Raw genomic sequence first — 57296 nt, 5'->3', positions numbered from 1 at the left:
CCTGCTTGTCGGCCGGGCCGGCGGTCGGACCCTCGTCCGCGCCGCCGCCGGAGGTGAAGGGCTGCGGGGCGTCGGTGCCGTTGACGGTCGGGCTGTCGGGGCCGTCGCCGTCGACGAGCTGGGCGTCGCGCACGCCCATGTCCGACTCCGCAGGCGCGGAGTCGTTGGGCGTTTCCATGGCGGTGGAGACCGTCTTGCCGGAGTCGCTGGGGGAAGTAGGCACGGGGTCCTCTCGGTAGCTGGGCACCGGGCCGTCGCCGGCGGGCGCGGGGGTCCAGGCGTCGTCCTTCTTGCGGCGCAGCAGGGCGAACACGGCCGTACCCACGGCGAGGGCGACCAACACCCAGGGCCAGCGCCGGGGCGCGGCCTCCACCACGGTCGTGCGCCTCACCTGCGACGCAGTGGCTGCAACCTTCTTCTCGAGCTCGCGGTGCTTCTTGCCGGCGACCTTGCGCGCCTTCCGGGCCTTCTTGCGGGCCTTCCGGGTCGACTCGGCCGCAGCGGCGGCCACCTCGGCCCGGCGGGCCTCCAGCTCGCTGCGTGCGCTCTCGACCCCGGCGGCGAGGGCCTCCTTCGCGCTCTCCAGCGCCGGCGTCACCGCGTCCCGGGCGGCGACGGCTCGGGGGACGGCGTAGGCGAGCGCGGCGGTCTGCGCTGCCTCGAGCCGCGGGACGACGTCGTCCTGCAGGGCCTTGTGGGCTGCCTTCTGGGCCGCCTCGACGTGCGGCGCCAGGTCGGCCGCGGCCTTGGCAGCAGCCGCCTGGGCGGCCGTCACGGCGGAGGCCACCCGCGGGGCGGCGGCGTCGCGGGCCGCCTCGAAGCGGGGGGTCAGCACCTCCCGCGTCGCCTCCATGCGCTCCCGAGCTGCGTCGACCCGCGGCGCGACGGCGTCCCGGGCCGAGCTCACGGCCGGTGCGGCCACCGCCACGGCGGCGGCGACCTTGGGTGCCACCTTCAGGGCGGCGGCCTTCTGAGCGGCGTCCAGCGCCGGGCCCGCCGCCTCCCGGGCCGCGGCCACCCGCGGTCCCAGTTGCTCGGCTGCGAGGCGGCCGGCCTCGGTGGCCGCTACGCCGATGTGGGCGAAACCCTCCTGGAGCTCGGCGCCGATGACCTGACCACGTGTCTTCTTGCGGAACACGAGCTGCACCTCCGAGTTGATCGTCTGGCGGCCATCCTGCCCGGTCCGGGCGACGAGCACACCCCGGGTTCGCCTGCCGCGCGGCAGAACGCCGGGGCCGGTTAGCGTCGAGGGGTGCAGTTGCGGATCTTCACCGAGCCCCAGATGGGTGCCACCTACGACGACCTGCTCGCCGTCGCCCGGCGCACCGAGGAGACGGGCTTCGACGCCTTCTTCCGGTCCGACCACTACCTGACCATGGGCGGTGACGGACTGCCTGGCCCCACCGACGCCTGGGCCACGCTGGCCGGGCTGGCGCGCGAGACGAGCAGGATCCGCCTCGGCACCCTCATGACGGCGGGCACCTTCCGGCTGCCCGGGCCGCTGGCCATCACCGTCGCCCAGGTCGACCAGATGAGCGGCGGCCGCGTGGAGCTCGGCATCGGGGCGGGCTGGTTCGAGGCCGAGCACGCCGCGTACGGCATCCCCTTCCCGTCGCTGGGCGAGCGTTTCGACCGCTACGAGGAGCAGCTCGCCGTCGTCACCGGACTCTGGAACACCCCGGCGGGGGAGACCTTCGACTTCCGGGGCCAGTACTACCAGCTCGTCGAGTCCCCGGCGCTGCCCAAGCCGGTGCAGGAGAGCGGCATCCCGGTCCTGGTCGGCGGTGCCGGGAAGAAGCGGACCCCGCGACTGGCGGCTCGTTACGCCAGCGAGTTCAACGTGCCCTTCGCTTCGGTGGCCGACAACATCCGCCTGTTCGCCGGCGTCCGGGAGGCATGCGAGGAGGTCGGCCGCGACCCGGGGTCCATGGTGTGCAGCTCGGCGCTGGTGCTCTGCGTCGGCAAGGACGAGGCGGAGATCGCCCGACGTGCCGCGGCCATCGGCCGGGAGGTCGCCGAGCTGCGGGAGCACGGTGTCGCGGGCACCCCGGCCGAGGCGGTGGACATCCTCGGCCGATACGCCGAGGCCGGTGCGGAGCGGGTGTACCTGCAGGTTCTCGACCTCACCGATCTCGACCACCTCGACCTGGTGGCGAGCGAGGTGGCGCCGCAGCTGGTCTGACGGTGCCGTCGGACCGTGCCGTTGCCGAGCTATCCCGGGGGAGCGGCTGTCGGCCGAGAAAACCGGCGGCGGGTCCGGGTGGACGTCACCCCCCGTGCGGATCCAGGTATTCCTGCGCGGGTGAACTCCTGCCCTCCTGCGTGTTGACCAGCTCCTGGTATGTGCCGGAGAGCGCCATCAGTTCGTCGTGGGTTCCCTGTTCCACGACCCGTCCGTGGTCCATCACCAGAATGAGGTCGGCGTTCCTGATCGTGCTCATGCGGTGGGCGATCACGATGGTCGTGGAACCGAGCGAGTCGAGGTTCTCCAGGACCAGTCGTTCGGTGATGCTGTCCAGGTCGCTGGTGGCCTCGTCGAGCAGCAGGATCGCCGGCCGATGAGCGAGGGCTCGTGCCAGGGCGATCCGCTGCTGCTGACCACCCGACAACGACGCGCCCCCGTCGAGCAGCAGCGTGTCGTAGCCCATCGGCATGGCGACGATGTCGTCGTGGATGCAAGCGAGCTTGGCGGCCTCGACGACCGCTTCGAACGGGGTCGCGGGATCGGTGAGGGCGATGTTCTCCCGGATGGACGAACCGAACAGGTAGGGGCGCTGGGTCACGATGCCCAGCTGTCCGCGCAGGGAACGGACCTCCATCTCGCCCAGCTCGACCCCGTCGAACAGGATCCGCCCGGAGGACGGGCTGTAGAAGCCCAGGAGGAGATGGGCGAGGGTCGACTTCCCCGAACCGGAACGGCCGGCGATCCCCAGCCGTTGGCCGGGCTGCACCTCGAGCACGACGTCTCTCACCACCGGTGGGGCCAGCCGTCCGTAGGCGAAGGAGACCCCTTCGGCCCGCACGTGACCGGTGAGGCGGGGCGCGGGTGACACGGTCTGCCCCTCCTGCTCGCGGGGCGTGTCCAGCACGTCGTTGATGCGCTCCATGTAGCTGCGGGTCAGCTGCACCACTAGGCCGGTGCCGACCAGGTCGGCCAGCGGTTGCAGGAAGCCGATCGCCAGAGCGCTGGCGGCCAGCATGGTCCCAAGTGAGATCTGGTCATCGAGGACCTGGACCGTCCCGTACACCAGGACGGCCAGCGGTGAGCCCATCTGGAGCACGTCCATGACGGCCCCGACCAGTGCGTTCAGCCGTCCCCGTGCCAACGCCACGTTGACCTCGTCGATGTACAGTCCCTCCCAGCGCTCGGCCGCGCGCCGTTCGGCGCCACTGGCCTTGAGGGTCTCGATGCCGGCGAGCAGCTGATAGGTGTACCCCTGGGCCTTGGCCTCGACCTGCAGGCTCTCCGACATCAGGTGCTGGTTGCGCCGCCAGGAGAGCAGGAGGACCGCCACCTGGAGCAGGCCCAACCCCGCCACGAGCGCGGCCAGCGGAGGGCTCAGCGCGACCAGTAGGACCAGGTACAGGCAGGCCAGACTGCCGTCCAGCAGGGCCGACAGGGCGCCGGTCGTGAGGATCTCCCGCACGTCGGCGTTGCTCTGCAGCCGCATCATCAGGTCGCCGGCCGACCGTCGGAGGAAGAAGTCGTACGGCAGGTCCACGAGGTGCTCGACGAAGCCCTTCGTCAGCCGCACGTCCAGATGCGTGCGCAGCCTGAGCAGCAGATGGGCCCGCAGCAGCGAGGCGAGGAAGTAGTAGCCGACCAGGACGGCCATGACGGCCCCGATGATCAGCAGGAGATGTCGGTCGTTGCGCGGGGTGATCTCGTCGACGATCAGCGCCGTGAGGAGCGGCAGGGCCAGTGCCACCAGCCGGATGAGCACGGATGTCACGAGGACCCGGCTGAGCATCCTGGACTGTCCGAGCAGCGGCCGCAAATAGCGCCACGTCCCCTTGCTCGTGCGGGGGCTGCGCTGGAACTGGTAGTCGGGCTCGCAGACGATGGCCACACCGGTGTAGGCGCGCCGGAATGCCTGGAACGACAGGTGCCGACGGCCCAGGGCCGGATCGACGATCTGCACTCCTCGTCGGCCCACCCGCTCGAAGACGACGAAGTGGTCGAACTCCCAGTGCAGGATCGAGCCAGGTGGCAGTGCGTCCAGCGCGTCGATGTCGGCGGCCACCCCACCGGCGCTCAGGCCGTACCACCGTGCCGCCTGCGTCACGGCGAAGGCGTCCACGCCGTCGCGGTTGGTGCTGGTCATCTCACGCAGTTCGTCCAACGCCACGTGCTTGCCGTGGTAAGCGAGAACCATCGCCAGGCAGGCCGCTCCGCAGTCGGCCACCTCCATCTGCCTGATCCAGGGCACCCGCCGTACCGGGTGGCAAGGACCGCGCAGCCGGAGGCCACGTCCGGTTCGGTCTCGATGCAGCCCGTGACGTCTTCGCCGCAGCACTAGCCGCTCTCCCCTTCCGGCGCTCCCCCGAACCCCTGGAGAAACAAGGGGAGCGCTCGCTGCGACCCCAGCTCGACCACCGCTCGGCCCGTCATGCGCGACGACGGCGTCTCTGCCGACGCTCCTGCGTCACGGGCGAGGACCCCGGTGACGAGGACGGCGGGCTGGGAGGCCGAGTCGAACCCGGCCCGTCGCACGTCGGCGTCGTCGGCGGCCTCGATGTGTGACACCGAGGCCGCGATGTCCTGCCGCCCCGCGGGGCCGTCGACCTCGAGCCGCACGGGACGGCCATCGCGCAGCTCGGAGCCGCCGGCGGCGGGCAGGACGGCGGTGAACGTCCCCGCCTGCAGGTCGACCAGGGCCGGCCCCGAGGCGGTTCGCTCCACACGGGTGACGGCGGCCAGCGCCAGACCGGCCACCACCAGCACCAGCACGACCCAGTACAGCCACCGCACCCACGGAGCTCCGACGCGGACCACCCCGTCCGACCCCTGGGGGCGGGTCCGGTACTCCAGTGCCTCTCGGCGGAACAGGTCGCCCGACGTGGTCACGGTGCCGCCGCCAGGCGCCCTGCCCGGGCGCTGTAGGAGCGGTCGAGCAGCTCGTAGAGGACGAGTTCCTGGGCCCGTTGCGCCGAGCGGAGCAGGCGGTTGACGTGCATGTGGGCGTAGCTCGTCGCCAGCTCGGGAAGCGGCACCGGCAGGTGCCCGCCATGCGCCAGTTCCCGCAGTTCTGCCGCCACGGGAGCCACGCGCAGCGATCGCCGGCGCAGCGCCTCGAGACCCGGCGCCAACCCGGCCGGGGGGTCGTGGCGCGGGTCGAAAAGCGCCTCCAGACTCGCGCGCTCCGTCCGGTACCGTCGGCCCACCGCGCCCCGGAACCCACCGTCGACGCCGAACTCCCGGCCGTACCCCTCCCGCGCCGCCCGCGCCACGGACCTCTTCTCCGCCAGGCCCAGCCCGAGGGCGTCGAGCAGCAGGTCGATGCCGCGAAGCGCCAGGCGCCAGCGGAGGTCCAGCCCGCCGTCCCCCGACAGCGATCGCAGGACCGCGAGTACGGCGTCGCTGTCGGCATGGAAGAGCTGCTCGGCCAGCTCGATCCCCCGCTCTCCGCCGTAGCGCTCGACCTCGCGCTCGTACGTGTCGAACTGCACCCGCCACACCTGGCCGGCGTCGACGGACGCCGCGGCGGCCGCCACCAGCGGGGGCCGGACCTCGGCGTCGAGCCGCTCGGGGTCGCCGTGCAGGCGGACCCGCAGGTGCACGTCGGGATCGCTGTAGCGGATGAAGAACCAGCGGTCGGCGGCGCCGGACGCCAGGGCGGACTCCACCACCGGCCCGACGACCTGGGTGAGCACCTGGTCCGCGATGGCGGCACCGCCGTACAGCTTGGCGTAGAGCCATTCCGACCCGGGCGGGAAGCGGCGGCGGACCGACGCCGTCGTGCCGGGGAGGTGCTCGACCGTCGGTTCCGGAACATCGGTCCGGGCGAACGGGACGATCACCTCGTGCACGAACCGGCCTTCGGGACCGGAGACGCAGAGCTCTCCCGGGCCGGGCAACATCTCCATCAGGACGGCCCCGCGCCGCTCCCGGAGCTGGTGGGCCAGCGATTCCACGCTGAGTACGTTGTCGAGGTCGACGAGGAGTTCGTAGTCGCCGTCTGCCAGAGCCACGTGGCGAGGCAGCCGCCGCTCGGCGCGCCACTCTTGCACGTCCGCGAAGCCGGAGACCGTTCCCGCCCGGCCGAGCATCCGCACCTCCGGCTCGGTCAGGTTCCAGCGGGCGCGGGACAGCACCAGGCGCCCGCTCACCACCCGCGGCAGGAAGGGGGCCCCGGCCAGGGGTCCCCAGTCCCAGTCGAGGTACCCCGCAGTGTCCTGACCCTGCAGACGGCACAGGAAGCGGTACAGCCCCGTACTCCGCCGGCTGTAGTTGTGCGCCGTCGTCAGCCGGGGCACCACCTCACGTCCGAGGCGACAGGAGCGGAGCACGACCCGGTCGTCCTGCACCGACACCACCAGGTCGGTGATGGGGATCTGCCGATCGGCCGGGGCGCCGGAACGGCCGAGGTAGGGGATCTCGTACTCGCGGAGCACCGGACGGCACAGGATGTTGCCGACGCGGCCTTCGGGGAGGTGCACGATCTCGGCGAAGACCCGATCGGGGTGGCGCGCCTCCTCCGCCCGCAGGTGCGCCTCGACGCAGGTGAGCAGCTCGGGGTCGGCATGGCAGAAGCGCCCCAGCAGGCCGGCGCCGGACGGACCTGCGACGTGGTCGATCAGCACCCGGAAGGCACCGTGCGCGAGGGCGTCGTCCGATTCGGCTGCCACGGCGGCCATGACGTAGAAGGCATCGGGCAGCGGAGGTCGCCGGTCGGGGCGCAAGCGCTCGAGGTCGGAGGCCTCGATGCTGATCTCGCCGACGCCTGCGGAGAGGGCTCGAGCCAGCTTCCCGAGGAGCAGGTCGTGCCACGCACTCCAGCGCTCGGCCTCGCCTTCGGGTTCGCTGCCGAGCGGCAGCCCGGCCAGGAGCGGTGACCCACCGGCCTGGGGCGCGCGGGATGTCTCGAAGCCGATGCCGGTCTCCTCGTCCAGGGCTTCGACGAGGGCCACCTCCCGCGTCTCGTAGCGCTCGCGGAACTCTTCCCGGAACCGGGACAACCGGTCCGGGAGAGAGGCCGGGGCCAGCTGGTGGAGGAGCCGCACGCCTCGGCTGATCTCGGTCAGGACCTGGCCACCCAGGGTGGCTCGGACCGCCGGCTTGACGAGGTCGACCTGGACGAGGCGGGACAACTCGGGCTGGGCGGGGAGTCCGTGGAGCCCGGAAGCCATCGCCCGGTACCGCTCGGGTGGCACGCCCGGACCCTCGGCGTCGATCTTCTCCAGAGCCGATCGCGCCTCGTCGAGCCGGCCGGACAGCGGCGTGGTCTCCGGGTGTTCCCCCAGGGTCGCGACGAGTTCGTGGATCGGCTCGTCACCGGTGACGCCGGGGCGCAGGTCGGAGACCAGGATCTGGGCGTCGACGAGGTCGGCCACGTAGTCCTCGGCCTCGGCCAGGCTGACCTCGTCGTCGACCAGCGCAGCGGCCAGCTCGCCGAGCGTGGCCCCGCCCCGGGCGCGTTCCAGCGTCGCGGTGAGATACGCACTCTGGTCCACAGCGACGAGGTGGTACGAGCGGCCGGTGGCGGTGAACCGGCCCTCGGCGAGGTGAAGCCGACCTGCCGCCTCGTACATGCTGGAGTTGGGCCGGTAGGTCAGCCCCGCGCGGAGCCGGGGATCGCGCTCGACGGCTTGGCTCATGGCCCACAGGTAGTCCATGTCGAGCCGGCTGTGACGCTGGTACTCCTTCTGCGCTCTCAGCCGGAGCTCGGTCCGAGAGTCGATCCTGCCGGTCGTGCACCCGGCGAACAGGCCGAAGGGCGTCGCACGGGCCGCAGCTCGGCTGAAGTACGACATCAACGCGACTTCGAATCTGCGTCCCCGATCGCTGTCCGGGTCCTTCTGCCAGACATCGAGTGCCTCGTCGAGGCTCGGGGAGCCCACGAAGAGTGCGTCCCGCAACTCCGGGCGGCTCACGACGGCCCGCAGACGCCCCCGCAGCTGCGCCCGGTCCCTGCGCAGAGCCCGGCCCAGACCCTCGGGGTCGGGGCGAGCCCCGGTCGCTTCCAGTCCCTCACCCAGGGCCGTGATCTCGTCGAAGGGCAACAGTGGCGTGCGTAGGGCGAAGAATCCGGACGGAGCGAACGGAGGTGTCTTGAGGCCATCGGTCATCTGCCGTGTGCCCCCGAGACATGAGGTGCCGACAGCAGGAACATCCGGTCCCAGCAGGGGGCGACGGGTGTGGCCGCTGCCAGCAGGGCGAGAGCGATCCCGACCGCGCCCCGGGTGAGCTCCAGACCACTCCAAGGTCCCCGGCCAGGGCCTGCGCTCCCCGCGGCCCACTGGGGCCCGTCATCCCTCGCGGAGTCGCACCACTCGAGCGTGCGCTCGAGCCAGTGGACCGCAGCACGACCGAGCCTCGGCTCGCCGGTGGCTTGATACAGCCGGTTGTACAGGTGGCCGAGCCCGGCGCTCCCGTGGCAGAAGCAGGCGCTGTCGACCCCCGTTTCCGCCGGCGGCCGCTCCGCTGCCCGGCAGGCCAGTGCGACCGCCTCTGCAACCCACGCGGGTTCTCCCGCGCCATGTCCCGCCGTCCACAGGGCTGCCGCCACCCCGGGATCGCCGTAGCACCAGGCACAGCGAGCGGGAACGGGGTCCAAGCCCGGCGCCACCCAGATGGGGAAGGTCGGCCCCGACTCGGTCACCACCGCTTGCGCCAGAAGCCACCTGACGGCCCCCTCGAGGAGGGGACGCACCCTCGCCGGCGCCACCCCTGCGGAGCAGAGCGCGCCGAGCAAGGCGATGGCCCCGGGGACCCCGTGGGCCATGCCCAGGTCGGCACGCCCCGACGGATACTCCTCCCGGTCCTCGAGCTGCCGTATCCCCGCCGGCCGGGTCCACCAGTAGATACCGTGCTCGTCCTGCTGCGCGCTGTCCTCGAGCAGGTCGACGACGAGGTACAGGCATTCGGCCGCCGAGGGGCGTGGACAGCGTTCGAGGGCGTACACCCCGAGTCCGGTGGCCCCGACGACGAGGTCGTGGGGCGCCGGCCACTCCCGGGGTTGCGACAGGAGGTGCACGACGGCGTCGTCGACCACCTCGTTCTCCACGGTCACCGCGCCGTCCTCCGCGTCGTCGCCCAGCAGGCGATCCACCAGCTCCGCGGCCCAGGCGATGCCTGGGAACCCCTCCCAGAACGAGCTGCCCAGCGCGTCGGTCGCCATCCCCTCGATCGCCCTGTCGAGGCACTGCCAGGCCAGATCGCGCGCCTGAGGAGTGCGGCCCGCCTCGGCCAGCCACGCATAGAGCACGGCCAGACCGGCCTGCCCTCCGGCGAGCGAGGGATCTCGCTCCCCGGGGGCCAGCGGGGCGATGGACTCCGCGATGGCGTCGACGGTCCGAAGAGCCCGAAGGCGGGTCGAACCCGACAGCAGAGGCCGCCAGCCGGATGCAGGGCCCACAACAGGTGGAGGCATGATCGTGCTCATCCCGTAACGCCGAGAAGCCAGGCCCTGGATCGGCTCTGCACCAGGAGCCTGGCCACTCGCATCTGCCTGGCGCAGATCCTTCCTGCAGCCGCCTGCGTCCCTCGTGCCGATCGACGCTGGATCAGCCCATCCGGACCCGGTGGCTACGCTCTGGGAACTGCGCCAGCCGACCTACTTCTGCCCCGGGCAGTGGCTGAACTTCTCCTTGGCCTTGCCACTGTTCGGGTGGTTCTTCTTCTTGTCCTTGTCCTTGTCCTTGTCCTTGTCGCTGTAGCCACCACCGCCGACGACACGAGCCAGGTCCTCGTCGTCGAGGATGCGGAGCGTCTCCTTGGACAGGGTGAGGGTCTTGCGCATGTTGCACCTCCATCGTGGTTCCTGGGCTGATGTCACCCCGTGCAGCCCAGCCCAGGCTTTCCTATCGGCTGCCTACTATCGGTTCTCGAATGACTGCACCCGGCACAGGAAAGACCGCACCGGGACTACAGGTGTCAATTCCCAATGGTGAGCGGTGGCGGCAGGCCACCTCGTGGCGGAAGAGTCGGACGCACGGCGATCTGCGCTGTTGAAATCAGCCGAAGACACTTCTGGCACCCAGATCTGCGGGTCGATCCGTGATCGATTCTTAGCTCTACGGATGCCTGGACCTTGGTGTGATGGGTCGCGCCTGGAGGACGTTACGCCCGACGACCAGGCGCGTGAAGAGCTTCTGCAAGATTTTAGGAACGAATTCGTCTGAAACGGATGCCTCGCCGAGAACGTCTCTGAGCCACGCTGTGGATGACCGGGTGGGTCAGGGGCGCGACGGCCTCCGCGAAGGTCGGGGAAGCCGACATCGTGGGCTTCCGACTTGGGCGCTCGGTGGCCTCGCGCCCCGGAGAGCCGACGGACGCGCGGGACCGGCACCGGGGAGGATGGAGCCGGGTCGTGACCCGGGCGGCGCCGACCTCGGAGCCGGCGACGGCCCCGAGGTGCTCTGCGCGGTAGGCTCGGACACGTGACCGGTCGGCTCCTGCTTCTCCGGCCGTGCTGACCTGACGATTCGGACAGCACGGCGACCCCTCCATGCGTGAGGGGTTTTTTTCTGCCCGCCGCCGGTACGAGCGCCCGAGGACCCCAGGAGCACAGCGATGAGCCAGACCGCCGACCAGCCCGGTGTCGACCAGGCGTCGGGTGACGTCCCGCCGCACCGTTACACCCCGGCGCTGGCCCAGGAGATCGAGCTCGCCTGGCAGGACCGCTGGGAGCGCGAGGGGACGTTCCACACCCCGAACCCGGTCGGGCGGCTGTCCGAGGGCTTCGAGCGGGTCGCCGACCGGCCCAAGTACTTCGCGATGGACATGTTCCCGTATCCGTCGGGTGCCGGCCTGCACGTCGGCCACCCGCTGGGGTACCTGGGCACCGATGTCACCAGCCGGTTCCGGCGGATGGACGGCGACAACGTCCTGCACCCGATGGGCTACGACGCCTTCGGCCTGCCCGCCGAGCAGTTCGCCGTCCAGACCGGGCAGCACCCGCGGATCACCACCGAGGCCAACATCAAGGCCATCCGAGCGCAGCTGCGCCGGCTGGGCGTGGACCACGACGACCGCCGCAGCTTCGCCACGATCGACCCCGGCTACTACAAGTGGACCCAGTGGATCTTCCTGCAGATCTTCGGCTCCTGGTTCGACGAGACCGCGGGCAAGGCACGGCGGATCGAGGAGCTGGTCACCGAGCTGGACGCCGGCACTCGTGAGCCGGCCCCCGGCACCAACCCGTCCGGCCGCCCCTGGGCCGAACTGGACGACGTCGAGCGGCGACGGGTCGTCGACGCCCACCGGCTGGCCTACCTGCACGAGGCACCGGTCAACTGGTGCCCCGGCCTGGGGACGGTGCTCTCCAACGAGGAGGTCACCGCCGACGGGCGCTCCGAGCGGGGCAACTTCCCGGTGTTCCGCCGTCCGCTGACCCAGTGGATGATGCGGATCACCGCCTACGCCGACCGCCTGCTGGCCGACCTGGACCGCATGGACTGGCCCGAGTCCCTGAAGCTGATGCAGCGCAACTGGATCGGCCGGTCGACCGGTGCGCGCATCGGGTTCTCGTGCGGGACCCAGACGATCGAGGTCTTCACCACCCGCCCCGACACGCTGTTCGGGGCCACGTACATGGTGCTGGCGCCGGAGCACCCGCTGGTCGAGGCACTGACCGCCGACGCGTGGCCCGACGGCACCGACCCGCGGTGGACCGGGGGAGCGGCGACCCCGCGAGAGGCGGTCAGCGCCTACCAGCGGCAGGCCTCCCGCCGCTCCGAGCTGGACCGCCAGGACGCCGCCCGGGAGAAGACCGGCGTGTGGCTGGGGGTCACGGCCACCAACCCGGTCAACGGCGCGCTGCTGCCGGTCTTCATCGCCGACTACGTGCTGACCGGCTACGGGACCGGCGCGATCATGGCGGTCCCGGGCGAGGACACCCGGGACTGGGAGTTCGCCGAGACGTTCGGTCTTCCCGTCGTCCGCACGGTGCAGCCGCCGGCCGGGTTCGACGGCGGCGCGTACACCGGCGCCGGCCCGATGATCAACTCGGCCAACGACGAGATCTCACTGGACGGCCTGGACAAGGCCACCGCGATCGCGACGATCACCGACTGGCTGGTCGAGCACGGCCACGGCGAGGCGGCCACCACCTACAAGCTGCGCGACTGGCTGTTCAGCCGGCAGCGCTACTGGGGCGAGCCGTTCCCCATCGTCTACGACGAGAACGAGCTGCCGGTGGCCGTCCCGACCTCGATGCTGCCGGTGCTGCTGCCCGAGGTCGACGACTACTCGCCGAAGACCTTCGCCGACGACGACGCCGACTCCGCGCCGGAGCCGCCGCTGTCCCGGGCCACCGAGTGGACGACGGTGGAGCTGGACCTGGGCGACGGACCGAAGAAGTACCGCCGCGAGACCAACACGATGCCCAACTGGGCCGGCTCCTGCTGGTACTACCTGCGTTACCTGGACCCCGGCGACGACGAGCGGATGGTCGACCCGGAACTGGAGCGCTACTGGCTGGGCCCGCGCGAGCCCGGTGACGTCGGGGGCGTGGACCTGTACGTGGGCGGCGTCGAGCACGCCGTCCTGCACCTGCTCTACGCCCGCTTCTGGCACAAGGTGCTGCACGACCTGGGCCACGTCTCCAGCGAGGAGCCGTTCCGCCGGCTGGTCAACCAGGGCTACATCTCGGCCTTCGCCTACACCGACGAACGGGGCTTCTACGTGCCCGCGGCCGACGTGGTGGAGAAGGACGGGCGGTTCTTCTACGAGGGCAAGCCGGTCAACCGTGAGTACGGGAAGATCGGCAAGAGCCTGAAGAACATGGTCACGCCGGACGAGATGATCGGCGCGTACGGTGCCGACACGTTCCGCGTCTACGAGATGTCGACCGGGCCGCTGGAGCAGTCGCGGCCGTGGGAGACCAAGGCCGTCGTCGGCTCGCAGCGGCTGCTGCAGCGGATCTGGCGTGTGGTCGTCGACGAGCAGACCGGGGCGGTGCGGGCGGCCGATGACGTCGAGCCGGACGAGGGGACCCTGCGGGCGCTGCACCGGGCGATCGCCGGTGTGCGGGACGGCCTGTCGACGCTGCGGTTCAACATCGCCATCGCCCGGATCACCGAGCTGACCAACCACCTCACGCAGGCGTACGGGGCGACGTCTCCGGTCCCGCGTCCGGTCGTCGAACCGCTGGTGCTGCTGATCGCTCCCTTGGCGCCCCATCTGGCCGACGAGCTGTGGACGCGGCTGGGGCATGACCGGTCGTGTGCCTGGGACCCGTTCCCGGTGGCCGACGAGCGATGGCTGGTCGAGGACACCGTGCAGGTCGCCGTCCAGGTGAACGGCAAGGTGCGCTCGCAGGTCAGCGTTCCGGCCGACGCCGACGCGGCAGCGCTGGAGGAGGCCGCGCGGGCCGACGAGAAGATCGCCGGCTACCTCGACGGCGCGACCGTGCGCCGCGTCGTCGCCGTCCCCGGCCGGCTGGTCAACTTCGTCCTCGGCTGACCCCCGTGAGGGACTTTCGGTACCGAAAGTCCCTCACGGGGGTGTCAGGCCGGCCGGCTCCGGACGAGTTCGTGCCCTTCCGGACTGGGGCGGGTCAGCCGGCCACCGGAGCCGTGACGTGACGTGGCCGATCTGGAACGTGCCCGTACTCGCGGCGCAGCGCCCCGAGGGCCTGGTCGTGCTCCCCGCCGGGACGACCTTGCCGGAGCCTGCCCGGTCCAGACGACCAGCGTCTCGCCGGCCGGGGCTGCCCAGGCAGGGGTGGCGACGGGCGCGCCCGTGCGCCGGAAGGTGGTCAGGCTGACGTAGGTGCTGGTGGGGAGCCGGGTCATCCGGCGGTAGCCGGCTCGAACGCCAGCACCCGGCTCATGGCGGACTCGACCGGGCCCACGGCCTCGGCGGTGGTGACGTCGCGGCCGAGCTCCGCCGACAGCGACGTGACACCGGCGTCGGGAATGCCGCACGGGACGATCGCCCCGAACGCGCTCATGTCGGGATCGCAGTTCAGTGCGAAGCCGTGCATCGTCACGCCGCGGGCCACCCGGACCCCGATGGCGGCCACCTTCCGCTCGGGGCGGGTCCCGGAGCCCGGCGCGTCAGCGGCCACCCAGACACCGCTGCGGCCCTCGACCCGTCCTGTGGGGAGGCTGAAGCCCGCGCAGACCTCGATCAGCGCGTCCTCCAGCCGGCGCACGTAGGCCACCACGTCGACCGGATCGGGCAGGGCGACGATCGGGTAGCCGACCAGCTGCCCCGGCCCGTGCCAGGTGATCTTGCCGCCGCGGTCGACGTCCACCACCGGCGTGCCGTCGAACGGCCTCTCGTGCGGCTCGGTACGCCGGCCGGCGGTGTAGACCGACGGGTGCTCGAGCAGCAGGAGGGTGTCGGGGACCTCGCCGGCGACCCGCTGCGCGTGCAGGCCCCGCTGCTGCGCCCAGGCCTCCTCGTAGGGAACCGTGCCCGCCCGGATGATCTTCAGCGCTGTCACCGCTCCAGCCTAGTAACAGGACCCCGTCCCTCTCACCGCTCGCACGCTCGCGGCGAGCCTCCGGACGGGGCCGCCCGGGACGGGGCCTTCAGCGCAGCCGGCGGGGAGCGATGCGGGTCTCGACGGCCGTGCCGTCCGGGCCGCGTTCGACGCGGTATGCCGCCTTGTCGGGACTGTCGGCGACCGCCTCGACGAGTTCGGTTCCCCGGTAGACCAGGCCGACGCCGTCGTCGGTGGCATGCCCGCCGGGCAGCGTCCCGTCGGCCACCAGCCGGTGGTAGAGCGGACGTCGCTGCTCCTCGGAGTCGTAGTGCACGCCGTTGGACGTCGGGATGAGCCCCAGCCCGTTCGTCACGGGGCGCAGATCGGGCCCGTACGAGTCGGTGGTGCCACCGACGTGCCAGCACAGCGACCCGGCCGACACCCCGCCCAGCACGACTCCGGCGCGCCAGCACTCGGTGAGCACGTCGTCCAGGCCGTGCACGCGCCACACGGCCAGCAGGTTGGCCACGCTCCCGCCCCCGACCCAGATGACGTCCTGTGCGAGCAGGTGGGCCCGGAGATCGGGCACCGTCGGCATCGGGAAGAGGCTCAGGTGGCTCACCTGGACGTGGCTCCCGGCGAAAGCCCCGTAGACCCCGGCCACCCGGACCGGGTCGTCGCCGGTGGCCGTGCCGAGGTAGCAGAGCCTCGGCCGGTCCGGCGCCCCGGCGAGTTCGACGGCCAGGTCGAAGACCGGGCCGGGCCGCCAGTCGTAGGGCCCGCGACCGCGCGAGGTGAAGCCCATGCTGGTCGCGAGGATGGTGGGCTGTGCGGCAGGCATGCCTCGAACCTAGGGCGCGGCCGGGTGGCCCCACCGACGGGGTGAGCCCCTGGGGACGGCGGCCCTGCCTGTGGACGGCCGAAGCGGGCGCCGGCCGGAGCGACCTACGGTCCGGTCATGCCTGCCGTTCCACCCCTCGGTTCCGATGTCCCCCAGCCGCCCGTCGTCCCCGGCTACTCGCTGGAGGAGCTCCTCGGCCGCGGCGGCTCGGGCGAGGTCTGGCGGGCGGTTCCGCGGCGTGGCGGGGAGCCGGTCGCCGTGAAGGTGCTGGTGGCCGGTGATCCCGAGCGGCAGGCCCGCGAGGCTTCGCTGCTCGGCGCGCTCGACCATCCGCACCTGGTGCGTCTGATCGAGGTCGTGCACCAGCCGCGGCGCGGAGGTGCCACCCGCGTCGCCCTCGTGCTGGAGCTCCTCCCCGGCGGCAGCCTGTCGGCGCTCCTGGCCCGGCGGGGGCGGCTGCGCCCCGGGGAGGTGGTGACGGCGATCGCTCCGGTGGCCGCCGCCCTCGCCCACGCCCATGCGCACGGCGTCGTCCACGGCGACCTCTCGCCGGGGAACATCGTCTTCACCGCGGAGGGTCGCCCGGTCCTGACCGACCTCGGTGTGGCACGGGTGCTGGGGGAGCCGGCAGCTGCGGAGGTCACGCCACCCTATGTCGATCCGACCGTGGCCCGCGGGGGTGCACCCGGGCCGGCCTCGGACGTCTTCGGGGTCGCGGCCGCGGCCTTCCATGCGCTGACCGGCATCGCACCGTGGAACGCCGCGACGTCGGCGGACACGCTGGCGGTGGCCGCCGAGGGTGAGCTCCCGGACCTCGCGGAGCTGGCTCCGGAGGCGCCGCCGCAACTGATCGAGGTGATCGCCCGCGGGCTGGCCGCCGATCCGCACGACCGCGGCTCGGCGGCGGCCTTCGCCCTCGACCTGCGGCACGCCTGCCGCCCCGAACCGGTGCGGCTGCCGTCGGACGGCGGGCCGGACGGGGAGCTGGGCCGCACCGGCCACGGACCGCGCACCGAACTGACCCATCAGGTGCCCGGCCACCGGGTACGGCCGGCGCCGGTCATCGTCGAGCCCCCGGGCCGCCGGGAGCGCTGGTCCATGGCGCTGCAGGAACGGGCCGGCCTGCGCGGGAGGTCGCTGGCCGGCCGCGGTGCGGTCGTCGCCGTGGCGGTCGCCGCCCTTCTCGCGACCGGCTGGCTGGCCGTGCGCTGGGCCGGTGACGCCGACAGCGATCCGGACGACGCTGCGAGGGCGATGGTCGCCGCCGTGGTCTCGGGCCGGGCAGCGGCAAGGGCGTCCGAGGGGAGCGACGCTGCACCGACGTCCGGGAATCCACCCGTCGAGGTCCCCCGTACTGCCCCGGTCCCCGGTACGGCGCCGGTCCCCGGTACGGCGCCGGTCCCCCGTACTGCCCCGGTCCCCGGTACGGCGCCGGTCCCCGGTACGGCGCCGGTCCCCGGTACGGCGCCGGTCCCCGGTACGGCGCCGGTCCCCGGTACGGCGCCGGTCCCCGGTACGGCGCCGGTCCCGGGCCCCGCCCCGGACGCCGGTTCCCTCGCGGACCGCCAGGACGCACCGGACTCGGTGGAGGGCTGGCGCGCAGTGGTGGAGGAGCTCTATCGGCGTCGGGCGAGCGCGTTCGCCTCCGCCTCGACGGCGCTACTGGCAGACGTGTACGCGCCGGGCAGCTCGCTACGAGCGGCCGACGAGGAGCACGCCCTGCGGCTGGCGGAGGCGGGGGAGGTGCTTCGCGGGTTCAGCCCGACGGTGGTGGCCGTGACCGGCATCAACGACCGCGGCGACCGGGTCGAGGTGCACCTGACCGATCGCTGGCCGGACTACGACGTCGTCCCCGCCGGGGCCTCGGACGGGCCGGCGATCCGTACGGCGCGAGGGCGCTCCGAGAGCGACGTCCGCATGGTGCTGGTGCGTACCACCGAGGGATGGCGGATCGACACCGCGGAGCGGGTCGGCTGAGGCGGTCGACCGGCGGAAGGTTCTCTACTCCTTCGCCAGGGCCTCGCGGAGGGCGACTTCCAGGCTGGTGTGGGTAAACGTGAAGCCGGCAGCGGTCAGTCTCGCGGGCAGGGCCTGCTGTCCACCGAGCACGCTCGACCGCGCGAACTCGCCCAGGGCGAGGGACAGGAGGGGACCGGGCACGGGGAGGACCGTGGGCCGGCGAACCACCCGGCCCAGTTCACGCGTGAACTCGGCGTTGGTCACGGGCCGGGGCGCGGTCAGGTTGACCGGCCCCATCAGGTCGGACTGCAGGAGGAAGCGGATGGCGTCCACCTCGTCCTGCAAGCTGATCCACGGCCAGTACTGCCGACCCGACCCCAGCCTGCCACCCAGCCCGGCGCGGAACAGCAGGCCCAGGATCCGCATCAGCATCGCGCCGTGCCCGATCACGAGCCCGGTGCGCAGGAGGACCACGCGGACCCCGGCCTCCTCGGCGGGCGCCGTCGCGCCCTCCCAGCGGGCGCACAGTTCGGCGAGGAAGTCGCTGCCGGGTGGCTCGGTCTCGTCGATGGGCTTGTCCCCGGCGTCGCCGTAGTAACCGATCCCGGAGGCGGACAGCAGCACGCGGTGACGGGTGGGGTCCGCGGCCGCCGCCGCGGCGAGTGCCTCGCTGACGGTGGCGGTGGCGTCCAGGCGACTGTTGAGCAGGCGCTGCTTGTAGGCGGGCGTCCACGGGCGGGGACGGATCGGCGTCCCCGCCAGGTTGATCACCGCGTCGACGTCCTCGAGCAGATCCGGGGCGAGCCGCCGGTGCTGCGGGGCCCAGCGGTGCTCGTCGACGGTGCGGGGGGTGCGCCGCACGAGCCGGATGACGTCGTGGCCGTCAGCCTGCAGAGCCGGGACCAGCCGGCCGCCGATGAGCCCCGACGCACCGGTGACCGCGATCTTCAAGCGACCCTCCTGAGGAACGGGCGACGGCGGGCCCCCTGCAGGGGGCCCGCCGCGAGCTCGCGAGTGGTGGGGGGCAGGGGGTCTTTGCTCAGGCGAGTCCGAGCTCGCCGTGGAACTGGCCGGCCTCCAACCGTTCCCGGACCGTGGTGAGGAACCGAGCGGCGTCGGCGCCGTCGACGATCCGGTGGTCGTAGGTCAGCGCCAGGTAGACCATCGACCGGACGGCGATGACCTCGCCCAGCTCCGGGTCGTTGACGACCACCGGGCGCTTGACCACCGAGCCGGTGCCGAGGATGGCCACCTGCGGCTGGTTGATGATCGGGGTGTCGAACAGCGCCCCTCGGCTCCCGGTGTTGGTGAGCGTGAAGGTGCCACCACCCAGCTCGTCCGGCGTGACCTTGTTGGTCCGGGTCCGCTCGGCCAGGTCGGCGATCTTGCGGGCGATCCCGCCGAGGCTGAGGTCGCCGGCGTCGTGGATGACCGGCACCAGCAGGCCACGGTCGGTGTCCACCGCGACACCCAGGTTCTCGGTGTCGTGGTAGGTGACGGTGCCGGCCTCCTGGTCGATCGAGGAGTTGACCGACGGGTGGGCCTTCAACGCCTCGACCGCAGCCTTGGCGAAGAACGGCAGGAACGAGAGCTTGACGCCCTCCCGGGCCTCGAAGTTCTTCTTGGCCTGCTGCCGCAGGTTCGCGATCCGGGTAACGTCGGCCTCGACAACGGTGGTGAGCTGGGCGCTGACCTGCAGCGACTCCACCATCCGCCGGGCGATGACCGCCCGGAGGCGCGACATCTTCTCCGTGCGACCCCGGACGGAGGTGTCGGGCGTGGCCGCCGGCGACGGCGTCCGTGCTCCGCCGGCGCTCGCCGCGGCAGGCGCGGCAGCTGCGGGAGCCGGCGTCGCAGCCTTCTCGGCGGCGGCGAGGACGTCCTGCTTCCGGATCCGCCCGCCCACACCGGTACCGGACACGGTGCCGAGGTCGACGCCCTTCTCCGCGGCCAGCCGGCGGACCAGCGGCGTGACGTAGTTGCCACCGCCGTCACCGCTCGGCTCCTGCCCGGCCTCCGCCGGCGCCTGCGGGGCCACTGCCGACGAGGGGGCAGGGGCGGACGTGGGGGACTGGGTCGGCATGCCGCCGCTCGAGCCGTAGTCACCACCCGGCTGCTCCGAGGCGGGCCGCGCCTCCTGCGGTGCCGGCTGCTGAGGAGCCGGGGCCTCCTGCTTCGGGGCCTCCTGCTGCGGCGCGGGAGCGGCGGGTGCGGCCGAGCCGCCGGCCGCAGCCGAACCGATGACCGCCAGCTGCGCGCCGACGTCGACGGTCTCGTCCTCGTTGACCGTGATCTCCAGAAGGGTGCCGCTGACCGGCGAGGGGATCTCGGTGTCGACCTTGTCGGTCGAGACCTCCAGCAGAGGCTCGTCCGCGCTGACCTCGTCACCGACGGCCTTGAGCCACCGGGTGACGGTGCCCTCCGTGACGCTCTCGCCGAGGGCCGGCATGGTCACCGGAGTTCCCTCGCCACCGCCACCGCCACCGCTGGAGCCGCTGTCGGCCGAGGCGGGCGCCGGCTCCTGCTGGGGGGCCGGTGCCTCCTCCTGCGGCTCCGGGCCCGCGTCCTCGACCTGCTGGGCAGGGGTCTGCGGTGTCGTGTCGGCGTCCTCCGCCGACCCGGTGTCGCCCGCGCCACCGCCGGCACCGTCACCGCCGATGACCGCGAGCTCGGCGCCGACCTCCACGGTCTCGTCCTCGGCGACGAGGATCTTGGTCAGCACGCCGGCTGCCGGCGACGGGATCTCGGTGTCGACCTTGTCGGTCGAGACCTCGAGGAGGGGCTCGTCGACCTGGACCTGCTCACCCTCCTGCTTGAGCCAGCGGGTGACCGTGCCCTCGGTGACGCTCTCGCCCAGGGCGGGCATGGTGACGGACGTCGGCATCGGGGCAATGCTCCTTCTGGCTGGGGAGGGGGACGGGTGTGGAAACGGGTCAGCCGTGCACGTGCAGGGGCTTGCCGGCGAGGGCCAGATGGGCCTCACCGAGCGCCTCGCTCTGCGTCGGGTGCGGGTGGATGAGGCTGGCGACGTCGTCGGCCTCGGCCTCCCAGTTGTAGATCAGCTGGGCCTCGGCGATGAGTTCGCCGACGCGGCTGCCCACCATGTGGATGCCCACGACCGGACCGTCCTCGGCCTGCACGAGCTTCACCGCGCCGGTCGTCTTGAGGATCTGGCTGCGGCCGTTGCCGGCGAGGTCGTAGGTGAGGGTCTTGACCTGGCCGTACTTCTCCTTGGCCTGGGCCTCGGTGAGCCCGACCGAGGCGACCTCGGGGTCGGAGTACGTGATGCGCGGGACGCCCGCGTAGTCGATGGGGGCGGGGTTCAGCCCGGCCACGCGCTCGGCGACGAGGATGCCCTCGCCGAAGCCGACGTGGGCCAGCTGCAGGGTGGGGATCAGGTCGCCGACGGCCGAGACGGTCGGCAGGTTGGTGCGGCACAGCTCGTCGACGAGGACGTAGCCGCGGTCCATGGCCACGCCGGCCTCCTCGTAGCCGAGGCCCTGGCTGACCGGCCCGCGCCCGACGGCGACGAGCAGCAGCTCGGCCTCCAGCTCCTTGCCGTTCTCGAGGGAGATCTTGACGCCGTTCTCGGTGGTCTGGACGCCGGAGAAGCGGCTGCCGAGCTCGAAGCCGATCTTGCGCCGCCGGAATGCGCGCTCCAGCAGCTTCGAGGAGGCCTCGTCCTCCAGTGGCACCAGGTGGGGCAGAGCCTCGACGATGGTGACGTCGACGCCGAAGGACTTCCAGGCGCTCGCGAACTCGCAGCCGATGACGCCGCCGCCGAGGATGATCGCCGAGGCTGGAACTCGGTCCATGTTCAGCGCGTGGTCGCTGGTGATGACCCGGGTGCCGTCGATGTCGAGGCCGGGCAGCGAGCGGGCGTAGGACCCGGTGGCCAGCAGGATGTGCTTGCCCTCGTAGGTCTGGCCGTTGACCTCGACCGTCGTGGGGGACGTCAGCCGGCCCTCGCCCTCGACGTAGGTGATCTTGCGGGCCTTCACCAGACCCTGCAGCCCCTTGTAGAGCTTGGAGACGACGCCGTCCTTGTAGGCGTTGACGCCGTCCATGTCGATGCCGGCCAGCGACGTCTTGACGCCGAACTGCTCGCCCTCGCGGGCCAGGTCGGCGACCTCTCCGGCGTGCAGCAGAGCCTTCGTCGGGATGCAGCCGCGGTGGAGGCACGTGCCGCCGACCTTGTCCTTCTCGATCAGGACGACGTTCAGGCCGAGTTCGGTCGCGCGGAAAGCCGCGGCGTAGCCACCCGAGCCACCACCGAGGATGACCAGGTCGGCGGGGGAGGTGGGTGTGCTCACGAGTTCTCCTCGATGCTGTCGTGGGCGTCCCGCCCGTTCGGGCGGGGGCTTGGGGTCATCCTGCCACTCCGGGAACGACCCGGCCGGGAGCGCCGTTGCCATCCCGAGCGTCGGAAAGATCACCGTGCTGTCGCAACGACGAAAGAGGCGCCATGGGGTTGTTCGACCGATTGCGCCGGAGGGGCCGCCGCGCCCCGGGAGGACGGGATGGCCAGAGCCGTCCGGGCACGCTCGACCGGGCCTCGCAGCGGGCGGACCTGACCCATCTGGAGCAGTTCGTGGCCACCCGGCGGGGCGTCGAGGGCTACGTCGAGCCCCGGACGGCGGTCACCGAGACGACGATCGTGCTGGTCGCGGTGGACGGCGAGTGGACCCGCCGCCGCATCGACGGGCCCCATGTCGCCCGCCGTCTCTCCCGCGACCTCGCGATCCCGGTCTACGACGTCCAGGTGACCGGATACCCCCAGCGCATGCGCGACTGGTCGAAGGACCACCGTTGAAGGACCCCGTCCCCCTCACCCCTCGCACGCTGGGGGCGAGCCTCCGGACGGGGCCGTTCCATCACGTCACTTCGCGATGAGGTCCTCGATGGTGGCCAGCAGCGTGCGCACCGGGACACCGGTGCCGCCCTTGGGCGTGTATCCCCACGGCGCGCCGGTGTTGTAGCTCGGGCCCGCGATGTCGATGTGCGCCCAGGCCAGCCCCTCCGGGACGAACTCCGCGAGGAAGTGGCCGCCGACGAGCATGCCGCCCATCCGGTCGGCGTTGGCGTTGACGAAGTCGGCGATGGGGGAGTCCAGGCCCTTCCGCAGCTCGGCCGGCAGCGGCATCGGCCACATCCCCTCGCCGCTGCGCCGGGACGCCGCGACGACGGCGTCGCGGAGGTCGTCGCTGCCCATGACGCCGGCGGTGCGGGTGCCGAGGGCGACCAGCTGCGCCCCGGTGAGGGTGGAGGTCTCCAGCAGGACGTCCGGCCGGTCCTCGGCGGCCCGCGCGATCGCGTCCGCGAGGATGACCCGGCCCTCGGCATCGGTGTTGGTGATCTCGGCCTTCTTGCCGTTGCGGAAGGTCACCACGTCGGCGGGGCGGTAGGCGGTGCCGCTCGGCAGGTTCTCGGCCATCGGCACGGTGGCGACGACGTCGACGGGCAGGTTGAGCTGGGCCACGAGACACACGGTGGCGATCACGGCGGCGGCGCCCGCCATGTCGCTCTTCATGTCCTCCATCTTCAGCGCCGGCTTGATGGAGAGCCCGCCACTGTCGAAGGTGATGCCCTTGCCGACCAGGGCGACCTTCTTCTTGTGCGCCCCGGGGCCGGTGTAGGAGAGCCGGAGCAGGCGCGGCTTGCGGGTCGAGCCCTGGCCGACGGCGAGGATGCCGCCGTAGCCACCGGCGGCGAGCGCGTCCTCGTCGAGGATCTCGGCGGCCAGTCCGGCCTTCTCGCCGGCTGCGGCACCGCGGGCGGCCAGCTCGGCGGGGTAGAGGTCGTTGGGCGGCGTGTTCACCAGGTCACGGACGAGAGCGACGGCGTCGGCGACCGCCCGTACCCGGCGCAGAGCCGTCTCCGCGGCTCCCGTGTCGGGGACGACGATGGTGAACTCGCTCGGCGGCGCCAGGCGCCCGGCGGGCAGCTCGGACTTGTAGGCGGTGAACTCGTAGGCGCCCAGCAGCGCACCCTCACCCACGGCGTGCAGCCGCCCGGCATCCGGGGTGCCGCCCACGGCGGCGAGCAGGCTGACCACGCGGCGGCGCCCGCCCAACGCGCGGCTGGCAGCCCCGGCCGCACGGCGCACCGCCTCGGGGGCGTACGTGCCGGCGCCGTCGGGCGCACCCAGGCCGGTCACGGCGACGACGGGGAAGGGGCCCTGGCCGAAGGAGGGCAGCCGGGTGACCTCGTCCTCGGTGCCGCGCACGCCGAGGTCGGCCAGCGCCGGCAGGAGGCGGCCGCCCAGGAGCCGGTCGACGGCCTCTGCGCCGGGGGTGGGCAGCGGCCCGTCCGGGCCCTTGCCGACGGCGACGACGACGGCGTCCCCGGTCAGCTTCTCCAGCGGGTGGTCGGTGGCGATGATCGTCGGCGGCACCGCTCGATCCTAGAAGGACCCCTCTGCCCCCCACCGCTCGCCCGCTCGCGGCGGGACCCTGCAGAGGGGCCGCCTGCTGCCCCCCACCGCTCGCCCGCTCGCGGCGGGACCCTGCAGAGGGGCCGCCTGCTGCCCCCCCACCGCTCGCCCGCTCGCGGCGGGACCCTGCAGAGGGGCCGCCTGCTGCCCCCCCACCGCTCGCCCGCTCGCGGCGGGACCCCGCAGAGGGGCCGCCTGCTGCCCCCCACCGCTCGCCCGCTCGCGGCGGGACCCCGCAGAGGGGCCGCCTGCTGCCCCCACGCCTCGCAGGCTCGGCGCAGGTCCCTGCAGCGGGCCGCTCCGTCCCGTCACCACGGAGGGCCGCGCTAGCGTTCCGGCCGTGAGCCCGCTGACCTCCCCCCTTCACGACCGCCACGTCGCGGCCGGCGCCAAGCTCGCCGACTTCAGTGGCTGGTCGATGCCCATCGAGTACGCCGGCGGCGGTGTCCTGGCCGAGCACACCGCCGTGCGCTCCGGTGTCGGGCTCTTCGACGTGTCGCACCTCGGGACGGCGACCGTCCGGGGGCCGGGCGCGGCGGCCTTCGTGGACTCCTGCCTGACCAACGACCTCTCCCGCATCGGTCCCGGCCAGGCGCAGTACACGCTCTGCTGCCTGCCCGACGGGGATCCTCAGGCCGGTGGCGTCGTCGACGACCTGATCGTGTACCTGCACGGCGAGGACGACGTCCTGCTGGTGCCGAACGCCGCCAACGCCGCCGAGGTGCTCGGGCGTCTGGCCGACGCCGCACCGGCCGGGGTCACCGTCACCGATCGGCACGCGGAGGTCGCCGTCCTGGCGCTGCAGGGACCACGCTCGCTGCAGGTGCTCGAGCTGCTCGGCCTGCCGGGGGAGCTGTCCTACATGTCGTTCGTGACCGGTACCGGCGGCCAGGGCGCGGAGGTGACGGTGTGCCGCACCGGCTACACCGGTGAGCACGGCTACGAGCTGCTCGTCGCCGCGGAGAACGCGGGTGCGCTCTGGGACGCGGTGCTGGAGGCGGGCCAGGACCAGGGGATCCGGCTGTGCGGCCTGGGCGCCCGCGACACGCTGCGCACCGAGATGGGGTATCCGCTGCACGGCCACGAGCTGTCGCGGGAGATCACTCCGAACCAGGCGCGCGCCGGGTGGGCCGTCGGCTGGAAGAAGCCCGCCTTCTGGGGCCGGGAGGCGTTGATCGCGGAGAAGGCGGCCGGCCCCGCCCGCCTGCTCTGGGGTCTGCGCGCCGACGGTCGGGGCATCCCGCGGCCGGGCATGGCGGTCCTCGACGCCGCAGGGGAGCGGGTCGGCGAGGTCACCAGCGGCACCTTCTCCCCGACACTGCGCACCGGGATCGCGCTCGCTCTGATCGACGCCGCGGCCGGCGTCGCGGCCGGGAACCCGCTGGCCGTCGACGTCCGGGGCCGGCCGCAGGCCGTGGAGGTCGTGAAGCCGCCGTTCGTCGAGTCCCACGTGCGGTGAGGACCCCCTTCCCGGCCGACCCGGCCCGAGGCTCGCCGCGAGCTCGCGAGCGGTGAGGGGGACAGGGTCCCGCTACTTCCGGGTGGGGTTGCTGTCGCCCTTCTCGGGCTCCGCCTTCTCCGGGAGCGTGTCGGCCATCCTGGCGTCGCGTGCCCCCATGGGCTGCGGCTCGCCGGTGGTGGTGTCGTGCGCCGTCTGGTGCTCGACCTCGGAGTTGATCTCCGCGCCGAGGAGGACGAGATAGCAGGTCAGGTACAGCCACAGCATCAGCACGATGACGCCGGCGATGGCGCCGTAGGTCTTGTCGTAGGACCCGAAGTTGTTGACGTAGAGGCTGAACCCGACGCTGACCAGCGCCCAGATCACAGTGACGACGACGGCGCCGAGGCTGACCCAGCGGAAGCGCGGGGCATCCCGGTCGGGCGCAAGGCGGTAGAGGACGGCGAGCGATCCGGCGAAGACGCCCAGCAGCAGCACCCAGCGGACCACCTGGGCCAGGATCGTGCCGACGCTGCCCATCGGCAGTTCCTTGATCACCGCGGGGACGACGGCGACGAGGCTGAAGGTGATCAGGACGAAGACGATCCCGCCCAGGGTCAGCAGCAGCGAGAGCGCCCGGAGCTTGAGGAAGTTCCGGGTCTCCACCTCGTCGTATGCGAGGTTGACCGCGGTGACCATGTTCCCCATCCCGCCCGAGGCGCTCCACAGCGCAGCCAGGACGGAGACGATGAGGCTGACCGTCAGCGCCCCTCCGCTGTTCTCCACGATCGCGCGCAGCTGGTTGCCGATGAGGTCCGCTGCCTCGTCCGGCAGCTGGGCCGAGAGGTCCGCCACCTGGCGCGCCACGGTCTCCGGCGAGGCGACCAGGCCGTAGATGGAGATCAGGGCGATCAGTGCCGGGAAGATTGCGAGGAAGCCGAAGAACGCCACGCCACCGGCGATGATCGGCATGTTGTCGGCCTTGTGCTCGGCCCAGGACCGCTTGACGATCTGCTTCCAGCCGGCCCACGGGATCTCGGTGGGCTTCTCCGCGTGGAGGCCGGGGAGTTCGCGGTCGCTCGGCGCGCCGGACGGTGGCGCGTGCGGGTCACCGGCCGGCGGTGCTGCGGCCGCCTTCGCAGCGGCGGCCCGGCGCGCGGCCTTCTCCTCCACCCGCTCCCGGATCCGGTCGACGGCGCTCTCTCGGGGCCTGGTGCCCGTCATGGCGGTCCCCCCTGCGTGCTGGGCCGTCGCCCGGCCCGGTGGTGGTGTCTGTGCTGCGGCGGTCGGCGCCAGGGGCCGGCCACCACAGGCGTGGTCAGTCGCCCGGCCAGGAGCCGGTGAGCTGCTTGAACCCGCGCGCACCCGCCCGATCGATGGCGGCCTTGGTCGCGGCGAAGATCGCACCCTGGATCGCGGCGGCGAGGACCACCTCGCGCATCGAGTACTCGCTCTGCAAGGCGGTCGGGGCGTCCTCCTCGTCGGCGACGTGCTTCCAGATCTGCTTGAAGACGATCCCGGACAGGGTTCCGGCCAGGATGCCGCCGATGAGGCCGATCGGCCGGTAGGCGAACTTTGCTCCCTTGCTCAACGCTTCCTCCTCGCGAATGGGCGGGCCTTCTTCTCGGCCTTCTGCGCGGCCTTCCTCCTGGCCTTCCGCGCGGCGGCGCGCCGGGCAGCCAGTTCCTTCCGGGCGCGTTGGGCATCGCGCTCATGTGCGCGTCGCGACTCCTCGAGGGCTCCCTCCACGGTGGCCCGGCGCCGCGTGCGCCGCCGGCGCCAGAGGGCGAACGCCACCAGGACGGACAGTGCCGCACCGGCACCGACGACCGCCGGGGGGTTCTCGCGGTACGTCTCGACGGCGGTGTCCTTGGCCCGCGCCGCGCCTTCCTTGGCCCGGGCCGGGACGTCGAGGCGCTGGCTCAGCTCGTCGACGGTGCGACCCAGCTGTTCGCGGGTCGCCTCGATGTCGGCCCGGATCGCGTCCGGCTCGGTCGGTCCGCCGTCCGCCGCGTCTCGCGCCGGCCGGTTCCCGGGGTGGGCGCCACTGGGTGTGCTCACCGGCGCGCACTCTCCTTCACGGTCGCGATGTCGGTCTTCACGCTGGAGATGGCCTCGCTGGGCACCGGTGGGGATCCCTGCTGCACGTCCTTCCTGCCGACCAGGGCCAGCACCCCGGCGATGGCGAAGAGGACGGCGGCCACGATCAGCGCGGCCAGCCAGTGTGGGAGGACCAGCGACAGGGCGAGGATCATCGTGGTGATCAGGGCGGCGAGCCCGAAGAAGGCGAACAGCCCGGCGCCGCCGAACAGGCCGGCTCCGACACCGAGCTTCTTCGCCTTCTGGGTGACCTCGGCCTGGGCCAGGCGCGCCTCGTCACGGACCAGCCGGCTCAATTGCTCGGTCAGCTGACCGATGAGCTCGCCGGTGGAGGCGTTCGCGGGGTCGGGCGTCGCCTGTGCCCGAGTGGCCCCGTGTGGGTCGGGCTGGTGCGTCGGTGCGGTCATCGGTCCTCCGGCTGGACGGGTCGATGGACTCCCATGCCCCGGCTCGCGCGGCCGTAACCGGCTGATGGGTCACGGCACCTCCGGATCGATCACTAACCTGCCTGCCATGACCTGGCACTGGCGACTCGAGGACTCCTCCGGAGCGGCCGTCCAGCCCTCCTCGATCGGGGTGGAGGTGCCGGGCGCCGACAACCAGGGCGACGCGGAGTCCTGGCTCGGGGAGAACTGGCGCGAGCTGCTCGACAAGGGGGTCGCCACGGTGACCCTCTTCGACGGCGACGACGAGGTCTACGGCCCGATGGGCCTCGCTGCTCCCTGAGCGGAGCCGAGGGCTCCGTCGGCTGCCTCCCGGGCGTCCCCGAGCGTGCGCAGGATGCCCGGGAGGGAGCCTTCCTCAGCCTCGGGCCGTCTTGGCCGGGTCGCACTCGACGGCGTCGCCGAGCACCTCGTCGATCCGCTGGAGGACGTCGGCGTCGAGCCGGACCCCGGCGGCCTCGACGTTGTCCTGCACCTGTTCGGGCCGGGTGGCGCCGATGATCGCGGCGGCGACGTTCTGGTTCTGCAGCACCCAGGCGATCGCCAGCTGGGCCATCGACAGCCCCAGGTCCCCGGCGATCGGCCGGAGGTCCTGGACGCGGGTCAGGATGTCGTCACGCAGGAATCTGCGCATCGAGTTGCCGGCCTCGGCGTGCCCGGCGCGGCTGTCGGCCGGTGGCTGCTGACCGGGGTGGTACTTGCCGGTCAGCACGCCCTGGGCCAGCGGGGACCAGACGATCTGCGACAGCCCCTCCTTCTCCGAGGTCGGGACGACCTCGGACTCGATGACCCGCCAGAGCATCGAGTACTGGGGCTGGTTGCTGATCAGCTGGATGTCGAGCTCGCGGGCCAGGGCCGCACCGGCGGCGATCTGCTCGGCGTTCCACTCCGAGACGCCGATGTAGAGCGCCTTGCCCGCCCGCACGAGGTCGGCGAACGCGGTCATCGTCTCCTCGAGCGGAACCGTCGTGTCGTAGCGGTGGGCCTGGTAGAGGTCGACGTAGTCGGTCTTCAGCCGCTCGAGGGAGGCGTGGCAGCTCTCGATGATGTGCTTGCGGGACAGGCCGCGGTCGTTGTGTCCCGGGCCGGTCGGCCAGTAGACCTTGGTGAACAACTCGTAGGAGGACCGTCGCTGGCCCTCCAGGGCGCGACCGAGCACGGCCTCCGCGCGGGTGCCTGCGTAGACGTCTGCGGTGTCGAAGGTGGTGATGCCGGCATCGAGGGCGGCCCGCACGCAGGCGAAGGCGGCGTCCTCCTCCACCTGGCCACCGTGGGTGAGCCAGTTGCCGTAGGCGATCTCGGAGGTGTTCAGGCCGGAGCGGCCGAGGCGTCGAAAGTCCACGTGCCGCGACGTTAGGCGCCGCGGGGGAGGGCCGCTCGTCCGGCCCGGACGGTCAGGGACGTCCCGTCCACCACCGTCCGGGCTCCGTGTGCGGCCAGCCGCCGGGCCAGCTCCGGGGCCGGCGGATTGTGATGGCCCAGGTGCACGGCGACGACGTCGGTGTCCGCGGTGACGGCGCCGACGGCGCGCAGCCGGGCCAGCTGCTCGGGGAACGTCGCGAGGTCCAGGTGCGACGTGCCGTGGTCCAGGACGTCGCCGAAGGTCTGCTCCAGGAGGACGAGGTCGTAGGCCGCTCCGCGAGTCGCCTCCACCGTCGCGGCCGGCAGGGGACCGGTGTCGGTGGCGTACAGCAGCCGCTCGCCGTCCCGGCCGGTGACGTCGTAGAGCACCGAGGGCACCTCATGGTCCGCGGCCAGCATGCGGACGAGGTGCTCCCCGGAGCGGAGGGCGTCACCCGGCGCGACCTCGGTGAGCCGCACCGGGTCGTCGGGCGCCAGCCACGGGCGGCACTCCTTGAGGACCGGTGCGGGTCCCACGACCGTGAGCGGTGCGGTCGGACGCGCCCAGTGCCGCCAGAGCAGGGCGAACGGCGAGCAGTGGTCGGGGTGGGCGTGCGTGACGAGGATCGTGTGCACGCCCCCGAGGAAGACGCCATCGGGCGGCAGGCCCGGGGCGAGGTCGAGCAGGAGGGCGCCGTCGACCAGGGCGGACGTCGGCCCCCGCTGCTCACCGCGCCGGCGGGCGTCGCTGCAGGACTCGCACGGGCAGTGGCGGTGGCCCCGTCCAGGGGACCGCCCCGAGCTTGCGAGGGGTGGGGAGGACGGGGTCCTTCCTCAGACGTCGGCGCCCAGGGGGACGTCGGGCTTCGGGAAGCGCCAGCGGCGGATCATGGTCGCCCGGCTGATGCCGTACCACGCCAGACCGCGGGTCTTCTGCGTCTCCGGGAAGCGCTCGGTGACCTTGCGCTTGATCCGGCGGCCGAGGACCACCGAGTCGACGATCAGCAACAGGAAGAAGCCGAAGAGCAGGAAGCTCGCGTAGTTGCGGACGACGAGACTGGGCACGACCGTCCCGATCAGCGCCACACCGGCGATGGCGAGGAAGAAGCTGCCGACGTTGCGCCGGGCGTCCACGATGTCGCGCACCAGCTTGCGCACCGGGCCGCGGTCCCGGGCGGGCAGGTAGGCGTCGTCGCCGCGGGCGGCTCCCTGGCGGGCCTCGGCCCGTCGGGTGGCCTGCTGCTCGCGCATCCGCTTGTAGGCCTCTTTGCGGGTGGTGGGCGGCGGGGGCGGGGGACCGGGACGGCGCCCCTGCGCCTCGCTGCGCTTGGGGGTGGGCCGGCCCTTCCCGGACGTGCGCACCAGCTGCTCGGTGAGTTCGGCCGAGGCGGGGGTGTCGGTCGTCTCGGCGCGGTCGCGGCGGCCGGGCAGGCGGAGCTTCACGGGCTCGAAGTCTACGTGTGTGGGGAAGGAGACCGGGGAACTCGCCTGCGGCGCCGTACAGTGGTGGGCGGCAGGGAAGAGGCACCGCTGCGGCGGTGTTGGTCCCGTGCAGTACGTGCCGTAGCGGGCACATCGGATCTGGGAGGACACACATGTCGGTGCAGGACACCACGACCCTCGACGGCGGGGCCCCGAGCGTCACCGGCGTCGTGTTGAGCGACCCCGCGGCCGCGAAGGTCAAGGCGCTGCTGGACCAGGAGGGCCGCGATGACCTCCGGCTCCGCATCGCCGTCCAGCCCGGCGGTTGCTCGGGTCTGCGGTACCAGCTGTTCTTCGACGAGCGGTTCCTCGACGGCGACCAGACCTACGAGTTCGGCGGCGTCGAGGTCATCGTCGACCGCATGAGCGGGCCGTACCTCGGCGGCGCGACGATCGACTTCGTCGACACCATCGAGAAGCAGGGCTTCACGATCGACAACCCCAACGCGGGCAGCTCCTGCGCCTGCGGGGACAGCTTCAGCTGAGGTAGGACTCTCCCGGCAGAGCCCGGCACCTTTCCGAGGTGCCGGGCTCTGTCGCGTTCAGGGGTCGTGACGAGTGGAAGCCCGGAGGGTCTCCGCAAGGAGCGACGAAGCGGCTCGACACGGCAGGGGGACGGCAACCGGTCGCGGTGCGGTCCGGAGGACCGCCATGTCATGACGGTGCGGTCCGGCGGACCGCCATGTCATGACGGTGCGGTCCGGCGGACCGCCATGTCATGACGGTGCGGTCCGGCGGACCGCCATGTCACAGCCGAACGGGGTAGACCGTCTCCGGGATGACCGGCTTGATCCGCTCCTCGACGAAGATGCCGTGCCACACCATGAAGACGAGCAGCGTCCAGAGCTTGCGCGAGTAGTCCACCGCGGAGCCGTTGCGCTGGTTGTCCCGGTGCGCGGCCAACATGGCCAGCACCTGCTGCTTGTCCAGCCACTCCTCGGTCTGGCTCTCCTCGATGACCTGCCGGGCCCAGTCGTGCAGCTGCTCGGCGAGCCAGTGACGGGTGGGGACCGGGAACCCGAGCTTGCGGCGGTTGAGCACGTGCGGGGGCACGATCTGCTCGAGCGCCCGCCGGAGGGCGTACTTCGTCGTCTCCTTGGTCACCCGCTGGTCGACCGGGAGCGTGCTCGCGACCCTGAAGACCTCCGGGTCGAGGAAGGGCACCCGCAGCTCGAGCGAGTTCGCCATCGTCATCTTGTCGGCCTTGACGAGGATGTCCCCCCGCAGCCAGGTGAACAGGTCCACGTACTGCATCGCCGTCACGTCGTCGTAGCCGGCGGCCCGGGTGCGCCGGTAGAGCTCGGCGGTGACGGCCACGTGCGAGAGGTCCGGATCCCGGCGCTCCAGGAAGCCCAGCTCGTCGTCGCGGAAGATCCGCGCGTTGCCGTAGTACCGCTGCTCCAGCGGGATTGAGCCGCGGCGCAGCAGGTCCTTGCCGCGCATGCCGTCCGGCAGCCGCGTGGAGAGCCTGCCGAGAGCGCGGCGGACGCCGGTCGGCAGCTTCTCGAACGCGGCCAGTGACAGTGGCTCGCGGTAGATGTTGTAGCCGCCGAACAGCTCGTCGGCGCCCTCACCCGACAGCACGACCTTCACGTGCTTCCGCGCCTCGCGGGCGATGAAGTACAGCGGCACGAGCGCGGGGTCGGCGACCGGGTCGTCGAGGTACCAGACCACCAGGGGGATGGCGTCGGCGAACTCGTCCGGCGTCACCACCTTGGTGATGTGCTCGACGCCGATCGCCGCCGCGGACTCGGCCGCGACGTCGATCTCGGAGAAGCCCGCACGCTCGAACCCGGTCGTGAAGGTCAGCAGCTTCGGGTTGTAGCGCTTGGCGAGCGCCGCGATGGCGGTCGAGTCGATGCCGCCGGACAGGAACGAGCCCACCGTGACGTCGGCCCGCATGTGCATCCGCACCGAGTCGTCGAGCACGTCGGCGATCCGGTCGTAGAGCGCCTGCTCCTCGTCCTTGGCGACCGGCCGGATCGGGAACGTGGGATGGAAGTAGCGGGTCGTCCGCAGCTCGCCGTCCGCGACCGTGAAGCTGGTCCCGCTCTCGATGCGGCGGATGCCCGCGTGCAGCGTCGCGGGCTCGGGGACGTACTGGAGGGTCAGGTAGTGCTGCAGTGACGCGGCATCCACACCGCCGGCGCCCTTGGTGCCACCGAGCAGCTCCAGCAACGCCTTCTTCTCGGAGCCGAAGACGATCCCGCCGTCGGCGAGGCGAGCGGTGAAGAGCGGCTTGATGCCGAAGGGGTCCCGGGCGCCGAACACGGTCTGTGTGTGGGTGTCCCAGATGACGAACGCGAACATGCCACGCAGCTTCAGGACGACGTCCTCGCCCCACAGGTGGTAGCCGGCGACGATCGCCTCGGTGTCGCCTTCGGTCGCGAACGTGGCCCCGGCGGCGGCCAGTTCGGCCCGCAGCTCCAGGTAGTTGTAGATCTCACCGTTGAAGACGATCCGGTACCGGCCGTCCGCGTACGGCATCGGCTGGTGGCTGTTCTCGATGTCGATGAAGGACAGCCGGTTGAATCCGAAGACCGCCCGGTCGTCCCACCAGGCCTCGTTCTCGTCAGGGCCGCGGTGGCGCATGCAGTGCTGTGCTTGCCGCACGTCGGCGACCGTGACGTCGTCGACCCGGTCGGCGTCGGTGGAGAAATAGGCGAGCAGGCCACACATCAGGCGCAGGTCCTCGGGATCGGGGAGGGGCTCAAGAGTTCGGGAGGTGCTCAGGGGTGGGGGAGACACGCAGCGGCCGGGACGGGGCCTGCGTCACACGCGCTCGCCGACCCGCATCTTGCGTGTGACCGTGCGCTCGGCGACGAAGGAGAGGAACGGGATGGTTCCGGCGACCAGCGTGACGATCGATCCCTTGAGGCTCCACTTCGCCCGAAGCGCCAGGTCGACGGCGGACAGGAAGAAGAGCGCGTAGAGCCAGCCATGGGCGGTGCCGAGGATCGTGACCGGTGTCGGCATCCCGGCCAGGTACTTCAGCGGGACGGCGACGACGATCAGGAGGATCAGCAGAACCCCGACGACGTTGGCCATGACGCGATAGCGCTGGAGTGCCGCGGCGATCGCCTGCTCGGAGTCGCGCGCCGGCGCCACCCGGTCACCGGCCATTGCCGGAGCTCCGCTGGCCGAGGGCGCGCTCGTTGAGCTCGGCGAGATAGGCGTTGTAGGCGGCCAGTTCGGGATCTCCTGACGTGTCGATGCGGGGGCGCTGGTAGAGCACGACCGCCGCCCCGGGGGCGTCCTCGTCCGGGTCGCGGTTCAGCTCCAGCTTGACCATGCGCAGGTAGAACCACAGGCCCATGAAGCCGTACAGAGGCCACTGCAGGGCGTAGCTCCAGTTGACGGCGCCGCCGCCGGCCTCGGCCTTGGTCAGCTGCCAGTAGCCGAGGAAGAAGGTGGCCACGAAGAGGACCGCCACGAGCAGGTGCAGCAGCACCCACTTGGGGGTCAGCAGCCGGGAGAACACACTCCTGACTGTAACCGTCGGTGGCGGGGTGCCGGCCGACCTCGTGCCGCCGCACGCCGGCGCCCGGCGCAGTCCTCCGGTCGCATGCGGGACCAGATCGGGTCCCGGCCGACTCCCACCCCTGCGACCCGCCGGGGCGGTGTCTCCGGTGCTCGGCCGCCGAGCGGTGTCGGCTAGTCTCGGCCCACACTGTGATCGGCGAGGATGCCGTCCGCCAGAACCGGCGGGCGCCCCGCTGGACGGACCGTCCGGGCAGCCGGACGGAGGACGAGGAGGCAGCGAGCAGTGGCTCGAGGCAACAGGCTCGCGCGGCTGGCCGCGCTCGGTCTCCTGGGGGTCGTGACCCTCACCGGATGTGAGATGCCGAACAACGAGTTCTGGCGGTTCGGCTGGCCGGACGGCATCACCGACCGGTCCGAGTCCATGCGGGAGCTGTGGACCGGTTCGGTCATCGCGGCACTCGTCGTCGGCTTCGCCGTCTGGGGGCTGATCTTCTACTCGGTGGTGCGTCACCGGAAGCGCAGCGACGAGCTGCCGAAGCAGACGGCGTACAACCTGCCGCTGGAGATCGTCTACACGATCCTGCCGTTCCTGATCATCGCCGGGCTGTTCTTCTACACGGTGGTCGTGCAGAACCGGGTGATGGAGCGCAGCGACGACCCCGACGAGACGATCGCGGTCAACGCCTTCAAGTGGAACTGGCAGTTCGTGTACCCGGAGACCACGGGCGAGGACGGCGAGCCGGTCAACACCGTCGGCACCAGCTCCGAGATCCCGATCCTGGTGGTGCCGACCGACCGGAGCATCCGGTTCGAGGTGGCCTCCGCAGACGTCATCCACTCGTTCTGGGTCCCCGAGTTCCTCTTCAAGCTCGACGTCATCCCCGGCAACGAGAACGGCCGGGACAACGTCTTCGAGGTGACCGTCCAGGAGGAGGGCGCCTACGTCGGGCGCTGCGCCGAGCTGTGCGGCACGTACCACGCGTACATGAACTTCGAGGTCCGCGCGGTGTCCGGTGAGGACTACGACGCCTACCTCGAGGCCCGTGAGTCGGGGCTGGACACGTACGACGCGCTGGAGGCGATCGGCCAGCCGGGGCTGTCCTCGGCGACCACCCCGTTCGAGGCGCTGCAGAACAAGAACATCAACCAGCAGCAGTCCGGTGGCTGAGTTCGGCCCCGTCCCGCCCCTGATCGTCCCGACGCACGAGGAGGCACGGCCGTGAAGGTCGAGGCGCTCATCTTCAACATCATCGCGCTGTTCTGCGTCATCGCCGCCGTGGTGTACGGCTGGTGGTCGCGCGAGCCGATCGGGACCACGGCGCTCCTCCTCTCCGGTGGCCTCACCGGCCTGATCGGCGGGTTCTTCTGGTTCGTCTCCCGCCGCATCGACGCCCGCCCGGAGGACCGCAAGGACGCCGACATCGCCGAGGGCGCGGGCGAGCTGGGCTTCTTCCCCCCGGCGAGCTACTGGCCCCTCGGCCTGGCGGCCTCGGCGGCGCTGATGGGCCTGGCGCTGGCCTTCTTCTACTCCTGGCTGATCCTCATCGCCGGTGCCGCACTGCTGATCACCATCGGTGGCCTGCTCTTCGAGTACTACGTGGGGCAGAACGCCCAGCAGAGCTGATCCGAGCTCGCTCCACCGAGGGCTCCTCCCGCAACGCGCGGGAGGAGCCCTCGGTCGTTCAGGGCATCGTGCGGCCCGCTCCTGGAGCATCCCTCGCGCTCCTGGAGTTCTGCAGCGGGCCTCGAGCAGGGGAACGGCCCAGAAGGAGCCGGACCGGGTGCCGGTTGTGTACGCGCATCGCGGGGGCAGCACCGCGAGCGATGCACGACCAGCACGACCAATGCCTGGGGACGCACCCGCGAACGCGCGTGGGGGAGGGGCGCGCGGGGCGAGTGAAGGCCCCCGGCTCCTGGCGCGCGTCCCGCCGTCCCGTGCGCCCGGCATCCGCCTCGCGGGCCCCCGAGACGCGGAGCCACCCCCGCCGGGGCGGAACAGGGGCGACGTGTGTCGTCGCGGCGGCCGAGCCCACCGGCTGGGGAGCGGGCCGGAGTCCGGTCCGAGGCCCGAGCTAGGGGCGAGGCGCCAGCGGGCGCACGGTGCCGGCGGCTCCTCAGGTCGACCTACGGCTCCCGGTGTCCTGCAGAACTCATGAGGCACCCGGAACGCTCCACGATGCGGGGGAGTGAGTGCAGGTCGTCCCCGCGCTGCGGCGGCCGCTCCGGATACAGCAGCAGGCCCCGGTGAAATCCACCGGGGCCCTGCTGGCCGTGCTGGTCGTGCTGCGCTCAGTCGCGCGGCTCCTGCGGACGGCCACCGTCGGACGGACGGCCACCGTCGGACGGGCGACCGCCGTCGGACGGACGACCGGACGACGTCAGCTCGCGCTCGCTCTCGGCGGTCGCGAGGCCGCGCCCCTCGGCACGCTGCTCGAGCTCGACCTGCGACGGCTCCTCGATCGGGGTGAAGAAGCCGCGGATGGCCCGACGGGCACCGCCGACATGGTTCATCCGCTTCGGCACCGGCGCACCGCCGTAGGCGAGCTGGCCGTGTCCGTGCTCGTCCACCGGGCCGAGCGGCTGGTGGACCTCGATGAACTCGCCGCTGGGCAGCCGGCGGATGACACCGGTCTCGATGCCGTGCTCGAGCACCTCACGGTCGTGCATCTGCAGGCCGAGGCAGATGCGGTAGGTGACGGCGTACGCGATGGGCGGCAGGATGATCACACCGATCCGGCCGACCCAGGTCATCGCGTTCAGGCTGATGTTGAACTTGTCGGCGATGACGTCGTTGCCGCCGGCGAGCAGCAGCCACACGTAGAAGGTCAGCGCCATGGCCCCGAGCGAGGTCCGCACGGGGACGTCGCGCGGCCGCTGCAGCAGGTGGTGCGAGGCCGTGTCACCGGTCAGCTTGCGCTCGATCATGGGGTAGAGCGCGAGGACCGTGAACATCGCACCCGCGACCACGACTGTCGGCCAGAACAGTGCCGGGATCGTGTAGTCGCCGGGGAGGTTGATGTCCCACGGCGGGAAGATCCGCGTCGAGCCGTCGAGGAACATGATGTACCAGTCAGGCTGCGACGCCGAGGACACCTGCGCCGGGTTGTACGGCCCCCAGAGCCAGACGGGGTTGATCTGCACCAGCCCGCCCAGCGCCGCGCAGACGCCGAAGACGACGAACAGCAGACCCGTCGCCTTCCCGGCGAAGGCCGGGAAGAGCCGGTTTCCGACGACGTTGTGCTCGGTGCGGCCCGGCCCGGGGAACTGGGTGTGCTTCTGCTTGACCAGGACGAGCAGGTGGACCGCGATCAGCGCCAGCAGGATCGCCGGGAAGAGCAGCACGTGCGCGATGTAGAAGCGGCCGATGATCTGCTCGCCGACGAAGTCGCCGTTGAACACGGCGAAGTGGGCCCACGTCCCGATGACCGGGATCGACAGCAGGATCGCGCTGATGATGCGAAGGCCGGTGCCCGAGAGCAGGTCGTCGGGCAGCGTGTAACCGGTGACGCCCATGAGCAGCGCCAGCACCAGCATCACGACACCGATCAGCCAGTTGCTCTCCCGTGGCCGGCGGAAGGCGCCGGTGAAGAAGATGCGCAGCAGGTGCATCACGATCGAGGCGACGAAGAGCAGTGCCGCCCAGTGGTGCAGCTGTCGCATGAACAGGCCGCCGCGGACGTCGAAGGACATCTGCAGCGTCGAGTCGTAGGCGGCGGACATCTCCACGCCACGAAGCGGCGCGTACGAGCCTTCGTAGACGACCTCACGCATCGAGGCGTCGAAGAAGAACGTCAGGTAGGTGCCCGACAGCAGCAGGATGACGAACGAGTAGAGGGCGATCTCCCCGAGCAGGAACGACCAGTGGTCGGGAAAGACCTTGTTCAGCGTCCGGCGCAGTGGGGCGGCGACGATCAACCGGTCGTCGAACTCGACCGCTGCCTTGCCCAGCCTGGTGGTCGGCGCGCCTGGTGCCGTGGCGGTACGAGCCATCAGATGCGCTCCCGGTTCCAGTAGGTGGGGCCTACGGCCTCAATGTAGTCGCTGCGCGCGATGAAGAATCCCTCGTCGTCCACCCCGATCGGCAGCTGCGGGAGGGCCCGCGTCGCCGGACCGAACACCGGCTTGGCGCCCTGCGTCACGTCGAACTGCGACTGATGGCACGGGCACAGGATCCGGCTGGTCTCCTGCTCGTACAAGGAGACCGGGCAGCCCGCGTGGGTGCAGATCTTCGAGTAGGCCACGTACTCGCCGTAGGCGAAGTCCGCGTGGCCCTCGCGGGGCCGCAGGGCATCGACCTGCTCCGGGCGCAGCCGGATGAGCATCGTCGCCGCATCGGCCTGGCGGTTGCCGCCCGGGACGGCCGGGAAGACCGTCTCCAGCGAGCCTGGCTCCTGGTCACCCGGACGGATGGGGGTGCCGTCGTCCCGGAGCAGGCGGACGCCCTCGGCCCAGCTGGTGGTCCCCAGGGGGTCGCCCTTGTTCGGGTTCTTGATCAGGCCGCCGAGGGGCATGAGGAGCATGAGGCCCAAGCCCCCACCCATGAAGAGCAGCGACCGGGTGATCAGCTTGCGTCGACCCAGTCCGCTGTTGTGGTAGCCGCCGACCAGCGTGGCACCTGCGGTGACGCGGTCGAAGTGCGAGCCGTCGTGCTTGTCCTGGACTGCGGTCTCGTGGGGCAGCAGCTTCTTGGTGTAGAGCACCAGGCCCACGCCGACCATGGTCATCGCGAGACCCATGAAGAGGCCGAGCATCGGGGTGAACAGGGCGCTCCACCCGCGCTCGGTGATCTCCCAGTGCCAGTCGGGGAGGAACCAGCCCGAGCCCACGTAGACGACCACGAAGAGGAAGGCGAAGACGCCGGCCAGCGTGAAAGCCGTGCCGACCTGCCGCACCGCCCGCTTCTCCAGCGCCGAACCCGGTTCGGGGCCGGGCTCGACGTGGAGGACCTCGACCCCGTCGTACCGGGCGCCCAGCAGGTCGAGCTCCTCGCGGCGCATCGCCGCGAGTTGCTCGGGGGTGTAGTCGTCGTCCGGACCGCCGTGCAGCGGTCCGGGGGTGTCCGCGCCGCCGGTCGAACCGGGGCGGGTATCGCGCGCACTCACGCCTTGCTCCCCATCCAGAAGATGCCGAACATCAGAGCGGACACGCCGACGACCCAGATGACCAGGCCTTCGGCCACCGGGCCCATTCGGCCCACGCCGGCGCCGCCGGGGTCCAGCTGCTGGTTGATCGTCTGCACGTAGTTGATGATCGAGCGCTTCTCCTCCGGCGTCAGCTGGTTGTCGCCGAAGACCGGCATGTTCTCCGGCCCGGTGAGCATCGCCGTGTAGATCTCGAGGTCGTTGGCGTCGTCGAGGCTCGGGGCGTACTTGCCGGAGGAGAGCGCACCGCCCTCGCCGACGAAGTTGTGGCACGAGGCGCAGTTGAGCCGGAACAACTCACCACCCTCCGCCAGATCACCGTCGCGGAGGTCGCCCGACGGGAGGGTCGGGCCACCGCCGTTGGCCTGCACGTAGGCCATGAGCTGGTCGATCTCCTCGTCGGAGAACACGGCCGGCTTGTCCGGGGCCTGCGCCTCCTGGCGCGCCAGCGGCATGCGGCCGGTGTGCACCTGGAAGTAGACGGCGGCCTCGCCGACGCCGATCAGCGACGGCCCGCGGTTGGGGACGCCCTCGAGGTTGTCGCCGTGGCAGGTGATGCAGCTGCGCTCGTACAGTTCCCGGCCGGCCGCCACGGCGGCGGACTCCGAGGTGTCGTCAGCCGCCTGCGCCGGTGCGAACACTGAGTAGAGAGCGCCGGTGAGCACCAGGGCGGTCATCAGGCCGGCGACGTTGGCCAGCCGGCGGCGGTGCTTGGAGCGGCGCCGGGCGCGGGCCCGGCCGGCCGGGTTGCCGTCGGGCTCGGCTTCGGAGAGCCCGTTCTCAGGGAACATGGCCTCGGACTGCGGGTTCGTGGTGGACACCGGTTCCCTAGCGGATCAGGTAGATCGTGGCGAAGAGCCCGACCCACACGACGTCGACGAAGTGCCAGTAGTAGGAGACCACGATGGCCGCGGTCGCCTGCGCGGGCGTGAACCGGCCCATGGTGGACCGGATGAGCAAGAAGACGAAGGCGACGAGGCCCCCGATGACGTGAAGGGCGTGGAAGCCGGTCGTGATGTAGAAGACCGAGCCGTAGGTCGACGACGAGATCGACGTGTGGTGGTCGATGACCAGCACGCGGTACTCGTTGGCCTGTGCGAGCACGAAGATCAGGCCCATCACGAACGTGATCGTGAACCAGCGCCGCAGGCCGTAGACGTTCCCGTTCTCGGCGGCGAACACGCCGAACTGGCACGTCACAGAGGAGAGCACCAGGATGACCGTGAAGACCGTGGCGTAGGGCAGGTTCAGCTCGGTCGGCTCCGGTGGCCACCCCTCGGTGGCCCGGGCTCGCGCCGTGAAGTACATGGCGAACAGGCCGGCGAAGAACATCAGCTCGCTGGAGAGCCAGATGATCGTGCCGACGCTCACCATGTTCGGTCTGGTCAGGGAGTGCACCCGTGAGGTGTCGAAGGTGCTGCTCGCGACGGGGGCCGTTGTCACGAGGGTCATCATGGCATCGGCAGGGGGTCGTCACGACCGCGGGTGCGCTGGCGTCGCGGCAAAGTGATCTGCTCTTTACCGACGTCGCCGCCTGCCGGAGAAGTGTCCTGGCCTGGCACTAGGCTCGGCGGGGTGAGCCCCGCCTCCGACGCCACCCAGGCCGACTCGATTCCGGCCACCGTGCTGGTCTACAGCCACCGCCCCGAGGTCCGGGACGCCGTCCGGACGGCGGTGGGGCGCCGCCCCGCAGCCGACGTCGGTCCCTTGACCTGGCTGGAGTGCGCAACCGGTGACGAGGTCGTCGCCGCGGTCGACTCCGGCGGCGTGGACCTGTGCATCCTGGACGGCGAGGCGCAGCCCACCGGCGGCCTTGCGCTGGCTCGTCAGCTGGAGCAGGAGGTCCCCGACCGGCCTGCCGTGTGCCTGCTCATCGCCCGGCAGCCCGACCGCTGGCTCGCGCACTGGTCCCGCGCGGAGGGGACGCTTCCGCTGCCGATCGACCCGCTCACCGCGCCCGGCATGGTGGCGGACCTGCTGCGCGCCCACGCGCGGCGTCCCGTCGTCCGCCGGTGAGGCGCCGATGAGTGCGGCCGCCGGGCATCCGACCTGGCCGGCTCTCCTCAATCGTCTGCTCGCCCGCGAGGACCTCGCGGCGGCCGACACCTCCTGGGCGATGCGGGAGGTGATGACCGGCGAGGCCACGCCGGTCCAGGTGGCAGCCTTCGCCGTCGCGCTCCGCGCGAAGGGTGAGTCTGCCGAGGAGGTCGCCGGCCTGGCCGCCGAGATGCTCGCCCAGGCAACCCCGGTGCAGCTGTCGCTCGACTGCGTCGACATCGTCGGCACCGGTGGCGACGGCGCCCACACGGTGAACATCTCCACGATGGCGGCGGTCGTCACCGCCGCGGCCGGGGCGCCGGTCGCCAAGCACGGTGGCCGCGCCGCGTCGTCCTCCTCCGGTGCGGCAGACGTGCTGGAAGCGCTCGGTGTGGCCATCGACCTGTCCGCGCCGGCCGTCGCGCGCTGCGTTCAGGAAGCCGGCATCGGTTTCTTCTTCGCGCCGGTGTTCCATCCGGGCATGCGGCACGCGGCGGCGCCGCGGCGCGAGATGGGGATCGGCACGGTCTTCAACTTCCTCGGCCCGCTGACCAACCCCGCCCGGCCCGTGGCCGCCGCCATCGGCTGCGCCAATGCACGGATGGCCCCGGTGATGGCCGACGTGCTCGCCGCGCGGGGTGGTCGCGCGCTGGTGTTCCGCGGCGACGACGGCCTGGACGAGCTGACGACGGCGACGACGTCGTCGGTGTGGGTCGTGCGCGACGGCGAGGTGGAACCCGACCGGCTCGACCCCGCGGCGCTGGGCATCCCCGCCTCCCCACCGGACGCGCTCCGCGGAGGGTCTCCGGCGTTCAACGCCGACGTCTTCCGACGGGTGCTGGGCGGTGAGCAGGGGCCCGTCCGCGACGCGGTGGTGCTGAACGCGGCCGCTGCCCTGGCCGCTTACGACGAGCGGTCGGCCCGGCTGCACGACGCGATCGCGGCCGGTATGGCGCGAGCCACGGCGGCGATCGACGACGGCCGGGCTGCCGCGCAGCTGGAGCGGTGGGTGTCGGTCAGCCAAGCCGCCCGAGGCTGAAGAAGCACCCCGTCCCGAGGCTCGCCCCGAGCGGTGAAGAACTCCGCTGCCCCTACCCCTCGCGGGCTCGGGGCGGGACCAGCAGCGGGGCTTCAGTCGGCGGTCTCGAAGCCGATCGCGAAGGCCGCTTCGAGGTCGTGCCGGGAGTAGGCGCGGAACGCGATGTGCGTCTCCGTCTCCAGCACGCCGGGCACCTTGTTGATCCGCCCCGCGATGACCTCGGCGACCTGGTCGAACTCACGCACCCGCACGAGGGCGATGAGGTCGACCTCTCCGGCGGTCGAGTAGACCTCGCTGACCCCGTCGAGGTCGGCGATGGCCGCCGCCACCTCGGGGATCGCATCGGTGGCAGCGTCGATCATCACGATGGCGGTGATCACGCCGGCGAGCCTAGCGGGGACCGCACCCGGCCGCCCGCGCCGGCGCTCACGCGGTCGGGTCGTGCCCGGGTGCCGAGCGACCGGTCGTCGGCGAAGGGGTCGCGGCCGGTGCGGCCGGTCTCCACGCGGGCCAGGAAGGAGCTGAAGGGCCCCGTGCCCGGCGCCGCGCTGGCGAGGGTGCCGGTGAGCTCGACGAGGCGGGTGCCGGGCTTCTCCATCCAGCGCATGATCAGCTCGGTCTCGTCGACCGTGGCGGCGAGTTCGTCGTCCGGCGCCGTCGGCGTCTCGGCAGTGGCGAGCAGGCCCGGGAGCATGCCGCGGACCGACGTCCCCTGTGGCGCTCCGCCCGCGGCGACCAGCCGACCGCGGCGGACGAGCGAGAGATGCCAGCCGCCGGAGCCGTCGGCGCGGGCCAGCACGAGCTCGGGGACGGCGGCCAGCGACTGGAGCCGCTGTCGGCGGCGCACGGCCCGCACGAGGACGGCGACGCGGTCCCGGAGCACAGCAGCGTCCTCGTAACGCTCCTCGGCGGCGAGCCGGTCGACCCGTGCCAGCAGCGGCGCCACCAGCGCGCGTGGGTCGTGGTCGACGGCCGCCTGGAAGACCGACGCGATGGCGGCGTACTCCTCCACCGACTGAGCACCGGTGCACGGGGCCCCGCACCGGCCCATGCCGGCCAGTGCGCACGCCGAGCCCGCCACCCGTGGCGAGATCCGGGTCGTGCACTGCCGTAGCGGCAGGGCCTCGTGGACGGCGGCGACCGCCGCGTCGGCGGCCCGCCGGTCCGGGAAGGGCCCGAGGAACACGCCGGCGCCGGGCCGTACCCGTCGGACGACCGACAGTCGCGGGAACGGTTCCTCGGTGAGCCGCACCCACAGCGCCCGTTCCGGGAACCGGGAGCGGCGGTTGTACCTCGGCTTGTGCTCCGCGATCAGCCGCAGCTCCCGGATGGCGGCCTCGAGGTCGTGCGCGCACGGGATCGTGTCGACCCGCTGGGACAGCGCCACCATCTCGGTGATCCGGCTGCGCTGCTCGCTGGCGGAGAAGTAGCTGCGCACCCGGCTGCGCAGGTCGCTGGACGTCCCGACGTAGAGCGGCTCGTCGCGGGGTCCGCGGAACAGGTAGACACCCGGCCCGCGCGGGACGCCGTCGGCGAGGTGGCGCTTGCGCAGCCGCTCGGGGTCCACCTGGCGGGTCAGGCCGGTCAGCTCCTCGAAAGAGGTGATGCCGAGTGGGCCCAGCCGTTCGAAGAGGCCATGCAGCACGTCGACGGTGGCCCGGGCGTCGTCCAGGGCGCGGTGGGTCGGCGAGGTGGTGGCGGAGAAGTAGGGCGCCAGCGTGGCCAGCTTGCAGTTGGGCACCTCGTCGCGGGTCAGCAGCCGGCGGGCCAGCACGGCGGTGTCCACCGATGCCGCGGCCGGCCAGGCGAGGCCGTTCTCGGCGCACGCCGCCTTGAGGAAGCCGATGTCGAAGGGGGCGTTGTGGGCGACCAGGACCGCGCCGCGGGCGAACTCGAGGAACGAGGGCAGCACGGTGCCGATGCGGGGGGCCGCGGCCACCATCATCGAGGTGATTCCGGTGAGCACGCTGATGTAGGGCGGGATCTCCCGGTCCGGATCGACCAGGGTCTGGAACTCGCCGAGCACGACCCCGCCGCGGACCTTGACCGCCCCGATCTCGGTGATCGCGCTGTCCTTCGGCGAGCCGCCGGTCGTCTCCAGGTCCACCACGACGAAGGTGACGTCGGACAGCGGCGTGCCGAGCTCGTCGATCGTGACCTGCTCGTACCGCTGGCTCGTCCGGTGTGGTGGAGCGGGGGAGGAGGGCACGGGCGGACGGTAGGTCGGGGTAATGACACTCCTGTGATGCCGCGCCGGTCCGTCCACCGGCGCGCGGCGTCGCAGGACCGGCCCCACAGGTCATGGGCGTAGCCCGGGAGAGGGGCCGTCGGCGCGCTCACCTGGCGAAATGCCGATGATCAGGACAGCATCACCCCGGATGGAGCCATGGCAACGCTGTGGCGGCCCCGCACACGCAGAGGTGGACTGATGCTCGCGCGCTCCCGGTGGCGCACTCGTGGGACGGCCGCGCGGACAGCGATCACGGTGCTCGCGGTCGCCGCGCTCGCGGCCGCGGCCCAGCCGGCGGCGGCCGCGCCGAGTGATCAGCCAGGCGGTACCTCGGCGGTCCTCGACAGCCGTGCCCTGGACGAGTTGCAGCAGCGGGCCGCCGAGGTGCAGACCGGGCTGCAGGAGCAGGCGTCGGAGGTGACCGCCGCCCGGGAGGAGCTGGCAGAGGCCGAGCAGGCCGTCGTCGCGGCGGAGGCGGTCGTGTCCGACGCCGCGGGCGAGCTCGCCGTCCACCAGGCGGAGGTGGCCGGCTACGCGGCCGCCGTGTACCGGGACGGGGGCGCTCTCACCCCACTGACGCTCCTGCTCTCCGGTGGGGATCCGGGGGACGTCGTCGCAGCGATGGGGTTCCTGGAGATCGTCGACGCGCACGCCGCCGAGGTCATCGGCGCTGCCGAGCAGCTGCGACAGGCCGCCCTGGAGCAGCAGCGGCAGGCATCGGCTGCGCTCGCGCAGGCGCGGGAGCGGGCGGACGCCGTCGCCGGCCGGGTGGCCGAGCTGGAGGCCGCGGCGGCCAGGGTCACCGACGAGCTGGACGAGGCGCTCGGCGTCGTGGACCGTCAGCTGGCGCAGCTGCAGCAGGAGCAGCTGGAGGTCAACGACCGGACCGCGGCCAACTGGCGGGCCTACGTGGAGGAGCTCGCCGCGGCCGGGATCACCGCCCCGCCCGCCTCGGCGCTGCTGGACCCGCCCGCCGGTCTGCCGGCCGGCCTGGTGCCGGTCGGCGCCGGCGGCGGCGGAGCCCAGCGCGGCGCGGCGCAGCTGCCCCGGCAACCGACCTCGCTGCTCGTGCTCCCGGCGGAGACGCTGACCGCGGTCACCGCGGCGATGGACGCCCTGGGGCTGCCCTACGCCCCAGGTACCGCGGGCCCCGAGTCCTGGGACTGCGGATCGCTGGTGCAGTCGGTCTACGCGGCCGCCGGTGTCTCCCTGCCAGGGAACCAGGCCGACCTCTACGCCGTCACCGTGCCGGTCGCCCCGGCCGACGTGCTGCCCGGTGACCTCGTCTTCCTGGGGACCGGTGAGTCCGGTCTGGGCCACGTCGGCATCGCCCTGGATCCGAAGACGATGCTGGCCGCTGACGCGCGGGCCGGGGCGGTCGTCGTCCGCACGCTGCCCGCGGACCAGGTCCTCGGCATCGGCCGCCCGAGTCTCGGCCAGCGGTCGCCGTCCCCCGTGCCCGGGCCCACCGGCGGCGCCCTCCGGGTGGAGTGCGGGAACACCGTCTACCCGTCCAGCTACGGCGGTGCCCGGGCCTGGGGCGGCTATCCGAACGGGCTCATCCCGCCCAGCGCCATGTGCCCCCTGGGCGCAGCGGGCCACAGGCTGCGTTGCGACGCTGCCGCGGCGTACCGGGCCATGTCGGTCGCCTACGCGGGGGCCTTCGGGACGCCGCTCTGCATCACCGACTCCTACCGCACCTATGCCAGCCAGGTGCGGCTCTACGGGCAGAAGCCGGCGTTGGCCGCGGTCCCGGGGACGAGCAACCACGGCTGGGGCCTGGCCGTGGACCTCTGCGGTGGGATCGAGCGCTTCGGCACGCCGCAGTACGACTGGATGAAGGCCAACGCCGGTCGCTTCGGTTTCCTCCACCCCGACTGGGCCGAGCCCGGCAACGGGCGCGAGGAGCCATGGCACTGGGAGTACGCCGGCAGCTGAGGCGCATCCGGCGGAAATGTCGGTGGCCACTCCTACCGTGCGGACAACTCACGGAGGAGAGACCCATGCTGATCGACTGCGACACCTGCACCGCCCGACCCATCGGGTGCGCCGACTGCGTCGTCACCGTCCTGCTGGGTGCGCCGCCGGGCTGGCAGACCACCGACCCGGTGGTCGTCGCGTTGCCCGGGCGCGCCCGGACATCGGACACCGGCGCGGCGGGCATCACGGCCGAGGACGCCGTGGTTCCGCCCGACGGGGTGGTCGTGGAGTTCGACGACGTCGAGCGCCGGGCCGTCCGTGCCCTTGCCGACGTCGGTCTCGTGCCGCCGCTGCGGCACCGGAACGCGGAGGAGGAGGGCCCCGACGGGGAACGGCGGACCGGTTGAGGAGTCCGGACGGAACGGTCCGCCGCACGTGCCATGGCAGTGCCGACGGCCACCTGAGCAGCGGGAACTGCCTCGATCGAGATCTTCGTCACGCCCGTCCCAGTAGCTTCCGGTTGTCACATCAACATCACGGTCGTTAGGGTCTGCCGGTCCGACCGAGTGGTCGTCACCCGCAGAGGGGTGACCTCGGACGGGCACCGCCTAATCGCCTGACGGCGCCTGCAGAGGTGCTCGACGGCGAGCCGGGGACCCACCGCAGTCCTGGGGTGAGTTCTCCTGTAGGGCCGGTTCGCCGGTGCGCAGGGGATAGGGCCAGTCTTCCCAGCCCGAACCCGTCAGCTAACTCGGTAGGCGGTTGCAGAGGAAGAAACGGAGAGCCGCCGCTCGTGGCGACCCCACACGCCGTACTGCCGCACGCCCTCGAACACTCCGCCACCGCCCGGCCGTCCGCTGACACGCGGGCTGGTCACGCCGGTTGGCTCCGCTCGGGTCTCCTCCTCGGAGTCACCGCAGCCCTCACCTTCACCGTCCTCCCGGGCACCGCGAGCGCCGAGCCCGACGAGGTGACCGATCCGGCGCAGATCACCCGCCTCGTCGCCGACGCCGAGCACGAACTCGAGGTGGTCACCGAGCAGCTCAACGAAGCGAAGGTGCAGCTCGAGAAGCAGCAGGCGGCCGTCGCGAGCGCCCAGCAGGCCGCGGCCGACGCGCAGGCACAGCTGGATGCGCTCGACGGTCAGGTCCGTCAGCTGGCGCGGTCGGCGTACACCACCGAGGGCTTCTCGCGACTGGACGTCCTGCTGACCAGCGACTCGGCCGATGAGCTCGTGCACCAGCTGGGCACGCTCGATGCCATTGCCGGGCACACCAACCAGCAGGTCGCACTGGTCGGCGACGCCGCCGACACGGCCGAGCAGGCGCAGGCGGAGGCCGACAAGGCCCAGGCCGAGGCGCAGCGGGCGGTCGACGAGATCGCCGAACAGCAGAAGGACCTCGAGGCGCAGATCGCCGACTACCAGCGGCAGTTCGCGGCGCTCACTCCTCCGCAGCAGGAAGCAGTCGCCCAGGCGCACGGTGGCACGGAGGCGCAGGTCGTCCCCAGCGGCGTGGTCGCCCCCAGCGGTGCGGCGCAGGTGGCGGTCGACACGGCCCTGGCCCAGGTCGGCGACCCCTACGTCTGGGGTGCCGGCGGGCCGAACTCCTTCGACTGCTCCGGCCTGACCCAGTACGCCTACTCGGCGGCCGGCGTCAGCCTGCCGCACTCGAGCAAGAGCCAGTCGCAGATGGGCACGCCGGTCTCCGTCGGTGACCTGCAGCCGGGTGACCTGCTCTTCTACTACAGCCCGACCAGCCACGTGGCGATGTACGTCGGCAACGGCAAGATGGTCCACGCGTCGACGTCGAGCAAGCCGGTCATGGTGGTCGACTTCAACTCGATGAGCGGGTTCACCCACGCCCGCCGCATCGCCGGCTGACCTCCGCACCGCCTCGGCCAGGGCCGGTGACCCCACAAGGGGTCACCGGCCCTCGTCGGGTGGCCCTCCTGCAGGGTCCCGACGCGAGCTTGCGAGTGGCGGGGGGCAGGGGGGTCCTTTCTCTAGGATCGGCCGGGTGACTGCCCGTCGGGCCGCGCTGGCCGCCGCGGTCGTCCTCGGCATCGCGTTCGCCGTCGTCATCGCCGTCCGCACCCCCTGGGTGCCGCTGCCGGATCCGGTCGGCGGACGCACCCCGGTCGACCCCACCGCAGGTCTCTCCGAGGCGCAGCTGAACCGTGCCGAGTCTTTCGCGGCGGCCCTCCGCCCCGCCTCGTTGATCTCCCTGCTGCTCGGCCTGACCGTCTCGGCGGTCCTGGGCCTGACGCGGGCCGGTGCCCGGCTCGTGCGGGCGGTCGCCAGGCCGCTGGGCGGGGGATGGGTCTGGCAGGTCCTGCTCGGCGTCCTCGCCCTCGCCGTCATCGGACGGCTGGCCACGCTGCCCCTGGCGGCCTACGGCGAGGTCGTGCGGCACCGTTACGGGCTGTCCACCCGGAGCTGGGGGCTCTGGCTGCGCGACGTCGCGGTCTCCACGGCCATCGATGCCGGGCTGACCGCGCTCGGCCTGCTCGCCCTGGTCTGGTTGGCCCGCCGGGCGCCGCGGACGTGGTGGGCGTGGGCCGGAGCGGGGGCCGCCGCTTTCGTGGTCGTGGGGTCCTTCCTCTGGCCGGTGCTCATCGAACCGGCCTTCAACCGTTTCCAGCCGCTGGCAGAGGGCCGGCTGCGCAGTGACCTGCTCCAGCTGGCGGAGGAGAACGGCACGCCGGTGCAGGACGTGCTGGTGTCGGACGCCTCGCGCCGGACGACGGCGCTGAACGCCTACGTCTCCGGGTTCGGCACCACCCGCCGCGTCGTCGTCTACGACACCGTCCTCGAGCGGCTGCCCGACGAGCAGATCGAGTCGATCGTGGCCCACGAGCTGGGCCACGTCGCCAACGACGACGTCCTCACCGGCACCCTGATGGGCGCGCTGGGGGCGGGCGCCGGCGTGGCCGCGCTGGGCTGGCTGCTCTCGTCGCCGACGCTGCTGCGCCGGGCCGGCGCGGAGGGTCCGGGAGATCCCCGTGTGGTTCCGCTGGCGCTCTTCCTGATCACCGTGGGCACGCTGCTGTCCGCGCCGGTGCAGAACGGGGTGTCCCGCCACGTCGAGGCGCGGGCGGACGTGCACGCCCTCGACCTCACGGACGACCCGGAGGCGTTCGTCGCCATGCAGCAGGACCTCGCCGCGTCCAATCTCTCCGACCCCGACCCGCCGGGCGTGTGGCACTGGTTCTTCGGTTCGCACCCGACCGTCGCGCAGCGGCTGGCGCTGGCTGCCGACTGGGCGGAGCTGAACCGTCCATGACCCGCACGCTGGTCGTGACCAACGACTTCCCACCGCGCCAGGGCGGCATCCAGACGTTCGTCGCGGCCCTGCTGGCCCGCCGACCGCCGGACTCCGTCGTCGTCCTGGCCTCCGACGCCCCCGGGTCGGCCGATCACGACACGGGGCTGCCCTATCCGGTGGTCCGGCAGCCCACCGGCATGCTCCTGCCCACCCCCGGCGCCACCCGCGCCGCCGTCCAGCTCGCCCAGCGGCACGGCTGCGACAGCGCCTTCTTCGGCGCGGCCGCGCCCCTGGGGCTGATGGCGCCGGCGCTGCGCGACGCCGGCGTTCGCCATCTGGTGGGCGCCACCCACGGCCACGAGACCGGCTGGGTGGCGTTGCCGGGGAGCCGGCAGCTCATGCGGCGCATCGCCTCCGGCCTGGATGTGGTCACCTACATCAGCGACTACACCCGGGACCGGCTCGCGCCGGCCCTCAGTGGGCGCACCCGGCTGGCCCAGTTGTCACCGGGGGTCGACGTCGACCTCTTCAACCCGGAGGTGGACGGCTCGGCCGTCCGGCGGCGGCACGGTCTCGGCGACGCGCCGGTCGTGGTCTGCGTGTCCCGGCTGGTCGCACGCAAGGGGCAGGACGTCCTGGTGGCCGGCTGGCCGAGCGTCCTCGACCGGCACCCCTCCGCGCGGCTGCTCCTGGTCGGAGGCGGCCCGGCGGAGGCCACCCTCCGCCGGGCGGTCGTGGCGCGCGGTCTGCAGGACTCGGTCGCCTTCACCGGCCCGGTCGAGGCGGCCCGGCTTCCCGGCTACTACGCGGCAGGAGACGTCTTCGCCATGCCGTGCCGGACCCGCCGTGCGGGGCTGGACGTCGAGGGCCTGGGCATGGTGTTCCTGGAGGCCGCCGCCTGTGCCCGCCCGGTCGTCGCCGGCACCTCCGGCGGTGCCCCGGAGGCGGTGCGCGACGGCGTCACGGGGCACGTCATCGATCCGCGCTCACCCAGCGCGGTGGCCGACGCGATCGCCGGCCTGCTGTCCGACGCGCGCCGTGCGCGGGCCATGGGCGAGGCCGGCCGGGCCTGGGTGGAGCAGCGGTGGTCGTGGACGACGATCGCTGCCACCTTCGCCGAGCTGCTCGAACCCGGGGCCGCACAGCACTGAGCCCCGCCCCACGACTGCGGGACGGCGGAAGGACCTCCTCCTCCCCACCCCTCGCAAGCTCGGGGCGGTTCCCTGGAGGGGGCCGCCTCAGCCGGCGTACAGGTCCTCGACCTCGGTGCCGAACTCCTTCATGACGACGGTGCGCTTGAGCTTCAGGCTCGGGGTGAGCATGCCGTTGTCCTCGGTGAAGTCGGTGCCGAGAATCTTGAACTTCTTGATCGCCTCGGCCTGGGAGACCGCCTTGTTGGCGTCCTTGACCGCTGCGTCGATCTCGGCCAGGAGCTCGGGGTCCTCCCACAGCTGGTCGGCGGTGTGACCCGCCGGCTTGCCCTTGGACTCCAGCCAGGCGGGGAGCGCCTCCTGGTCCAGGGTGATCAGCGCGGCGATGAACGGACGCTGGTCGCCGACGACGATGCACTGGCTCACCAGACGGTGAGCGCGCAGCCGGTCCTCCAGCACCGCGGGGGCGACGTTCTTGCCGCCGGCGGTCACCAGGATCTCCTTCTTGCGCCCGGTGATCTTCAGGAAACCGTCCCGGTCGAGCTCGCCGATGTCGCCGCTGTGGAACCAGCCCTCGGAGTCGATTGCTTCCTTGGTGGCCTCCTCGTTGCGCCAGTAGCCGCGCATGACGATGCCGCCACGGATGAGGACCTCGCCGTCGTCGGCGATGCGGAACTCCACACCGGGAAGCGGCCGCCCGACGGTGCCGATGCGCAGCGCGTCGTCGTGGTTCACCGACGCGGCGGCCGTCGTCTCGGTCAGGCCGTAACCTTCGTAGACGGTGACGCCGATGCCGCGGAAGAAGTGGCCGAGCCGCTCGCCCAGGGGTGCGCCACCGGAGATCGCGCCGAGGCAGCGACCGCCGAGCGCGGCCCGGAGCTTGCCGTAGACCAGCTTGTCGAAGAGCGCGTGCTGCGCCTTCAGGGCCAGCCCGGCCCCACCCGTGTCCTGCGCGCGGGACCAGGCGATGGCGACCTGGGCGGCCTTGTCGAAGATCTTGCCCTTGCCGTCGCCCTCGGCCTTGGCCTTGGCGCTGTTGAAGACCTTCTCGAAGACACGCGGGACGGCCAGGACGAAGGTCGGCTTGAACTCGCCGAGGTCCTGGACGAGGTTCGAGACGTCGGGGGTGTGGCCGATGACCGTGCGCGTCTTGACGGCGCCGACCTGCATGACGCGGGCGAGCACGTGGGCCAGCGGGATGAACAGCAGGAGGGAGCCCTGCACGTTCATGAACCGGCCCAGCAGGTTCATCGCGTTGCCGATCTCGAACAAGAAGTTCGAGTGGGTGAGCTCGCAGCCCTTGGGGCGGCCCGTGGTGCCGCTGGTGTAGATCAGGGTGGCCAGGCTGTCGGCCGAGAGCGTGGCACGGCGGGCCTCGAGCTCGCTGTCGGGGACGTCCTTGCCCGCCTGGACTAGCTGGTCGACCGCGCCGTCGTCGATGACGTAGACCGACCGCAGATTGGGTGTCTGGTCACGGACGGACTCGACGGCCGCGGCGTGCTCGTCGCGCTCGACGACCACGGCGGTCGCGCCCGAGTCGGACAGGATCCAGGCCACCTGATCGGGGCTGGACGTCTCGTAGATGGGGACGACGGCGGCGCCGGCGGTCCAGATGGCGTAGTCGAGGACCGTCCACTCGTAGCGGGTCTTCGCCTGCAGGGCCACCCGGTCACCGGGTGCGACGCCCGCGGCCACGAGGCCCTTGGCGACCCCGGCAACCTGGGCGCCGAACTCCTTCCAGGTGACGTCCTGCCACTGCCCGTTGCGCCGCACGCGGAGGCCTACCTCGTCGCCGTGCTCGGCGACGTTGGTGGCAAGCATGTCGGTCAGGGCCTCGTCCGGACCCACCTCGGTGATCGCAGGAACGCTGAACTCGCGCACGCCTGGTCCTCTCCTCCCCGCCGTCCGGGGGCGCCGTCGCCCGCGGCCCCGGCCAGGGACGTCGCGTCGAATCTAGCCGGAATTCCTACCCATGAGTAGGGCAGCGTCGGGCCACCGGCTCGCTGAACGGCGGAAACGGCTAGCCTGCTGCCCATGGCCGACCAGTCCACCCAGTCGATCGTCGTCGATGCGCCTGCGGCCGATGTCATGGCGGTCATCGCCGATTTCGCCTCCTACCCGCAGTGGGTCGCCGCGGCGAAGAAGGTCGAGGTCCTCGAGACGGGGCCCGACGGGCGCGCGCAGCGGGTGCACTTCGTGCTCGATGCCGGCGCGGTCAAGGACGACTACGTCCTCGACTACACCTGGGACGGCGACCGCGCGGTGTCCTGGAACCTCGTCAAGGGCCAGATGCAGCGGCGCCAGGAGGGCAGCTACACGCTCACCGAGCGGGACGGCGCCACCGAGGTCACCTACGCCATCGCCATCGACCTCTCGATCCCGATGCTCGGCATGATCAAGCGCAAGGCCGAGAAGGTCATCCTCGACACGGCTCTCAAGGAGCTCAAGAAGCGCGTCGAGGGCTGATGTCCCCAGCGGGGCGTGCCATGCGAACTTTGCTCTTCACCGGTCCGGGCGGGGCGGGGACCTCGACGCTGGCCACCTCCGCCGCCGTCCACGCCGCCCGAGCCGGGCGGCACACCGTGCTCCTCTGCAGGCAGGGCGTCCGCGTCAGGGGGCTGGACGCCGAACCGGGCCTGACGGTGACCACCGTGGATCCGCAGGATGCCCTCGAGAACCTGTGGACGGGGACTGCGGACGCGCTCGCGGCCGTGCTGCCGCAGCTGACCTTGCCGCCCGCTACCTCGGTGGTCCCGATGCCCGGGACCGCGGACCTCGGCCTGTTCGCCCACCTCGGGCGGGTGGAGGCCGATCTCGTGGTCGTCGACGCCGGACCCGTCGAGTCCGCGACGACGCTGGTCGGCCTGTCCGCCGCCCTGCGCTGGTGGCTGGATCAGCTGATGCCCCCCGGGATGCGGGCGCTCGGCGCCGTCCGGACCGCCGCGGTGGCGGCCGGGGCCGCCCGTCGCGGCCCGGTGGATGCCGCGCTGTCCGCCGTCCCGGCCGTGGAGGCGCTGCTCGCCCGCGACCGCCTGGCCGATCCGGTCGACACAGGCGTCGTCCTGGTGGCAGCGCCGCGGACATCCGCCGGGCCGGCGCTGCGCTCGGTGGCGACCGTCCTGGGCCTGCACGGCCTGCGGACCGGCGCGGTGCTCAGCCGCGTGCTCCCGCTGGGCGGCGACGACGAGTGGACGAGGCGCCGCGCCGCGGAGCAGGACGCCGTCCTCACCGCTCTGGCCGAGGTCGCGCCGGTCCACCGCGTTCCCGAGCTCGCCGTGGCTCCCGGGGATGCCGACGAGCTCGCCGGGCTCCTGGACGGCCTCCTTCCCGAGGTCACCGGATTCCCCGTGCCCGGGCCGGAGCGGCACGAGGGGGCCTGGCAGCTCACCGTGCCGCTGCCGTTCGCCGAGCGAGAGGCGGTGCAGCTGACCCGCTGGGTGGACGATCTCGTGCTCACCGTGGGAGGGGCCCGCCGGTCGTTGCGGCTCGATCCGCTGCTGCGCCGGTGCGAGGTGACCGGCGGCCGGCTCCTCGATCCCGCTACGGCCACCGCCCGCCTCGTGGTGGGTTTCCGCCCCGATCCGCAGCTGTGGCCCGCCGACCTCCTCAGCGCCGAGAAAAGGACCCCATGACACCCGGAACGGATTGGATCGACCAGGCGCAGCGCCTCGTCGAGGCCCTGCGCGGCGGGCCCGTCGGCGCATCGCCCGCCGCTGACGGGGCCGCCGGTGACGGGCACGCCGAGGAATGCTGGTGGTGCCCGATCTGCCAGGTGGCGGCCGTCGTCCGCGGCGAGCGGCCGGAGGTGACCGAGGCGCTGGCCGACGTGCTCACCGCGGCCGCCACCGCTCTGCGCACCGTGGCTGCCGCCGGGCGACCGGACGTGCCGGTGAGGGAGACCGACGCGGGCGCTCAGGAGAGCCCGCCGCCCCCGCCGGTCCAGCAGATCGACATCGCATGACGGCCGGGCCTGCCGCGCTCGGCATCGACGTCGGCGGCACGAAGGTCGCGGGCGGCATCGTGGCCGCCGACGGCACCGTGGTCGCCATCGCGCGCCGCGCCACCCCGGGTGCTTCGGTCACCGACACCGAGGACGCGATCGTCGCCGTTGTCGAGGAGCTCGCCGCCTGTCACGACGGCGAGCTGGTGGGCGTCGGCGTGGGCGCCGCCGGATGGTTCGACAGCACCGGTGACACGGTGCTGTTCAGCCCGCACCTGGCCTGGCGCAACTCGACGCTGCGCAAGGACCTCGCCGCCCGGCTGCAGCGCCCGCTCTGGGTGGGCAACGACGCCGACGCCGCGGCGTGGGCCGAGTACCGGTACGGCGCCGCACGGGGCGCCGACCTGGCGCTGATGATCACGCTCGGCACCGGTATCGGCGGCGGGATCGTCCTGGACGGCCGGCTGCGGCGCGGCTCGCACGGTGTGGCGGGGGAGTGGGGGCACATGCGCGTCGTCCCCGACGGTCGGCTGTGCGCCTGCGGCAACCGCGGCTGCTGGGAGCAGTACGCCAGCGGCACGGCCCTCGGGCAGACCGCCCGCGAGGTCGCCCGCACGTCTCCGGCCGCCGCCGCGGGGCTGCTGGAACGGGTGGACCACGAGCCCGACCGGCTCACCGGTGAGGACGTCGCCCGCGCCGCCGCCGAGGGCGACCCGCTGGCCCTGGAACTGGTCACGGAGGTCGGCATCTGGCTGGGCCAGGGGATCGCCGACCTGGCCGCCGTCCTCGACCCCGAGGTCGTGGTGATCGGCGGCGGGGTCAGCAAGCTGGGCGAGATGGTGCTCGCCCCGGCGCGGGAGCGGCTGGACCGGGCCCTCCCCGGGCGCGGGTTCCGTCCCGGCCCCCGCATCGCCGCCGCCGAGCTCGGACCCCAGGCGGGGCTGGTGGGCGCCGCGGACCTGGTGCGACAGGACCTTGCCGCTCTGGGACATCGCGGTCCTACGGACCGCACCGCGGCCAAGTAGCTGATCTCGTTGTGCTGAGCCGGTGCCGGCCCTCCTCAGGGAGACCTCCGGTCCCCCTTCGTCGGACCGCCTCGCAGGGCGGCCACCCGCCGTTCCTCGGGGAGCCTCCGGCGCCCGCTCGTCACGACGTCACTCAGGGGCGAGCTCGCGGGCCAGCTGCTCGAGGAACAGACCGATGTCGGTGATGATGCCCATCGCCTGAGCGCTGCCGCGGTCGGCGAGCTTGGTGACGGTGGCCGGGTTGATGTCGACGCTGACCAGAGGGATCGACGCCGGCAGGATGTTCCCGGTCGCGATCGAGTGCAGCATCGTCGCCACCATGATCGCGAAACCCACGTCGGGCAGCTGGGCGCGCATCGCCCGCTGCCCCTCGATCACGTCGGTGTAGACGTCGGGCAGCGGGCCGTCGTCGCGCACCGATCCCACCAGGACGAAGGGCTTCTCCGCCTGCACCATCGCGTGCATCACGCCTCCGGTGAGGACGCCGGACTCCACGGCGGCGGCGATGGAGCCGGCGGCGCGGATGGTGTTGATGGCCCGGATGTGGTGCTCGTGCCCGTGGGGCACGCCCGAGCCCTTGGCCAGGTCCACACCGAGGGAGGTGCCGAAGAGTGCCGACTCGATGTCGTGGGTGGCCAGCGCGTTCCCGGCGAACAGGACGTCGACGTAGCCGGCGCGGACCAGCCGGACCATGGCCGGAGAGGCGCCGGTGTGCACGACCGCCGGGCCGCCCACCCAGAGGATCCGCTGACCGGCGGCCTTCACCTCGCGCATCCGCTCGGCGATCTGGCGGACCAGCAGTGCCTGCGGCTTCTCGCTGGACACGGCCGAGGACATGAACCCGAAGTCGTCCTCCTCGCCCCGCGGCGCCTGCGGGGGGAGCTCCACGCGCACGCCGTGCGCGCCGCAGACGACGGTGTCGCCGGCCTTCACGTCGCTGACGGGGACGGTCCGGACGACGGGCTGCCCGCCCTCGTCGGTGACCACCAGCCCGCAGTCCATCTCCGGCTGCCGCACCCGGAGCCAGTCGCGGTCGAGCCGGACGAGCGTCTCCAGGTTGGTCGTCGAGTAGAAGTCGTCGGGGAAGACCCCGTCGGCGGGGGCGGGCCGGGTCAGCGCCGTCCCCGGGTCCACGGTGTTCGCGCCGTGGATCTGCACCCGCATGAGGATCCGGTCCAGGCGGTCGGCCTCGTCCGCCTGGATCTCCACCAGCGCCCGCGACTCGTCCTCGTGCTGGCGGCCCAGGTCCAGGCTCTCGATCCGGTAGTCCCCGCCGTACTCGAGGACGTCGTCGAGTACGCGGGCCAGGATTCCGGTGTCCATGAGATGGCCGATGACGGTGACGGTGGCGGAGTGCGCGGCGGTGTGAGTCACAGCCGCACGCTAGATCAACTGTCATGACACTGTCGTCCTCCGGACGACACAGCCGT

50 protein-coding genes and 1 riboswitch (1 of these 51 running past the window's edge) are annotated in these 57296 nt (G+C 72.3%); of the genes, 20 read left to right on the top strand and 30 right to left on the bottom strand.

The features are described 5' to 3' along the window. Window positions 1-1138, bottom strand: the 5' portion of a protein-coding gene (locus tag CHB94_RS04640) for a hypothetical protein (RefSeq protein ID WP_141137417.1). The gene continues 5 nt to the left of window position 1, outside the view; the window shows 1138 of its 1143 coding nt (coding positions 1-1138); the start codon lies at window positions 1136-1138; its stop codon lies off the left edge, out of view. Window positions 1139-1252: 114 nt separating this feature from the next. Here CHB94_RS04640 and CHB94_RS04635 point away from each other — a divergent pair, with 114 nt between their 5' ends. Beyond that, window positions 1253-2182 (top strand): LLM class F420-dependent oxidoreductase, encoded by a 930-nt coding sequence (locus CHB94_RS04635; RefSeq protein ID WP_089335399.1) that lies wholly within the window; start codon window positions 1253-1255, stop codon window positions 2180-2182. Between the two features lie 85 nt (window positions 2183-2267). Here CHB94_RS04635 and CHB94_RS04630 read toward each other — a convergent pair whose 3' ends face one another. From CHB94_RS04630 to CHB94_RS04610, 5 genes are all read right to left on the bottom strand, one after another. After that, window positions 2268-4430, bottom strand: a complete 2163-nt coding sequence (locus CHB94_RS04630) for a peptidase domain-containing ABC transporter (RefSeq protein WP_217899163.1) — start codon at window positions 4428-4430, stop codon at window positions 2268-2270. Between the two features lie 86 nt (window positions 4431-4516). Further along, complete coding sequence (locus CHB94_RS04625; RefSeq protein WP_141137416.1) at window positions 4517-5068, bottom strand: hypothetical protein; 552 nt, start codon at window positions 5066-5068, stop codon at window positions 4517-4519. After that, window positions 5065-8223 carry a lantibiotic dehydratase gene (locus CHB94_RS04620; RefSeq protein WP_217899162.1) on the bottom strand — a complete coding sequence of 1053 codons (3159 nt, stop codon included), beginning with the start codon at window positions 8221-8223 and terminating at the stop codon, window positions 5065-5067. The genes CHB94_RS04625 and CHB94_RS04620 overlap by 4 nt, the downstream gene beginning before the upstream one ends. Window positions 8224-8285: 62 nt before the next feature. Continuing rightward, window positions 8286-9593 carry a lanthionine synthetase C family protein gene (locus CHB94_RS04615; protein ID WP_176445412.1) on the bottom strand — a complete coding sequence of 436 codons (1308 nt, stop codon included), beginning with the start codon at window positions 9591-9593 and terminating at the stop codon, window positions 8286-8288. 183 nt (window positions 9594-9776) lie between these two features. Beyond that, complete coding sequence (locus CHB94_RS04610) at window positions 9777-9962, bottom strand: hypothetical protein (RefSeq protein ID WP_089335394.1); 186 nt, start codon at window positions 9960-9962, stop codon at window positions 9777-9779. 773 nt (window positions 9963-10735) lie between these two features. Here CHB94_RS04610 and leuS point away from each other — a divergent pair. Next, window positions 10736-13627: a leucine--tRNA ligase gene (leuS, locus tag CHB94_RS04605; RefSeq protein WP_089335393.1), complete on the top strand. Its 2892-nt coding sequence runs from the start codon at window positions 10736-10738 to the stop codon at window positions 13625-13627. Window positions 13628-13955: 328 nt separating this feature from the next. On the opposite strand, the gene lipB is transcribed toward leuS, so the two are convergent. After that, window positions 13956-14615 carry a lipoyl(octanoyl) transferase LipB gene (lipB, locus tag CHB94_RS04595; protein ID WP_089335392.1) on the bottom strand — a complete coding sequence of 220 codons (660 nt, stop codon included), beginning with the start codon at window positions 14613-14615 and terminating at the stop codon, window positions 13956-13958. A gap of 88 nt (window positions 14616-14703) precedes the next feature. Continuing rightward, window positions 14704-15438: a Type 1 glutamine amidotransferase-like domain-containing protein gene (locus tag CHB94_RS04590; protein WP_089335391.1), complete on the bottom strand. Its 735-nt coding sequence runs from the start codon at window positions 15436-15438 to the stop codon at window positions 14704-14706. 117 nt (window positions 15439-15555) lie between these two features. Here CHB94_RS04590 and CHB94_RS25985 point away from each other — a divergent pair, with 117 nt between their 5' ends. Continuing rightward, complete coding sequence (locus CHB94_RS25985) at window positions 15556-17415, top strand: serine/threonine-protein kinase (RefSeq protein WP_254920397.1); 1860 nt, start codon at window positions 15556-15558, stop codon at window positions 17413-17415. A 24-nt stretch (window positions 17416-17439) separates the two neighbouring features. Here the strand turns inward: CHB94_RS25985 and CHB94_RS04580 are convergent, their stop codons facing one another. The 3 genes from CHB94_RS04580 to lpdA form a co-directional block, all read right to left on the bottom strand. Next, the gene (locus CHB94_RS04580; RefSeq protein ID WP_089335390.1) at window positions 17440-18348 is read right to left on the bottom strand and encodes a TIGR01777 family oxidoreductase; all 909 of its coding nucleotides are present in this window, start codon (window positions 18346-18348) and stop codon (window positions 17440-17442) included. Between the two features lie 88 nt (window positions 18349-18436). After that, window positions 18437-20281, bottom strand: a complete 1845-nt coding sequence (gene sucB / locus CHB94_RS04575) for a 2-oxoglutarate dehydrogenase, E2 component, dihydrolipoamide succinyltransferase (RefSeq protein WP_089335389.1) — start codon at window positions 20279-20281, stop codon at window positions 18437-18439. 49 nt (window positions 20282-20330) lie between these two features. Next, window positions 20331-21710: a dihydrolipoyl dehydrogenase gene (lpdA, locus tag CHB94_RS04570; protein WP_089335388.1), complete on the bottom strand. Its 1380-nt coding sequence runs from the start codon at window positions 21708-21710 to the stop codon at window positions 20331-20333. Between the two features lie 152 nt (window positions 21711-21862). Here lpdA and CHB94_RS04565 point away from each other — a divergent pair, with 152 nt between their 5' ends. Further along, complete coding sequence (locus CHB94_RS04565; protein WP_089335387.1) at window positions 21863-22210, top strand: oxidoreductase; 348 nt, start codon at window positions 21863-21865, stop codon at window positions 22208-22210. 66 nt (window positions 22211-22276) lie between these two features. On the opposite strand, the gene CHB94_RS04560 is transcribed toward CHB94_RS04565, so the two are convergent. Further along, the gene (locus CHB94_RS04560; protein ID WP_089335386.1) at window positions 22277-23791 is read right to left on the bottom strand and encodes a leucyl aminopeptidase; all 1515 of its coding nucleotides are present in this window, start codon (window positions 23789-23791) and stop codon (window positions 22277-22279) included. 379 nt (window positions 23792-24170) lie between these two features. Here CHB94_RS04560 and gcvT point away from each other — a divergent pair, with 379 nt between their 5' ends. Then, window positions 24171-25289 (top strand): glycine cleavage system aminomethyltransferase GcvT, encoded by a 1119-nt coding sequence (gene gcvT, locus CHB94_RS04555; RefSeq protein ID WP_089335385.1) that lies wholly within the window; start codon window positions 24171-24173, stop codon window positions 25287-25289. 72 nt (window positions 25290-25361) lie between these two features. Here gcvT and CHB94_RS04550 read toward each other — a convergent pair whose 3' ends face one another. The 4 genes from CHB94_RS04550 to CHB94_RS04535 form a co-directional block, all read right to left on the bottom strand. Next, on the bottom strand, window positions 25362-26492 hold the full coding sequence (locus tag CHB94_RS04550) for a YihY/virulence factor BrkB family protein (protein WP_089335384.1): 1131 nt from the start codon (window positions 26490-26492) through the stop codon (window positions 25362-25364). Window positions 26493-26586: 94 nt separating this feature from the next. Next, window positions 26587-26859 carry a DUF4235 domain-containing protein gene (locus CHB94_RS04545; protein ID WP_089335383.1) on the bottom strand — a complete coding sequence of 91 codons (273 nt, stop codon included), beginning with the start codon at window positions 26857-26859 and terminating at the stop codon, window positions 26587-26589. Beyond that, complete coding sequence (locus CHB94_RS04540; RefSeq protein ID WP_089335382.1) at window positions 26856-27329, bottom strand: DUF3618 domain-containing protein; 474 nt, start codon at window positions 27327-27329, stop codon at window positions 26856-26858. Before CHB94_RS04540 ends, CHB94_RS04545 begins: the two co-directional genes overlap by 4 nt. Further along, entirely contained in the window at window positions 27326-27775 is a 450-nt protein-coding gene (locus CHB94_RS04535; protein ID WP_089335381.1) for a phage holin family protein, read from the bottom strand. Before CHB94_RS04535 ends, CHB94_RS04540 begins: the two co-directional genes overlap by 4 nt. Window positions 27776-27881: 106 nt before the next feature. On the opposite strand from CHB94_RS04535, the gene CHB94_RS04530 reads away from it, so the two are divergent. Then, entirely contained in the window at window positions 27882-28094 is a 213-nt protein-coding gene (locus CHB94_RS04530; protein ID WP_089335380.1) for a hypothetical protein, read from the top strand. A 75-nt stretch (window positions 28095-28169) separates the two neighbouring features. Here the strand turns inward: CHB94_RS04530 and CHB94_RS04525 are convergent, their stop codons facing one another. The 3 genes from CHB94_RS04525 to CHB94_RS04515 form a co-directional block, all read right to left on the bottom strand. Beyond that, the gene (locus CHB94_RS04525; RefSeq protein WP_089335379.1) at window positions 28170-29153 is read right to left on the bottom strand and encodes an aldo/keto reductase family protein; all 984 of its coding nucleotides are present in this window, start codon (window positions 29151-29153) and stop codon (window positions 28170-28172) included. A gap of 11 nt (window positions 29154-29164) precedes the next feature. Further along, window positions 29165-29788, bottom strand: a complete 624-nt coding sequence (locus CHB94_RS04520) for an MBL fold metallo-hydrolase (protein ID WP_217899161.1) — start codon at window positions 29786-29788, stop codon at window positions 29165-29167. 198 nt (window positions 29789-29986) lie between these two features. Beyond that, window positions 29987-30595 carry a DUF3043 domain-containing protein gene (locus CHB94_RS04515; RefSeq protein ID WP_089335377.1) on the bottom strand — a complete coding sequence of 203 codons (609 nt, stop codon included), beginning with the start codon at window positions 30593-30595 and terminating at the stop codon, window positions 29987-29989. 152 nt (window positions 30596-30747) lie between these two features. On the opposite strand from CHB94_RS04515, the gene CHB94_RS04510 reads away from it, so the two are divergent. Next, complete coding sequence (locus CHB94_RS04510; protein WP_089335376.1) at window positions 30748-31119, top strand: HesB/IscA family protein; 372 nt, start codon at window positions 30748-30750, stop codon at window positions 31117-31119. A 262-nt stretch (window positions 31120-31381) separates the two neighbouring features. Here CHB94_RS04510 and asnB read toward each other — a convergent pair whose 3' ends face one another. The 3 genes from asnB to CHB94_RS04495 form a co-directional block, all read right to left on the bottom strand. Further along, a complete protein-coding gene (asnB, locus tag CHB94_RS04505) occupies window positions 31382-33313 on the bottom strand; it encodes an asparagine synthase (glutamine-hydrolyzing) (RefSeq protein ID WP_089335375.1) in 1932 nt (643 codons plus the stop codon). Window positions 33314-33406: 93 nt separating this feature from the next. Beyond that, a complete protein-coding gene (locus CHB94_RS04500; RefSeq protein WP_089335374.1) occupies window positions 33407-33757 on the bottom strand; it encodes a DUF3817 domain-containing protein in 351 nt (116 codons plus the stop codon). Continuing rightward, a complete protein-coding gene (locus CHB94_RS04495; RefSeq protein WP_089335373.1) occupies window positions 33747-34115 on the bottom strand; it encodes a metalloprotease in 369 nt (122 codons plus the stop codon). The genes CHB94_RS04500 and CHB94_RS04495 overlap by 11 nt, the downstream gene beginning before the upstream one ends. Window positions 34116-34400: 285 nt before the next feature. Between CHB94_RS04495 and ctaC the strand changes: the two genes are divergently transcribed. Together ctaC and CHB94_RS04485 are read left to right on the top strand one after the other, a co-directional pair. Then, window positions 34401-35285, top strand: coding sequence for an aa3-type cytochrome oxidase subunit II (ctaC, locus tag CHB94_RS04490; RefSeq protein WP_217899160.1), 885 nt, complete (start codon window positions 34401-34403; stop codon window positions 35283-35285). Between the two features lie 51 nt (window positions 35286-35336). Continuing rightward, window positions 35337-35741 (top strand): cytochrome c oxidase subunit 4, encoded by a 405-nt coding sequence (locus tag CHB94_RS04485; RefSeq protein WP_089335371.1) that lies wholly within the window; start codon window positions 35337-35339, stop codon window positions 35739-35741. A 665-nt stretch (window positions 35742-36406) separates the two neighbouring features. Here the strand turns inward: CHB94_RS04485 and qcrB are convergent. Genes qcrB through ctaE form a run of 4 tightly spaced genes read right to left on the bottom strand, consistent with a single transcriptional unit; the run spans window position 36407 to window position 40710 of the window. Continuing rightward, entirely contained in the window at window positions 36407-38107 is a 1701-nt protein-coding gene (gene qcrB, locus CHB94_RS04480; protein ID WP_089335370.1) for a cytochrome bc1 complex cytochrome b subunit, read from the bottom strand. Next, window positions 38107-39219 carry a cytochrome bc1 complex Rieske iron-sulfur subunit gene (gene qcrA / locus CHB94_RS04475; protein WP_089335369.1) on the bottom strand — a complete coding sequence of 371 codons (1113 nt, stop codon included), beginning with the start codon at window positions 39217-39219 and terminating at the stop codon, window positions 38107-38109. The genes qcrB and qcrA overlap by 1 nt, the downstream gene beginning before the upstream one ends. Next, the gene (gene qcrC, locus CHB94_RS04470; RefSeq protein ID WP_254920396.1) at window positions 39216-40079 is read right to left on the bottom strand and encodes a cytochrome bc1 complex diheme cytochrome c subunit; all 864 of its coding nucleotides are present in this window, start codon (window positions 40077-40079) and stop codon (window positions 39216-39218) included. The genes qcrA and qcrC overlap by 4 nt, the downstream gene beginning before the upstream one ends. 7 nt (window positions 40080-40086) lie before the next feature. Next, window positions 40087-40710, bottom strand: coding sequence for an aa3-type cytochrome oxidase subunit III (gene ctaE, locus CHB94_RS04465; protein ID WP_368073846.1), 624 nt, complete (start codon window positions 40708-40710; stop codon window positions 40087-40089). 123 nt (window positions 40711-40833) lie between these two features. Here ctaE and CHB94_RS04460 point away from each other — a divergent pair, with 123 nt between their 5' ends. Both CHB94_RS04460 and trpD read left to right on the top strand, forming a co-directional pair. Then, entirely contained in the window at window positions 40834-41274 is a 441-nt protein-coding gene (locus CHB94_RS04460) for a response regulator (RefSeq protein ID WP_176445411.1), read from the top strand. A 7-nt stretch (window positions 41275-41281) separates the two neighbouring features. Next, a complete protein-coding gene (trpD, locus tag CHB94_RS04455) occupies window positions 41282-42334 on the top strand; it encodes an anthranilate phosphoribosyltransferase (protein ID WP_089335367.1) in 1053 nt (350 codons plus the stop codon). Window positions 42335-42426: 92 nt separating this feature from the next. Here trpD and CHB94_RS04450 read toward each other — a convergent pair whose 3' ends face one another. Together CHB94_RS04450 and CHB94_RS04445 are read right to left on the bottom strand one after the other, a co-directional pair. Continuing rightward, window positions 42427-42714, bottom strand: a complete 288-nt coding sequence (locus tag CHB94_RS04450; RefSeq protein WP_089335366.1) for an Lrp/AsnC family transcriptional regulator — start codon at window positions 42712-42714, stop codon at window positions 42427-42429. Beyond that, a complete protein-coding gene (locus tag CHB94_RS04445; RefSeq protein ID WP_089335365.1) occupies window positions 42711-44543 on the bottom strand; it encodes a DEDD exonuclease domain-containing protein in 1833 nt (610 codons plus the stop codon). The genes CHB94_RS04450 and CHB94_RS04445 overlap by 4 nt, the downstream gene beginning before the upstream one ends. A 219-nt stretch (window positions 44544-44762) precedes the next feature. Between CHB94_RS04445 and CHB94_RS24985 the strand changes: the two genes are divergently transcribed. The 5 genes from CHB94_RS24985 (at window position 44763) to CHB94_RS04420 (ending at window position 50901) form a co-directional block, all read left to right on the top strand. Then, window positions 44763-46502 carry a D-alanyl-D-alanine carboxypeptidase family protein gene (locus CHB94_RS24985; protein WP_176445410.1) on the top strand — a complete coding sequence of 580 codons (1740 nt, stop codon included), beginning with the start codon at window positions 44763-44765 and terminating at the stop codon, window positions 46500-46502. Window positions 46503-46567: 65 nt separating this feature from the next. Next, entirely contained in the window at window positions 46568-46891 is a 324-nt protein-coding gene (locus tag CHB94_RS04435; protein ID WP_089335364.1) for a hypothetical protein, read from the top strand. A gap of 188 nt (window positions 46892-47079) precedes the next feature. Then, a riboswitch (cyclic di-AMP (ydaO/yuaA leader) is annotated at window positions 47080-47261 on the top strand. Window positions 47262-47277: 16 nt separating this feature from the next. Next, entirely contained in the window at window positions 47278-48366 is a 1089-nt protein-coding gene (locus tag CHB94_RS04430) for a C40 family peptidase (RefSeq protein WP_089335363.1), read from the top strand. A 136-nt stretch (window positions 48367-48502) separates the two neighbouring features. Further along, the gene (locus CHB94_RS04425) at window positions 48503-49768 is read left to right on the top strand and encodes a M48 family metallopeptidase (RefSeq protein ID WP_089335362.1); all 1266 of its coding nucleotides are present in this window, start codon (window positions 48503-48505) and stop codon (window positions 49766-49768) included. After that, entirely contained in the window at window positions 49765-50901 is a 1137-nt protein-coding gene (locus tag CHB94_RS04420; protein ID WP_089335361.1) for a glycosyltransferase family 4 protein, read from the top strand. Before CHB94_RS04425 ends, CHB94_RS04420 begins: the two co-directional genes overlap by 4 nt. An 87-nt stretch (window positions 50902-50988) precedes the next feature. Here the strand turns inward: CHB94_RS04420 and CHB94_RS04415 are convergent, their stop codons facing one another. Then, the gene (locus CHB94_RS04415; protein WP_089335360.1) at window positions 50989-52782 is read right to left on the bottom strand and encodes an AMP-dependent synthetase/ligase; all 1794 of its coding nucleotides are present in this window, start codon (window positions 52780-52782) and stop codon (window positions 50989-50991) included. A 153-nt stretch (window positions 52783-52935) separates the two neighbouring features. Here CHB94_RS04415 and CHB94_RS04410 point away from each other — a divergent pair, with 153 nt between their 5' ends. Genes CHB94_RS04410 through CHB94_RS04395 form a run of 4 tightly spaced genes read left to right on the top strand, consistent with a single transcriptional unit; the run spans window position 52936 to window position 55866 of the window. Continuing rightward, the gene (locus CHB94_RS04410; protein WP_089335359.1) at window positions 52936-53367 is read left to right on the top strand and encodes an SRPBCC family protein; all 432 of its coding nucleotides are present in this window, start codon (window positions 52936-52938) and stop codon (window positions 53365-53367) included. A gap of 20 nt (window positions 53368-53387) precedes the next feature. Further along, on the top strand, window positions 53388-54533 hold the full coding sequence (locus CHB94_RS04405) for an ArsA family ATPase (protein WP_089335358.1): 1146 nt from the start codon (window positions 53388-53390) through the stop codon (window positions 54531-54533). Further along, window positions 54530-54862, top strand: coding sequence for a hypothetical protein (locus CHB94_RS04400; RefSeq protein WP_089335357.1), 333 nt, complete (start codon window positions 54530-54532; stop codon window positions 54860-54862). Before CHB94_RS04405 ends, CHB94_RS04400 begins: the two co-directional genes overlap by 4 nt. Next, window positions 54859-55866: an ROK family glucokinase gene (locus CHB94_RS04395; protein WP_089335356.1), complete on the top strand. Its 1008-nt coding sequence runs from the start codon at window positions 54859-54861 to the stop codon at window positions 55864-55866. Before CHB94_RS04400 ends, CHB94_RS04395 begins: the two co-directional genes overlap by 4 nt. A gap of 129 nt (window positions 55867-55995) precedes the next feature. On the opposite strand, the gene CHB94_RS04390 is transcribed toward CHB94_RS04395, so the two are convergent. Then, window positions 55996-57240: an ornithine cyclodeaminase, nickel-pincer nucleotide-dependent gene (locus CHB94_RS04390; protein ID WP_254920394.1), complete on the bottom strand. Its 1245-nt coding sequence runs from the start codon at window positions 57238-57240 to the stop codon at window positions 55996-55998. Between the last annotated feature and the right edge of the window lie 56 nt (window positions 57241-57296).

The sequence above is a fragment of the Blastococcus mobilis genome (assembly GCF_900188025.1).
Lineage (GTDB): Bacteria > Actinomycetota > Actinomycetes > Mycobacteriales > Geodermatophilaceae > Blastococcus_B > Blastococcus_B mobilis.
Note: the sequence above shows the minus strand (reverse complement) of the source record. Positions and strands in the feature narration are given on the sequence as shown.

What these genes read in the sequence shown, in the direction of transcription:
- CHB94_RS04615 (WP_176445412.1), bottom strand. Translation starts at nt 9,593, where the DNA reads ATGCCTCCACCTGTTGTGGGCCCTGCATCCGGCTGGCGGCCTCTGCTG.
- CHB94_RS04610 (WP_089335394.1), bottom strand. Translation starts at nt 9,962, where the DNA reads ATGCGCAAGACCCTCACCCTGTCCAAGGAGACGCTCCGCATCCTCGAC.
- leuS (WP_089335393.1), top strand. Translation starts at nt 10,736, where the DNA reads ATGAGCCAGACCGCCGACCAGCCCGGTGTCGACCAGGCGTCGGGTGAC.
- CHB94_RS04590 (WP_089335391.1), bottom strand. Translation starts at nt 15,438, where the DNA reads ATGCCTGCCGCACAGCCCACCATCCTCGCGACCAGCATGGGCTTCACC.
- CHB94_RS25985 (WP_254920397.1), top strand. Translation starts at nt 15,556, where the DNA reads ATGCCTGCCGTTCCACCCCTCGGTTCCGATGTCCCCCAGCCGCCCGTC.
- sucB (WP_089335389.1), bottom strand. Translation starts at nt 20,281, where the DNA reads ATGCCGACGTCCGTCACCATGCCCGCCCTGGGCGAGAGCGTCACCGAG.
- CHB94_RS04565 (WP_089335387.1), top strand. Translation starts at nt 21,863, where the DNA reads ATGGGGTTGTTCGACCGATTGCGCCGGAGGGGCCGCCGCGCCCCGGGA.
- CHB94_RS04550 (WP_089335384.1), bottom strand. Translation starts at nt 26,492, where the DNA reads ATGACGGGCACCAGGCCCCGAGAGAGCGCCGTCGACCGGATCCGGGAG.
- CHB94_RS04535 (WP_089335381.1), bottom strand. Translation starts at nt 27,775, where the DNA reads ATGACCGCACCGACGCACCAGCCCGACCCACACGGGGCCACTCGGGCA.
- CHB94_RS04530 (WP_089335380.1), top strand. Translation starts at nt 27,882, where the DNA reads ATGACCTGGCACTGGCGACTCGAGGACTCCTCCGGAGCGGCCGTCCAG.
- CHB94_RS04510 (WP_089335376.1), top strand. Translation starts at nt 30,748, where the DNA reads ATGTCGGTGCAGGACACCACGACCCTCGACGGCGGGGCCCCGAGCGTC.
- asnB (WP_089335375.1), bottom strand. Translation starts at nt 33,313, where the DNA reads ATGTGTGGCCTGCTCGCCTATTTCTCCACCGACGCCGACCGGGTCGAC.
- CHB94_RS04500 (WP_089335374.1), bottom strand. Translation starts at nt 33,757, where the DNA reads ATGGCCGGTGACCGGGTGGCGCCGGCGCGCGACTCCGAGCAGGCGATC.
- qcrB (WP_089335370.1), bottom strand. Translation starts at nt 38,107, where the DNA reads ATGGCTCGTACCGCCACGGCACCAGGCGCGCCGACCACCAGGCTGGGC.
- ctaE (WP_368073846.1), bottom strand. Translation starts at nt 40,710, where the DNA reads ATGACCCTCGTGACAACGGCCCCCGTCGCGAGCAGCACCTTCGACACC.
- trpD (WP_089335367.1), top strand. Translation starts at nt 41,282, where the DNA reads ATGAGTGCGGCCGCCGGGCATCCGACCTGGCCGGCTCTCCTCAATCGT.
- CHB94_RS24985 (WP_176445410.1), top strand. Translation starts at nt 44,763, where the DNA reads ATGCTCGCGCGCTCCCGGTGGCGCACTCGTGGGACGGCCGCGCGGACA.
- CHB94_RS04435 (WP_089335364.1), top strand. Translation starts at nt 46,568, where the DNA reads ATGCTGATCGACTGCGACACCTGCACCGCCCGACCCATCGGGTGCGCC.
- CHB94_RS04420 (WP_089335361.1), top strand. Translation starts at nt 49,765, where the DNA reads ATGACCCGCACGCTGGTCGTGACCAACGACTTCCCACCGCGCCAGGGC.
- CHB94_RS04410 (WP_089335359.1), top strand. Translation starts at nt 52,936, where the DNA reads ATGGCCGACCAGTCCACCCAGTCGATCGTCGTCGATGCGCCTGCGGCC.
- CHB94_RS04405 (WP_089335358.1), top strand. Translation starts at nt 53,388, where the DNA reads ATGCGAACTTTGCTCTTCACCGGTCCGGGCGGGGCGGGGACCTCGACG.
- CHB94_RS04400 (WP_089335357.1), top strand. Translation starts at nt 54,530, where the DNA reads ATGACACCCGGAACGGATTGGATCGACCAGGCGCAGCGCCTCGTCGAG.
- CHB94_RS04395 (WP_089335356.1), top strand. Translation starts at nt 54,859, where the DNA reads ATGACGGCCGGGCCTGCCGCGCTCGGCATCGACGTCGGCGGCACGAAG.